The 57671-nt window shown below is 62.9% G+C and carries 44 protein-coding genes (2 of these 44 cut by a window edge); 26 read left to right on the top strand and 18 right to left on the bottom strand.

Features of this window, described 5'->3' with window-relative positions:
- A protein-coding gene (locus IRI77_RS05500) for a glycine C-acetyltransferase (protein ID WP_194451073.1) crosses the window boundary here: on the top strand, positions 1–757 show its 3' portion. The gene continues 431 nt to the left of window position 1, outside the view; 757 of the gene's 1188 nt are visible here — the last part of the coding sequence; its start codon lies off the left edge, out of view; it ends in the stop codon at positions 755–757.
- Between the two features lie 82 nt (positions 758–839).
- Here IRI77_RS05500 and IRI77_RS05505 read toward each other — a convergent pair whose 3' ends face one another.
- Both IRI77_RS05505 and IRI77_RS05510 read right to left on the bottom strand, forming a co-directional pair.
- Complete coding sequence (locus IRI77_RS05505) at positions 840–1412, bottom strand: lysozyme family protein (protein WP_194451074.1); 573 nt, start codon at positions 1410–1412, stop codon at positions 840–842.
- 18 nt (positions 1413–1430) lie between these two features.
- A complete protein-coding gene (locus IRI77_RS05510; protein WP_407674029.1) occupies positions 1431–2612 on the bottom strand; it encodes a hypothetical protein in 1182 nt (393 codons plus the stop codon).
- 473 nt (positions 2613–3085) lie between these two features.
- Here IRI77_RS05510 and IRI77_RS05515 point away from each other — a divergent pair, with 473 nt between their 5' ends.
- A complete protein-coding gene (locus IRI77_RS05515) occupies positions 3086–3283 on the top strand; it encodes a Flp family type IVb pilin (RefSeq protein WP_194451076.1) in 198 nt (65 codons plus the stop codon).
- A gap of 269 nt (positions 3284–3552) precedes the next feature.
- Positions 3553–3750: a Flp family type IVb pilin gene (locus IRI77_RS05520; RefSeq protein WP_194451077.1), complete on the top strand. Its 198-nt coding sequence runs from the start codon at positions 3553–3555 to the stop codon at positions 3748–3750.
- 81 nt (positions 3751–3831) lie between these two features.
- Here IRI77_RS05520 and IRI77_RS05525 read toward each other — a convergent pair whose 3' ends face one another.
- Genes IRI77_RS05525 through IRI77_RS05550 form a run of 6 tightly spaced genes read right to left on the bottom strand, consistent with a single transcriptional unit; the run spans position 3832 to position 11059 of the window.
- The gene (locus IRI77_RS05525) at positions 3832–5094 is read right to left on the bottom strand and encodes a nickel pincer cofactor-dependent isomerase, group 22 (protein WP_194451078.1); all 1263 of its coding nucleotides are present in this window, start codon (positions 5092–5094) and stop codon (positions 3832–3834) included.
- Positions 5095–5150: 56 nt separating this feature from the next.
- Entirely contained in the window at positions 5151–5768 is a 618-nt protein-coding gene (locus tag IRI77_RS05530; protein ID WP_194451079.1) for a hypothetical protein, read from the bottom strand.
- A gap of 44 nt (positions 5769–5812) precedes the next feature.
- The gene (locus IRI77_RS05535) at positions 5813–7660 is read right to left on the bottom strand and encodes a M20/M25/M40 family metallo-hydrolase (RefSeq protein ID WP_194451080.1); all 1848 of its coding nucleotides are present in this window, start codon (positions 7658–7660) and stop codon (positions 5813–5815) included.
- A 19-nt stretch (positions 7661–7679) separates the two neighbouring features.
- Positions 7680–8645 (bottom strand): thioredoxin domain-containing protein, encoded by a 966-nt coding sequence (locus IRI77_RS05540; protein WP_194451081.1) that lies wholly within the window; start codon positions 8643–8645, stop codon positions 7680–7682.
- Positions 8646–8663: 18 nt separating this feature from the next.
- The gene (gene cydB / locus IRI77_RS05545; protein WP_194451082.1) at positions 8664–9707 is read right to left on the bottom strand and encodes a cytochrome d ubiquinol oxidase subunit II; all 1044 of its coding nucleotides are present in this window, start codon (positions 9705–9707) and stop codon (positions 8664–8666) included.
- A gap of 17 nt (positions 9708–9724) precedes the next feature.
- The gene (locus IRI77_RS05550; protein WP_194451083.1) at positions 9725–11059 is read right to left on the bottom strand and encodes a cytochrome ubiquinol oxidase subunit I; all 1335 of its coding nucleotides are present in this window, start codon (positions 11057–11059) and stop codon (positions 9725–9727) included.
- Between the two features lie 131 nt (positions 11060–11190).
- Between IRI77_RS05550 and IRI77_RS05555 the strand changes: the two genes are divergently transcribed.
- Together IRI77_RS05555 and IRI77_RS05560 are read left to right on the top strand one after the other, a co-directional pair.
- The gene (locus IRI77_RS05555) at positions 11191–11637 is read left to right on the top strand and encodes a hypothetical protein (protein WP_194451084.1); all 447 of its coding nucleotides are present in this window, start codon (positions 11191–11193) and stop codon (positions 11635–11637) included.
- A 65-nt stretch (positions 11638–11702) separates the two neighbouring features.
- Positions 11703–12845: an AAA family ATPase gene (locus IRI77_RS05560; RefSeq protein WP_194451085.1), complete on the top strand. Its 1143-nt coding sequence runs from the start codon at positions 11703–11705 to the stop codon at positions 12843–12845.
- 7 nt (positions 12846–12852) lie between these two features.
- On the opposite strand, the gene IRI77_RS05565 is transcribed toward IRI77_RS05560, so the two are convergent.
- Genes IRI77_RS05565 through IRI77_RS05580 form a run of 4 tightly spaced genes read right to left on the bottom strand, consistent with a single transcriptional unit; the run spans position 12853 to position 18668 of the window.
- On the bottom strand, positions 12853–13041 hold the full coding sequence (locus tag IRI77_RS05565) for a YgaP family membrane protein (RefSeq protein ID WP_194451086.1): 189 nt from the start codon (positions 13039–13041) through the stop codon (positions 12853–12855).
- Positions 13038–16211: an efflux RND transporter permease subunit gene (locus IRI77_RS05570; RefSeq protein WP_228486610.1), complete on the bottom strand. Its 3174-nt coding sequence runs from the start codon at positions 16209–16211 to the stop codon at positions 13038–13040. The genes IRI77_RS05565 and IRI77_RS05570 overlap by 4 nt, the downstream gene beginning before the upstream one ends.
- The gene (locus IRI77_RS05575) at positions 16208–17368 is read right to left on the bottom strand and encodes an efflux RND transporter periplasmic adaptor subunit (RefSeq protein ID WP_194451087.1); all 1161 of its coding nucleotides are present in this window, start codon (positions 17366–17368) and stop codon (positions 16208–16210) included. The genes IRI77_RS05570 and IRI77_RS05575 overlap by 4 nt, the downstream gene beginning before the upstream one ends.
- Complete coding sequence (locus IRI77_RS05580; protein WP_194451088.1) at positions 17355–18668, bottom strand: TolC family protein; 1314 nt, start codon at positions 18666–18668, stop codon at positions 17355–17357. The genes IRI77_RS05575 and IRI77_RS05580 overlap by 14 nt, the downstream gene beginning before the upstream one ends.
- Before the next feature lie 88 nt (positions 18669–18756).
- Between IRI77_RS05580 and IRI77_RS05585 the strand changes: the two genes are divergently transcribed.
- The 6 genes from IRI77_RS05585 (at position 18757) to IRI77_RS05610 (ending at position 24049) form a co-directional block, all read left to right on the top strand.
- Positions 18757–19197, top strand: coding sequence for an OsmC family protein (locus IRI77_RS05585; RefSeq protein ID WP_194451089.1), 441 nt, complete (start codon positions 18757–18759; stop codon positions 19195–19197).
- 21 nt (positions 19198–19218) lie between these two features.
- Entirely contained in the window at positions 19219–19821 is a 603-nt protein-coding gene (locus IRI77_RS05590; RefSeq protein ID WP_194451090.1) for an RNA polymerase sigma factor, read from the top strand.
- Positions 19818–20102, top strand: a complete 285-nt coding sequence (locus IRI77_RS05595; RefSeq protein ID WP_194451091.1) for an anti-sigma factor family protein — start codon at positions 19818–19820, stop codon at positions 20100–20102. Before IRI77_RS05590 ends, IRI77_RS05595 begins: the two co-directional genes overlap by 4 nt.
- A 108-nt stretch (positions 20103–20210) precedes the next feature.
- A complete protein-coding gene (locus IRI77_RS05600; RefSeq protein ID WP_194451092.1) occupies positions 20211–20552 on the top strand; it encodes a PadR family transcriptional regulator in 342 nt (113 codons plus the stop codon).
- A 5-nt stretch (positions 20553–20557) separates the two neighbouring features.
- The gene (locus IRI77_RS05605; protein ID WP_228486611.1) at positions 20558–23212 is read left to right on the top strand and encodes an ABC transporter permease; all 2655 of its coding nucleotides are present in this window, start codon (positions 20558–20560) and stop codon (positions 23210–23212) included.
- Between the two features lie 42 nt (positions 23213–23254).
- Positions 23255–24049: a hypothetical protein gene (locus tag IRI77_RS05610; protein ID WP_194451093.1), complete on the top strand. Its 795-nt coding sequence runs from the start codon at positions 23255–23257 to the stop codon at positions 24047–24049.
- Positions 24050–24136: 87 nt separating this feature from the next.
- Here the strand turns inward: IRI77_RS05610 and IRI77_RS05615 are convergent, their stop codons facing one another.
- The 4 genes from IRI77_RS05615 to IRI77_RS05630 form a co-directional block, all read right to left on the bottom strand.
- On the bottom strand, positions 24137–25225 hold the full coding sequence (locus IRI77_RS05615) for a c-type cytochrome (RefSeq protein ID WP_194451094.1): 1089 nt from the start codon (positions 25223–25225) through the stop codon (positions 24137–24139).
- 16 nt (positions 25226–25241) lie between these two features.
- A complete protein-coding gene (locus IRI77_RS05620; protein WP_194451095.1) occupies positions 25242–27239 on the bottom strand; it encodes a porin family protein in 1998 nt (665 codons plus the stop codon).
- Positions 27236–28204 (bottom strand): DmsE family decaheme c-type cytochrome, encoded by a 969-nt coding sequence (locus IRI77_RS05625; protein ID WP_194451096.1) that lies wholly within the window; start codon positions 28202–28204, stop codon positions 27236–27238. The genes IRI77_RS05620 and IRI77_RS05625 overlap by 4 nt, the downstream gene beginning before the upstream one ends.
- A gap of 65 nt (positions 28205–28269) precedes the next feature.
- The gene (locus IRI77_RS05630; protein WP_194451097.1) at positions 28270–30399 is read right to left on the bottom strand and encodes an OmcA/MtrC family decaheme c-type cytochrome; all 2130 of its coding nucleotides are present in this window, start codon (positions 30397–30399) and stop codon (positions 28270–28272) included.
- A 705-nt stretch (positions 30400–31104) separates the two neighbouring features.
- On the opposite strand from IRI77_RS05630, the gene IRI77_RS05635 reads away from it, so the two are divergent.
- From IRI77_RS05635 to IRI77_RS05645, 3 genes are all read left to right on the top strand, one after another.
- Positions 31105–32247, top strand: coding sequence for a glycosyltransferase (locus IRI77_RS05635; protein ID WP_194451098.1), 1143 nt, complete (start codon positions 31105–31107; stop codon positions 32245–32247).
- Positions 32248–32282: 35 nt separating this feature from the next.
- A complete protein-coding gene (locus tag IRI77_RS05640) occupies positions 32283–34757 on the top strand; it encodes a glycoside hydrolase family 95 protein (protein WP_194451099.1) in 2475 nt (824 codons plus the stop codon).
- Between the two features lie 63 nt (positions 34758–34820).
- Positions 34821–35141, top strand: coding sequence for a PspC domain-containing protein (locus IRI77_RS05645; protein WP_228486612.1), 321 nt, complete (start codon positions 34821–34823; stop codon positions 35139–35141).
- Here the strand turns inward: IRI77_RS05645 and IRI77_RS05650 are convergent, their stop codons facing one another.
- Complete coding sequence (locus tag IRI77_RS05650) at positions 35142–36344, bottom strand: M14-type cytosolic carboxypeptidase (RefSeq protein ID WP_194451100.1); 1203 nt, start codon at positions 36342–36344, stop codon at positions 35142–35144. It abuts the gene before it with no gap.
- A gap of 9 nt (positions 36345–36353) precedes the next feature.
- A complete protein-coding gene (locus IRI77_RS05655; RefSeq protein ID WP_194451101.1) occupies positions 36354–36803 on the bottom strand; it encodes a hypothetical protein in 450 nt (149 codons plus the stop codon).
- 160 nt (positions 36804–36963) lie between these two features.
- Between IRI77_RS05655 and IRI77_RS05660 the strand changes: the two genes are divergently transcribed.
- From IRI77_RS05660 to IRI77_RS05715, 12 genes are all read left to right on the top strand, one after another.
- Positions 36964–39033: a CHRD domain-containing protein gene (locus tag IRI77_RS05660; RefSeq protein ID WP_194451102.1), complete on the top strand. Its 2070-nt coding sequence runs from the start codon at positions 36964–36966 to the stop codon at positions 39031–39033.
- 233 nt (positions 39034–39266) lie between these two features.
- Positions 39267–42395 carry a CRTAC1 family protein gene (locus IRI77_RS05665; protein WP_194451103.1) on the top strand — a complete coding sequence of 1043 codons (3129 nt, stop codon included), beginning with the start codon at positions 39267–39269 and terminating at the stop codon, positions 42393–42395.
- A gap of 1 nt (position 42396) precedes the next feature.
- Positions 42397–45141 (top strand): tetratricopeptide repeat protein, encoded by a 2745-nt coding sequence (locus tag IRI77_RS05670; RefSeq protein ID WP_194451104.1) that lies wholly within the window; start codon positions 42397–42399, stop codon positions 45139–45141.
- The gene (locus IRI77_RS05675; protein ID WP_194451105.1) at positions 45138–46760 is read left to right on the top strand and encodes a CRTAC1 family protein; all 1623 of its coding nucleotides are present in this window, start codon (positions 45138–45140) and stop codon (positions 46758–46760) included. Before IRI77_RS05670 ends, IRI77_RS05675 begins: the two co-directional genes overlap by 4 nt.
- Before the next feature lie 5 nt (positions 46761–46765).
- Positions 46766–47626, top strand: a complete 861-nt coding sequence (locus IRI77_RS05680; RefSeq protein WP_194451106.1) for a sugar phosphate isomerase/epimerase family protein — start codon at positions 46766–46768, stop codon at positions 47624–47626.
- Positions 47627–47788: 162 nt separating this feature from the next.
- Complete coding sequence (locus IRI77_RS05685) at positions 47789–48586, top strand: DUF4159 domain-containing protein (protein WP_228486613.1); 798 nt, start codon at positions 47789–47791, stop codon at positions 48584–48586.
- 8 nt (positions 48587–48594) lie between these two features.
- A complete protein-coding gene (locus IRI77_RS05690) occupies positions 48595–50823 on the top strand; it encodes a glutamine amidotransferase (RefSeq protein ID WP_194451107.1) in 2229 nt (742 codons plus the stop codon).
- Positions 50820–51671, top strand: a complete 852-nt coding sequence (locus IRI77_RS05695) for a C13 family peptidase (protein WP_194451108.1) — start codon at positions 50820–50822, stop codon at positions 51669–51671. Before IRI77_RS05690 ends, IRI77_RS05695 begins: the two co-directional genes overlap by 4 nt.
- A complete protein-coding gene (locus tag IRI77_RS05700) occupies positions 51668–53839 on the top strand; it encodes a tetratricopeptide repeat protein (protein WP_194451109.1) in 2172 nt (723 codons plus the stop codon). The genes IRI77_RS05695 and IRI77_RS05700 overlap by 4 nt, the downstream gene beginning before the upstream one ends.
- 5 nt (positions 53840–53844) lie before the next feature.
- Entirely contained in the window at positions 53845–54852 is a 1008-nt protein-coding gene (locus tag IRI77_RS05705) for an AAA family ATPase (RefSeq protein WP_228486614.1), read from the top strand.
- Positions 54853–54854: 2 nt separating this feature from the next.
- Positions 54855–55742: a DUF58 domain-containing protein gene (locus IRI77_RS05710; RefSeq protein ID WP_194451110.1), complete on the top strand. Its 888-nt coding sequence runs from the start codon at positions 54855–54857 to the stop codon at positions 55740–55742.
- Between the two features lie 4 nt (positions 55743–55746).
- Positions 55747–57671: the 5' portion of a BatA domain-containing protein gene (locus IRI77_RS05715; protein ID WP_194451111.1), read on the top strand. It continues 10 nt past the right edge of the window; only the first 1925 of its 1935 coding nucleotides appear in the window; it begins with the start codon at positions 55747–55749; its stop codon lies off the right edge, out of view.

Below are 57671 nucleotides of genomic sequence, written 5' to 3' on the forward strand. Positions count from 1 at the left end.
CTCCCGCGCCAAGATCCACGTCTTCCGCCACCGCGACGTAGCCCACGCCATCGAGAAACTCGCCGCACTCAAGGACGAACCCGGCCGCAAACTCCTCATCACCGACGGCGTCTTCTCCATGGACGGCGACATCGGCCCGCTCGACCAGCTCACCGAGGCCGCCGAAGCCCACGGAGCCATCATGATGGTCGACGACGCCCACTCCTCCGGAGTCCTGGGCCGCAACGGCCGCGGCACCGTCGATCACTTCAACCTCCACGGCCGCGTCCACGTCCAGGTCGGCACGCTCTCGAAAGCCATCGGAGTCCTCGGCGGCTACGTCTGCGGCAGTAAGGACCTCATTGAGTTCCTCTACCACCGCGCCCGCCCGTTCCTCTTCTCCACCTCGCATCCGCCGGCCGTCACCGCCGCCTGCAACGCCGCCTTCGACCTCTTAGTAGAGGAGCCCGAGCGCATCGAGAAGCTGTGGGACAACACCCGCTACTTCAAAGCCGCCTTGAAGGACAAAGGCTTCGACACCGGAGTCAGCGAGACGCCCATCACCCCCATCCAGGTCGGCGAAGCCAAGATGGCGCACGCCTTCTCGGCCGCGCTCTTCGAGGAAGGCCTCTGGGCGACCGGAATTGGTTTCCCCACAGTACCAAAAGGCAAAGCCCGCATCCGGGCGATCGTCACAGCCGGCCACACCACGGCCCATCTCGACCAGGCAGTAGAGATTCTAGCCAAGGTAGCCCGCCGCATGGCGATCCTCCCTTAAGGAGCCGTCGCATTGAGCCGCGCCCGTCATATTGAGCCGCGCACGTCAGTAAGCGGGCACCTAAACGTAGGGCTCCAGCAGCCTACTTCATAAACAGCCGGTATCGCCCGTTCTTATAAGTACTCCAGGGCGAGAACCCGCCATGCTCCTTATAGAGCTGGTACGCGAAGTCGATATTGGCCTGGCAGTCTAGCAGGTCCCGCAGGTTCAGCCCTGGCCGCTGCAGGTGCACCGTGTTGATCTGGAAGTACCCCCAGTCCAACGACCCGTCGGTATTGTAGTGGTAGATCTCGCACTTCCCCTGCGGGTTCTCGGCCCGCTGGATGGCCAGAGCCAGCCGGCAATCCGGACCGAACTTCCGGCAGGCGTACTCCTGCCACGCCGTCAGCCCCTTGCCGTTCTGGTCCGCCTGGGCCTCGATTGCGCCGCCTGAGGTGATCCGCTTGGCGACAATGATCGGCGATTGCCAGTGCAGGGTCGCCGGGCTTTGCAGCGTCACCGTGTAGTGCCGCCAGAACCACCACCCGGCCAATGTCAGGACCAGGGCCAGGACAAACACGACCCGCCAGTCAGGCGTGATGGAAATGTTGGTCTGGATCCGGACAGGACGAGCCCGTTTGCGCCTACGGGCAGCAGCAGTGCGTTGAGCGGCCAATCAACCAGCTTCGCAAACTTAAGGCCGCCGCTCAAAGACCTGGATCCGATTGAAGTAATGCTTCCCGGCCGACTCGCAGGCGAGGCACGCCGGCTCGACCGGCCGGAAGTCGCGCTGCAACGCCGTCAGCAGCACCCGCGACGCTGGACTCGTTGAGTCCACCACCACGACAACCCGGCCGGGCGCCTGAGCCAGGAGCCGCGCCGCCTCAGTCTCCAGCTCAGGTCCTCTAGGTGTTCCTTCGTAGCCGGGATGAACGTCGATCGAGGCTGGGAAACTGGTCCGCCGTCCGGCGGCGCCGTGCCAGTACCACTCCACAGGCTGCCGGGACAGCCGGCAGAACACGACCGTATCGCCAGCCTGGACCTGCCGCGCCAGAGCCTCCGCCGCCGCCCGGCTGTTGCAGGGCGACACGTTCCGGGCATCGAGGGTCGTCCATAGGCAGGCGGCCAAGGTGAGCACCGGCACCGTCAAAACCCCGGCTCGCGAAAGAAATCCGGCCAGGGCCCAGGCCAGAAAGGGCGCCGCGACCACCGTAAACCGCGAATTATAAAGGGGCTTCCATTGAGAGATGACCAGCGGCACAAGGATCGAAACCAGAGCCCCGAGAGCCGGTGGCCACCAGGCGCCGGACGTGCGCGGCTTCGCCCCCTTCAACGCGACGGCAATCAGCAGCACCGGAGCCACCGCCGCCACCAGCCAAAGATGAGCCGCCAGAACCTCCAGCGGCGCGGTCCAGCCGGGCCGCTTCAGCCACGCCAGTTGCTCGCCGGTAGAGCCGATCTGGGCCAGCGCCGCGTCGCCCCACAGCGCTAAATAGAGGAATCCGCCGCCCAGCACCGGCACCGCCAGCCGGAAAGCCCGCCAGCCGAACTGCGCCAGCATCGTCACACCCAGCCCCAGCAGGAAGAAAACAAACCAGTTGTGGGTCAACAGCCCGGCTGCGGTGCTGGCTAGTAAGGCCAATTCGGCCCCGCGGGAGGCGACTGGGCGGCTCAGCACCCGCCAGCCGCACCATAAGGATGCGGCGCACACCGCAGCCTCCAGCGTGTACATACGGCCATAGCCGGCCAGCAGCAGGACCAGCGGATTGGCCAGCAGCAAGGCCGTTCCGGTCCAGGCGACGCCGGGCGAATCGGCTTCCGCGAGGAATCGCCAGAAAAACCACGCCGCCAGCCCCAAACCCAGCGCGGAAAACACCCGCAGACTTGCCTCATTCGCGGGTGCCACCGTAAGCCATAGATGCAGAAGGAGATAGTAGAGCGGAGGATGAACGTCGAGGCGCAAAGAGGCCAGCAATGCCGGAAGGCGCAGTACAGAAGTACTTAAACTGAAGACCTCATCGGATAAAATCGGAGCCCCCAAACTAGCCGCGCCACAGTACAGGTACCCCGCCAGGAGGAGGTACCGCGCTCTGTTTTGGGAAGGTGCCAAGGGATTCGCCTGAGTCATGTATCGACCGGAAAAGAATGGACCTATAGGATGAGGAGAGGGTTTATTCGCCTCGGCCTCAGCCCCATATACTCCTCAGGCTTGCAGCATCTCCTACAGAACCCTTGGTTGAATCTAAGTTGAGAATTAGGTACTTCGTTGGATTTGTGTAGCCGGGAGGTACTGTTACTGTGGGTCTAGCAACGACAAGACAAATCGTTTGCAAGGGAGAGGAGATCACAATGAAGAAACTTAACATGCTCATCTGGAAGCTGCGGATCATGAAGGACACCCGAGGCCAGGACCTCATTGAGTACGCCTTGATGGCCGGCTTCGTGGCCGTTGCCGCTGGCGCCATCGTCCCCGGCGTGGCGAGCAGCATCAAGACCATTTTCGGTAAGGTCAACAACGTGATGACCAGTTCCGCGACCCAGGGCTAAGCCCAGTCGCGTGCGCTCAACATCTCATTATCCCATGGAGGGCAGCTTGGCTGCCCTCTTTGGCTATCGCCTGCTTGGTTTGAATTCCGGATGGCGAGTTTGTAAGTCATCTTAATACCTTTGTCAGTCCCTGAGGCCAGTTGATCAGTAGTTCCTGCCTCTCTAACTGAGTAGGTAAACTTATTTTAAGGTCCAGTCACGGCTGTTATTGTAAGGCTATCCCAACCGTGTGAAAGCACGGAGAAGGACAAAGGAGAGGATTAGAGATCATGAATCGCTTGCTACAAATCGCACTTCGGCTTCGGGTCTGGAAAGACACTCGCGGTCAAGACCTTATCGAATACGCGCTGATGGCTGGTTTCGTCGCCGTCGCGGCCGGGGCAATTGTCCCTGGCGTCGCCGACAGCATCAAGACCATCTTCGGCAAAGTCAACAACGTGATGACCAGTTCCGCCACGCAGGGCTAACCGGCCCGGCATCGCAGGAATCAAAAACGAAATTGGGAGGGCGCCTGTGGGTGGCGCCCTCTTTGCTTGTCAGGGCCCTTTTCAGGCCAGCCAGTTGATCAGGTCGCCTTTTCCGTCAAATTCCAGTTCCCTGGGCTGCTCCAGAATCTCCACCATCGGATTCGCTTCCAGTTCCCCCCTCAAATTCTCCGTGAAGGCCATCACCGTCAAATCCTGAGAGTTACGGATCCAGCCGATCTTCAGTTGCGACGGCTCCATCACGCCCACGGTCCGCCAGATCTGCTTCAGGCATTCGCGATCCGTGGGGAAATGGACAGGGATGCGGATGGACGCCATGGCGCCGGACGTCAAGCCATTCACATAGGTCGGCTTCTTCTTCATCCCTTTGATCACACGGCTGTTGGCGATATCGCTCATGCCCAGGCCCACGGCATTGCCGTAGCTCATGGGGTGGATCTCGCGCAGGAAGACCCGGCCGACCCGGGGCGCGTATGGCCAGGGGTTGTAGTCACCGTAGACGGTCCGGTTGATCACCTTGGGATCCATTCCGGCGCCGGAGATGTTCTTCCCCAGTTGATTCACGATGAGCAGGTCGAGATCCTGGAGCGGAATGCGCGGCATCCAGCTCTTCACCTGGACCAGGAGCTCCTCTTCGCGCTGTTCCATCGTCGAGGCCGGCACGGCCTCGACGTGGCCGGTCTCGTGGTTGCCATCCTCGAGAATCGCCAGGCCGCCCAGGATTTTGCCGGAGGCGATCACCTGGCGGCCGACGCTGCGGATCACGGCCTCCAGTCCGAGGCGGTAGCCATGGGTGTGGTAGCGCTGGGCTCCGGCGAATTTGCCGAGGCCGATCGCCATCATCTTGAAGAGACCACTCTCGAGCTTGCCTTCAAAGTCGGTATGCCATTTGACGCGGCTGCACATCATGACGGCGCCGGACTGAAAGGCGAGCCTGTCCATGACGACGTCGATGCCTTCCGGTGTCGTCCCGAGGTTGACCACATTGAGAGCGCTGCGGATGGGGCAGCCCATGTTCGTTTCGGTGATGCCGTACTTGGCGAGCACTTCGGCCTGCCCGGTGGCGGTAGCCGCTCCGTGGCTGCCCATGGCCGGGAAGATGAAGGGTTTGGCGCCTTGTTCCTTCCACCACTCGACCACCGTGCGGACGATGATGTCGATATTGGCGATGCCGCGGCTGCCGACTCCGATGGCGACAGAGGCACCGGGGCCCACGCGCTGCGCGAAACCGGAGTTCTGCAACTCGAAACGCACGGTGCCTGGGATGTCGGAGAGGACGTGGCTGGGGAGTTTCTGACGAGTCAGCAGGAAGGGCGCAAACCGCATGTAGCCATTCTATCGGGCGGCCGACCCGGTTGGCGCCATTCCAGTTGAATTTCGGACTAGATCTCTTCCCATTCGCGCTCAAGCATGCGGGAGTACTCACCCGAGGCAAAGAGCTCAAAGCGGAAGTTCCAGGGAGACAACGTCTTGAAGGGTTCCATGCCCTGACGGCACTGGAACAACTGATCCGCGTAGCGGTAGTAATACTGGATGAAGTGCGGAGCCAGCCATTCCTGGTCTGGCGCCTTGTTGAAGATGGCGTTGAGGCCCAGGGCGCGGCTGAAGATCGCCTTGTAGTCCGCAACACCCCACTTCGTCAGCTTCTCACGGACATCCCCGGGCGGGCTGTCGATGAGCAGTTGGGTGAAAGCTGCCGCCGTAATGCCGGCCTCTTTCAGCACGCTGTCGCGAGCCACGAGTTCAGCACACTGTTCCAACCAGCGTTCGAGATCCTTGCCGACGTAATACAGCATGCGCAGCTCGCACAAGCGTCCGGAGAGCAAACGCTGCAGGATCTCGTCCGAAGACAGCTCTCCCGTGGGGAGCATGCCCTGCAACATCAGGTGCGCTCGGGAACTCTCGACAAGCTTATCCGGCCCGCCCGGATCGGAGAATGGGTGAAGGATGACGGGCGGCAGATCCCACACTTGGCCGGCTGGTAGTTTCGCCTCTTCCATGCGTACTTCTCTTATCGGCAGCGACATCGAAATTACTTAGGCGTTTAACGCATTTGACTGCGGGATTTCAGAGTGGCCTTCGTTTCCAGTTCCTTGCCGTCCCGTTTGTACTTCAACGGTACGACGTCGCCTGGTTTCTTAGAGCGTAAGGCGTATGTAAAATCCATCAGATTCGAGATCGGCTTGCCGTCGAATTCGGTGATCAGGTCGCCGCCTCTGAGGCCTGCGACATCGGCGGGCGAGCCCTTGGTGACATCGGAGAGCTTGAAGCCGCCCTTGGTTTCGCCCATGTCGGGGATGCTGCCGAACCACGCTCCGCCGCCGCCGCTGGCCGAGGCGCTGGCCGTGGCTTGCGGCGCGGGCGCGGAGACCTTCACGTAGGCCGGGCGCTGGGGCGCGTCCTGCAATTTCACGGTCACTTCGGCCACGAGGTTGACCAGGTCGGCTGCGCTCTGGTGGTCGATTTTGTCCCAGGTGTCGCTGGGCTTGTGGTAGTCCGCGTGCAGGCCGGAGAAGAAGAATAGCACCGGCACCTGCTTGATGGTAAAGGAGAAATGGTCGCTGGAGCCGTAGCCGCCCTGCTCCGACAGATCGAGTTTGAGCTTGGGATGGGCCGCCTTCACGGAATCGAGAACAGCCGAGAGGGTGGAGCCCGTGCCGGTGCCGCCCACGAAGACCTTGCCGTCCTTGATGCGGCCAATCATATCCATATTGATCATGGCCACCGCCTTCTCCAGGGGGAGGATGGGGTGGTTCACATAGTAGGACGAACCGATGAGGCCGAGCTCCTCCGCCGAGAACGCGAGGAACAGGATGCCGCGCTTACGCTTGGGCTGGGCGGCGAAGTAGTCGGCCAGTTCCAGCAGGCCGGCGGAGCCGGAGGCGTTGTCGTCGGCGCCGTGATGGATGGCTTTGCCGGCGAGGTCGGGCGCCATGGAGCTCTGCTCGCCCATGCCCAGATGGTCGAAGTGGGCGCCGAGGATGACGTACTCGTCGGTCTCGCCCTTGAGGTAGGCGACCACGTTCGGCACCTGGCGCACTTCGCGCAGAACATTCACCTGCAGGTCGACATTCAGGCCGGGAATTTCAAACGACGACGGCTTCATCGTCTTGTCGACCGACTCGATCCAATCTTTCAGGTTCTTTCCGGTGGGGTGCAGCCACTGGCTGGCGAGCTCGGCCTTGACCTGGACAAAGGGGATATCCGGTGAATTGGGGCCGACGTGGTTGGAGAACTTGTCGACCGTGTCCGTGTCGACCGGATGGTTCGACATGTCGTTGACGAACAGGACGGCCTTGGCGCCGTGGAACTTGGCGTTGACCGCCTTGGTCTGCTTCTGTTCATGCGACGTGTACACTTTGCCGGCGAACTTGCTCTTCTCGTCGAACTCCTGCGGTTCGTGGCGTAGGACGAGGACGATCTTGCCCTTCACGTCGAGGCCGGCGTAGTCGTCGTAGTCGTACTCCGGCGCGGTGATGCCGTAGCCGGCGAAGACAACGGGGCCGCTGACCTTGGCGTTGCCGGAGAAGTTGAAGGGATTGAAGTCCTGGCCGAGGCCGACCGCCTGTTTTTTGCCGCTGCCATTGGTAAACGACAGCTCGTTGCCCTTGCCGAGCTTGGCGTTGGTGGTGACCTCAAAGGTCTGGTAGTAACTGGATCCGGCGGCGGGTGGAATGCCCAGGGCCTTGAATTGGCCGGCGATGTAGGCGGCCGCCTTCTTTAGCTGGGGCGTGCCGGTGCCGCGGCCCTTCAGCCCGTCGGAGGCGAGGTATTTCACCGTCTGCTGGTAGTGGTCCGCGCTGATGCGCCCCTTTTCGGGAACGGACCGGGCTTGAAGGATGATGGCGGCGGAGGCGGCCAGGCTGAAGAGGAACAGTCGCTGTCTGGTCATCGGTTACTACTTTCGCTGTCTATTTTTTCCCGGGGATGGGCAGGGTGAGTTCGCAGCACTTCTCGCCGCCCTCACCGGTAGTCTTGGCGTATTCCAACTCGAAATCGATGATGCCCTTGAGCTGCTGGAACGGGAGGCTGCCGGGCAGCATGCGTCCGTTGACGAACATCGTGGGAGTGGAACTGACACGCAGGCCGCGGGCCTCGGCCATGCTGGCTTCCACTTCGGGGAGCGTGGATTTGTTGTCGAAGCAGGCCCCGAAGGCGCCGGCGTCGAGCTCCTTGTCCTTCATCCACTCAGTCACCTTGGTCTTCAGGGTTTCGGGGGTGATTTCAGCCTGCTTGTCGAAGATCCAATCGTGATAGTCCCAGAAAGAGGCGGGGTTCTGGCGGAAGATGCAGCGGCCGGCGATGGCGGCGGGTTTGGCCCAGGGATGAAGCTGCTCGATGGGGAAGTCCTTGAAATAGAGGCGGACTTCCTTGGGGTAGGTCTTGATGAGGTTGGCGCGCAGTTGCTTGGCTTCTTCGCGGCAGAAGTTGCACTGGAAGTCGCTGAAGAGCACAAGGACGACGGGGGCTCCGGGTGTGCCGATGGACGGTTGGAGGTCAGTTTTCAGCTTGGCGAGTTCTGCGGAGAAGGGGCTCTTGCCCAACTGGTAGAGCGTACCGCGGACGATCTTCTGACCGTCCTCGCTGACGTAGAACATCTCGTCGAGCGACACCTTCTGGTAGCTGCCGGTGACCTTGACCTGGCGGAAGCCGGGCATTTCGGAGGGCTGGGGATCGGCCACGGCGACGCTGATCTGGGGTCCCCAGAGTAGGAGATGCCGCACGAAAGCTTCGAACTTGGGTTTGTCGAAAGTGGGCGGCGCCGCAGGTTTCACGGCCGTGGCCGGTTTCGCCGGAGCAGTGGTCTTCTTCGGTGTCTGGCCAAAGCAGGAGGCGGCCGCGAGACCGATGGCCGCCCAGCGTGAAAATCTGGTCATACCGCCCATTCTACCGTCTCAGTAGCCGCCTTCCTCGAGCTGCACTTTTCCGGCGAACTTCCGGTAGAGGAAGACGGAATAGGAAGCGGCCAGGGCCATGCCCGGCGCGAACCAGATGAGGCCAATGCGCAGGCCGTAGGCGGGCGCGCTGGCGTTGTGGATGGTGAGGCTCAGGGCCGGGTCGGTGTTGGCGGGTAGAACATAAGGGAAAACTCCGAACACGACGCTGGTGAGCATGCCGATGACGAAGACTGCTGAACTGACGAAGGCCTTGAGGTCTTCCTGGCGGCTCCAGAAGAGGAAGGCTCCGGTGAGGCCGGCCAGCGCCAGCAGCGGGAAGACGAAACCCACCGGCATGGCGGCGAAGCTGCGGCTGAGTTGGGGCTGGATGCGGAAGCTGACCACGGTGACGAGCACGGTGAAGGCGGCGACGGCGAACCAGGACAGGCGGGCGATGCGGCGGGCGCGTGTGCGCACCCCGTTCTCGGTCTTATAGGCGACCCAGAGGGCACCGTGCTGGGTGAGGGTAAAGAAGGCGAAAAGGCCCACCAGGATGGTGTACCAGTCGAGGATGCCGGGATTCGGGCCGGGCAGCCAATCCGTCCACAGGGGCAGGAAGAACTCGCCGGAGGCGTCCAACGGCACGCCGCGCACGACGTTGCCGAGGGCGACCCCGAAGAAGATGGCGAGCAGTCCGCTGGAGAAGCAGAAGACGGTATCCCAGAGCGGCTTCCACACCGGGTTGTCGATGTGGTTGCGGAATTCCACGGAGATGCCGCGCAGGATGAGCAGCCACAGCACCATCATGAGCGGCAGGTAGAAGCCGCTGAAGGAGGAGGCGTAGAGGGCGGGGAAGGCGAAGTAGAGCGCTCCGCCGCCGGCGAGCAACCAGACTTCGTTGCCGTCCCACACGGGTCCGATGGACTTGATGACGGCGCGGCGTTCGCGATCTGTGCGGGCCACGCCGAGATGGACAATGCCGGCGCCGAGGTCAAAGCCATCGAGCACCACATACATGGCGACCATGACGGCGACGATGCAAAACCAGATGACAGGTAGCATGGTTTCTGGAATCTCCTTTAGTGGGCAGCCGGAGCGGAGCCGGGGCCGTGCTCGATTTCACGCCAGATGAGAAACAGACCGAGCATGAGCAGGACGGAATAGATGCCCATGAAGCCGAACAAAGTGAACATGGCATTGCCGCTGGAGACGCGGTTGGAGAAGCCGGCGGTGGTCCGCATGAGGCCGTAGATGAGCCAGGGTTGGCGGCCGACTTCGGCAGTCATCCAGCCGGCGGTGTTGGCCACGTAAGGAAGCGGCATGGCCAGCAGCAGCGCCCAGAGCAGGGGTTTGAAGGTAAAGAGCTTGCCGCGCCACAACTGCAGGGCGGAGAGCCCCATGATGGCGATGAAGATGGTGCCGAGGCCCACCATGATGTGGAACGAGTAGAAGAGCAGGGGGATGTTGTCCGGCCAGTTCTCTTTAGGGAAGGCGTCGAGGCCGCGCACTTCGGCATCCCAGCGCTTGTGAACGATCATGCTGAGGACGCCGGGCAGGACAAAGGGGTTGTCGAGGCGGCGTTGTTCGACGTCGGGCTGGCCCAGGATGGCCATTGGCGCGGCGGGTCCGGTTTCAAAGTGGCCTTCCATGGCGGCCAGCGTGGGTCCCTGATGGCGGGCGACAAGAGCACCCTGCTGGTCACCGGTGGGGAAGGCGACCAGTAGCGTGGCCAGGAGCCCCGTGGTGACGGAGACGCGCAGGAACGTTCGGCCATAGTCCTGGTGTTTGCCCATGAGCAGGTAGAACGCGCCGAGGCTGGCCATGGCGAAGCAGCCGGTGACGACGCCGCCCAGGATGGTATGCATGAACTGCCAGGCGGCCCAGTCGTTGAAAATCAGGGCGCTCCAACTGTTAAGAATGATCTCGCCGTGGGGGCCGAGTTCATAGCCGACGGGGCGCTGCATCCAGGCATCGGTGGCCACGATGAGGTAGCCGGAGAGCCAACTGCCGACCCAGACGGCCAGGGCGGAGAACCAGTGGCCGACGCGGCCCATGATCTTCTCACCGAAGATTAACAGGCCCAAAAAGCTGCTTTCCAGGAAAAATGAGTACAGGCCCTCCATGCCGAGGGTGTGGCCGATGACGCCTCCCGCGGCTTTGGAGAAGCGCGACCAGTTCGTGCCGAACTGGAATTCCATGGGGATGCCGGTGACGACGCCGAGAGCGAAGTTGACGGCGAAGATCTTGGCCCAGAAGCGGGCGGTATCGTTATAGTGTTCGTTGCCCGTGCGGAGGGCCATCGTCTTGAGGATGAAGATCAGAAGAGCCAGGCCTAGCGTGAGCTGGACGAAGAGGTAGTGAAACGTGATGGTAAACGCGAAGTGAAAACGATGAAGAGCCAGAGCGGAGTCCATTTGGTCCTTGTCTATGCGGATGCAATTCAGACACCAAAGTCTAGATTCGTTGAATTCTCAGTGTTTATACAACTTGCTGATTCTGTTACCTTTCCTGAATGGGTGATTTGCCCCACATGAAAATCTGTTGCATGTGCCAGATGCCACGGCCGGAGGCGGAGGCGGTCTGCCTGATCTGTTTGAGTAAGGACTTCACGTCCGTCTCGTGGGCGTTGCCGGAAGACTTCGGGCTGCGGTTGATTGGCGAAAACCGGCTGGATGTCGCCTATGCGTACCTGGAGGAGCAGGTGGCGCGAGACCGGGAAACGGCCGCGGTGACGCTGCGGCTGGCGTGGCTGGCTTATGCATTTAAGGACTTCCGGGCGGTGGAGACCTGGTGCCACGAGGCGACACGATTGGATGAGGCGTGGGCGGAGCCGCATATTCTGCTGGGGTATGTCCTGCAGCGGGCCGGGCGATGGGAGGAAGCGGTGGAGGAGTACGCGATCGCCGGGCGAAGAGAGGGGCTATCGGAAGAGCGGCGGCAGCGGGTGTTGGACTTGACTGTCGAGTGTAGGACGAACATATCCGAATTCTGATGCAAAGTCTCTGGCGGGAACCGCCGATATAGGGATAGAGCGGGAAAGTATCCCCGGAGCGTCAGATGTTCACCACAGTCATCATTCAGGCCAGCCCGGAGCGCTCGCCGTACATTCGAGCTTTGGCTGCCGACACCCGGTTGTTGCAACTGGTGAGGGAGTACCCGAGTGTCCCCGCCCCTTACGAACTGACGAGAATCGTGCACGCCTCGGCGCCCGAGGTGATCCTGATTGACGTGGGCAGCGGCGAGCTGGCCCTGCATTGCTGCTCGACGATCAAGGGGATCGATGCGGGCATGCCGGTGATTGGGGTTGGCTGCGCGCCGGCGATGATGCAGCCGGCAAGGGATGCAGGGTTCACCACAGTGCTGGGAGAATCGTTCACTACGGAAGAGCTGAGCGAGGCCATCCACTGTTCTCTGGTCAGCCTGAAGGGTGGGCCAGAAGAGTATCTCTTCAGTTTTCTGCCTTCGAAAGCAGGCAGCGGCGCCTCGACGGTGGTGCTGAATACGGCGCTGGCGCTGGCACGCGATCAGAAGAAGCGAGTGCTGGTGATTGATGCGGACCTGCGCAGCAGCATCCTCAGCATCCTGCTGGACGTCAAGTTGAGCAGTTCGATCCAGACCCTGCTGGGTTCCACGGACGAGATCGACCAGTTCAAACTGCGGGCCTCCACCGTCACGTTCGAGGGCGTGGATTTTCTGCTCTCCTCGCGCTCGCTGGATTCGCGGCAGCCGAGCTGGCCGCAATACTTCCAACTGCTGAACTTCGTGCGCGGCCTGTACGACACGATTCTGGTGGACCTGCCGGAGCTGGTGAATCCGGCCTCGATCGAGCTGGTGCGGCGTTCGCGCAAGGTGTACCTGGTCTGCACGACGGAAGTGCCCTCGCTGCGGCTGACGCAGCAGAGAGGCGAAGAGTTGACCCGCTGGGGCGTACCAGATCACCGTTTCGGCCTGCTGGTGAACCGCTGGCAGACGAGCGATCCTTCGTCGGCCGAGATTGCGAAGATCCTGGGCATTCAGGTTCTGAAGAGACTGCCCAACGACTACCCGAGCATCCGGAAGGCTCAAACCGAGGGCCGGTTTGTGGCCCCGAATACGCGGTTGGGCAAGGCGTTCTCGGAGTTCGCCGCCGCCCTGGCGGGCGATGTGAATGCGCCGCCGGCCAAGCCCGCGGGCCTGTTGTCGAGCCTGTTCAGCCGCTAGGGTCAAGTTAGCCCTTCACGCCGAGCTTGCGCAGGATGGTAATCATGGGGCACCAGTTGGTGAAAGCGCTCTGGAATAAGTTCAGGCCCACAAAGCCCGTGAAGTAGAACCAGCGCGGGTCGTGCCAGACGCCCAGCGCGACGCTGAGCATCACGAAAAAGCCGGCAATCATGCGCAGATAGCGGTCGACGGTCATACGGATTGTCTCCTCCGGTTGGCGATGAAATAGACGATGGGGACGGTGACGCGGGACAGCGTCAGCGAGGCGATTTCTCCGGCCATCAGCGCGATGGCCAGGCCCTGGAAGATGGGGTCGAACAGGATGACGATGCTGCCCACGACCACGGCCGCGGCGGTGAGCATCATGGGGCGGAAGCGTACGGCTCCGGCGTCGATCACCGCCTTATCCAGGGGCATGCCCTCTTTCAACCGCAGTTCCACAAAGTCGACGAGGATGATGCTGTTGCGGACGACGATGCCGGCTCCGGCGATGAAGCCGATCATCGAGGTGGCCGTGAAGAAGGCGTTCATCAGGCCATGGGCCGGCAGGATGCCCACCAGCGAGAACGGGATGGCGGCCATGATGATGAGCGGCGTCAGGAAGCTCTGGAACCAACCCACAACCAGCACGTAAATGAGCACCAGGACAGCGGCGAAGGCCAGGCCGAGATCGCGGAAGACCTCGTAGGTGATGTGCCACTCTCCGTCCCACTTCATGGAGTACTTCGAATCTTCGAAGGGCTGGTGGGCGGTGTACTGCTGGATCTCGTAGCCGCCGTCGACGGGCAGTTTGGCGATCTTCGGCCCGAGGTTGAGGATAGCGTAGACCGGGCTCTCCATGATGCCGGCCACGTCGGCGGTGACGTAAGTGACGGGCATCAGGTTCTTGTGATAGATGCTGCGCTCGCTGGTGGTGTTCTCGACTCGCACCAACTCAGAAAGCGCGACCAGGTTGCCGGTGCGGCCCGCGACTTTGAGGCTGCGGAGGCGGTCGAAGTCGCTGCGGGTGGCGCGGTCGAGCCGCAGGGTGATGGGGATGTCTTCCTTGGCGGAGTCGACGTGCAGGAGGCCGGCGGACATGCCGGCGGAGGCCAGGCGCAGGGTCTGGGCGATGTCGGCGGTGGAGACTCCGTTGAGGGCGGCTTTTTCGCGATCCACCTGCCAGATTTGTTTGGGCTGAGGGTCTTCGACATACCAGTCGGCATCGACGACGCCGGGGGTCTTGTCGAAGATGTTGAGGATGCCGGCGGCGAGGCGGTCGCGTCCGGCGGCCGTGGGTCCGTAGACTTCGGCGACGAGGGTTTGGAGGACCGGAGGTCCGGGCGGCACCTCGGCCACCTTGATGCGCGCGTGGTTGGCGTGAGCGATGGGCAGCAGGCGCTCGCGGACCTGTTTCGCGATCTCGTGGCTCTTGAGCTTGCGGTCGCCCTTGCCCAGCAGGTTGACCTGGATGTCGGCCATGTTGGGGCCGCTGCGCAGGAAGTAGTGCCGGACGAGGCCGTTGAAGTTGTAGGGCGACGCCGTGCCGGTGTAGGTCTGGACGTTGACGACCTCGGGCTGCGCGAAAGTCGCTTCGGCTAACTGGCGGGTGACGCGGGCGGTGTCCTCGAGCGTCGTGCCTTCGGGCATGTCGATGATGACCTGGAACTCGCTCTTGTTGTCGAAGGGCAGCATTTTGACCTTGACGAACTCGAAGTAGACGAGACTCATGGAGCCGAGCAGGAGAACCACGACCATCAGCAGGAAGCCATAGCGCAGGACGGGCACGTGCAGCAGGCGGTCCATTGCGTGGCGGTAGAAGGCGGTGAAGCGGTCTTCGGGTTCGTTCGCGCTGTGCGACTCACCGGTCTTCAGCAGGCGCACGGCGGCCCAGGGCGTGACCAGGAACGCCACGATGATGGAGAAGATCATGGCGGCGGTGGAGCCGATGGGGATGGGCCGCATGTAGGGGCCCATGAGGCCGCCGACGAAGGCCATGGGCAGGATGGCGGCGATGACGGTGAGGGTGGCCAGGATGGTGGGGTTGCCGACTTCGTCGACGGCCTCGACGGCGACCTCGGCCAGAGGCCGGCCGTTATTCGAGGGCAGGTGCGTGTGCCTGACGATGTTCTCGACGACCACGATGGCGTCGTCGACGAGAATGCCTATCGAGAAGATCAGCGCAAAGAGCGTGATGCGGTTGAGGGTGTAGCCGTACAGATAGAAGACGGTCAGGGTGAGCGCGAGGGTGACCGGGATTGCTGTGAAGACGATGAGGGATTCACGGAAGCCCAAGACCAAGGCGATGAGAATGCTGACCGAGACGACGGCAATGCCCATGTGGAAGAGCAGTTCGTTGGACTTCTCGGCCGCGGTCTCGCCGTAGTTGCGGGTGATGGTGACGCTGACGTCGTTCGGGATCATGCCGCCTTTCAGGGCGTCGACGCGTTCGATGACATGGTCAGCCACGGTGATGGCGTTCATCCCCTTGCGCTTGGCGATGGAGAGGGTGACGGCGGGCTCGAACTTGCCGGCTGAGGCGAACTGGACGTACTGGGTGGGGTCCTCGCCGGTGTCTTCCACGGTGGCGACGTCGCGCAGGTAGACGGGCCGGCCGTTGGCGACCGCGACTACCAGCGAGGCGGCGTCCTGGGCGTTCCTGAGCCAGGCTCCGGCTTCGAGGATGGTCTCCCGGTTGGCCTGGGCGGCCTGGCCGGCGGGCAGTTTCTGGTTGGACTGGCCGATGGCGCCCAGCACCTGCAGCGGAGACAGGTTGAAGCCGGAGAGGCGGTTTGCGTCGAGGGTGACCTTGAGGGCGCGGCGCTGGCCGCCGAGCATCGTCACTTCGCTGACGTCACTGACCTGTTTGATGGTGTCGTGAACCTGGGCGGCGACGCGCCGCAATTCGAAGTCGTTGTAGCGGGCGGAGTGGAGGGTCAGGGCCAGGATGGGGACGTCGTCGATGGAGCGCGGCTTGACCAGGGGTTGCGTGGCTCCGGCCGGGATGAGGTCGTAGTTCGAGTGCATCTTCTGGTTGAGCTTGACGATGCTTTTCTCTTCGTCCTCGCCCACTTTGAAGCGCACGATCGCCATGGACATGCCGGTGGAGGAGGTGGAGTAGATGTACTCGACTCCGGGGATCTCCCACAGCAGTTTCTCCATGGGCTTGGTGACGCGCTCTTCCACTTCGCGGGCACTGGCTCCGGGCATGCCCACCATGACGTCGATCATGGGGACGATGATCTGGGGCTCCTCTTCGCGCGGCAGCATGATGACGGAGAAGACGCCCATCAGGAGCGAGGCTCCGATGAGGAGCGGCGTCAGTTTGGAGTTGATCCAGCCGTGGGCCAGGCGGCCGGCCAGACCGTACTTGGGTGTCTCGCTCACGGGCGTACCTCGACCTTGCCGCCGTCGGCCAGATTCGTGGGGGCGGGGGAGACGACGGCTTCCCCGGGCTGGAGGCCGCTGAGGACTTCGACGCGGCCTTCGGTGCGGGCTCCGGTGGTGATGAGGCGGCCGCGGGCGATGCCGTTGTCGACGACGAAGACGCGCTGGACCTGGCCTTGCTCCATGAGGGCCATCACGGGGATCGTCAGGGCTTGTTTGGAGCCCTGGGCGAAGCGGGCGCGGCCGAACATGCCGCTGCGGAGGGTGCCGGCTCTGGCGAGTCCGATTTTGACGGTGAACGAGCGGGAGGCGGGATCCATGGCGGGGACGATCTCTTCCACGCGGGCGTCGAGGGGGTGGTCCATCGACTCGAGGTCCACTTTGACGGCGAGGCCGGGGCGGATTGTGGCGAGGCGGGCCTCTTCCACTGAGGCTTCGAGACGGTAGCTGCCGGCCTGTTCGACGACCAGCAGCGGCATGCCGGGCGCGGCGAGCATGCCGGGCTCGGCCTTGCGTTCAATGACGATGCCGTTGAAGGGCGCGGTCACCTCCGTGTAGCCACGCATGACCGACGCCTGGGCGACGGCCTCCCCGGCCTGCTTGATCTTCTGGTCGAGCTGGATTCGTTTCGCCTTGGCCATTTCGTAGTTGGCCTGGGCCATGCGGTGGCGGGCGGAGACTTCGTCGAACTCCTGGGGCGTGATGGATTTCTGATCGAAGAGGCTCTTCATGCGGCCCAGGGTGGAGGCGGCGAGATCGAGTTGGGCCTTGGCGGCGGCGATGGCGTTGTCGACCTCGGGAATGGCTCCGCGGGCCTCTTCGCGGGCGGCCTCGGCCTGGCGGACACTGGTTTCGATCTCCTTGGCCTCAATGACGGCGACCACCTGCCCGGCCTTGACGGTGTCTCCGGCCTGCGGCTTGAGTTCGCGGATGTAGCCCATGACGCGGGCGGAGAGGACGGAGGTGGTGCGGGCTTTCACGGTGCCGGTGGCCACGTACTCGTCCGGCATGGCCTCCTGGGCGGTACGGATGACGCTCACCTTGACGGCCGGGGTATCATCGGCCTTCTTCGCGGCCGGTTTGTCTCCACCGCAGCCGGTGAGCCACAGGGCGGCCAGACCGAGGGCCGCCAGCTTGGTCGGGTTACTGCAGAACATTCGAATCTCCATTCAGAATTCCTTCGGCCTGCTCCACGGCGACGGCCGCCAGACGTTGTTCATAGATCGAGCCCAGGCGGCGCATCTTGGCGTCGAGGAGGGCGGTTTGGGCGCGCAGGAGGTCAGTGACGGTGGCGAGGCCATTCGAGTAGCGGTTGCGCAGGATGCGGAGGCTCTCCTCGGCCTGGGCAATGGTGGCGTCGGTGACCTGGATGCGCTCAGTAGCGGAGTCGAACTCGGCCTGGGCGCGGCGGACTTCCAGTTGGACGGCACTCTGCACCTGGCGCTGGCCGGCGGCAGCGGCATGAGACATCGACTGGGCCTCGGCTACGGCGTTTCGGGTGCGATTACCGTCAAAGAGGGTCCACTTCAGGCCGGCGGCGAACATCCAGTTGGCTCCGCCCTTCGTGGCGAAGTTCTGGCGGTCGGCTTCGAAAGCTCCGCGCAGGAAGAACTGGGGCCAGTAGCCGGCCTTGGCGGCGGCGGCCTGGGCGGTGGCGGCTTCCTGGCCTAAACGGGCCATCTCGATCTCCGGCCGGCGGACGGCTTCGGTTTTGAGGGCAGCACCGGCGGGCGTGAGTTCGGTGGTGAGTTTGTGCTGGGTGTCGAGCGGCAGGCCGAGCGCGTCGTTCAAGGAGGCCTGGGCGATGCGCAGGTCGGCCTGGCGGCGGATGACCTGCTCGCGCATGGAGGCGACGTGCACCTTAATCGAGAGGACATCGGCGTCGGTGGCCATGCCGGCGGCGCGGATGGTTTCGGCGCGGGCCTGGTCGGCTTCGGCGGTCTTGAGGGCTTCGCGGGCGACGGTGAGCCCTTCGGAGGCCAAGGTGACGCCGTGATAGGCGCGAGCGGTGCCGGCGGCCAGCATCAACTCCGCCGACTTTTTCTCTTCTTCCGAGATTTTCCGGCCCAATTCCGCGGCATGGATGGTTTTGCGTAAGCCGCCGAAATCGTAGAGCAATTGTTCGGCGGTGACCGTGGACTGGAAATTGTTGAGAGGATCCGGACGATTGAGGGAGCCCAGGGCGAAGTTGTTGGCGGTGAACTGGCGCTGGGTGAGCAGGGCTCCGAAGACGTAGACAGGGTTGTTGCCCGACTGGAACATTTCGGTGTAGCGGACCTGCGGCATGAGGCCTCCGCGCGCCTGGTCGACACGGGCTCCGGCGGCCTGGATCCGGGCTGAGGCTGCTTCCACGGCGGGATGTTTCGCGAGGGCCATCTTGACGGCATCGCGAAGGCTGAGGGGATCCTGCGCCCGGGCGCCGAGAGCGGCCGCGATCGAAAGAAAGACGATTCTCATTCGCACGTCAGAAATGATGCGATTTTCCTCGCCCGGTGACATGTCACCTTCGCCGTTTGGCTGCATCTTTGCTGATGAAGGCGTTTATATGGAACTTACTGTCAACTATTTAGGCGATGCGCAGTTTGAGGCCGAAGCTCGCGGGCACAAGATTATCTGCGATCAGCCGCTGGACAACGGCGGGGCGGATGAGGGCATGACTCCTCCGGAGCTGTTGCTGGCTTCACTGGCCACTTGCGCTGGGTATTACGCAGTACAGTATCTGAATGTCCGCAAGCTGGAGAGCGCGGGTTTGCGCGTGAAGATCACGGCGGAGAAGGCGAAGGCGCCGGCGCGGTTGGACCAGTTTGTGATTGGGATTGAGGTGCCGGGCGTGTTTGAAGAGAAGGACGTTGAAGGACTCCGTCGTTCGGCGGAGAAATGCCTGATCAAGAACACCATGCTGGCCACGCCGGCGATTGCCGTGGAGATTCGGACGGGGTCCACGGTATCGCCGGTTGTTGAGGAGCTTAGTCCGGCAAGCCGCTGAATGAGCAAGTAAGATAAGGGCGTGACGACAGTTAGCCGGATTGCTCCGGAAGTGGAATGGGCGCGGCGGTTGCTGGCCGGCGACGAGTCGGCCTTTACTCCGTTCGTGGAGAGTTTCCAGCACCGGATTTTTCAGTACACCTGGCTGATGTGCGGCCAGCGGGAGGATGCGGAAGAGGTTGCGCAGGACACGCTGCTGAAGATCTTCGAGAGCTTCGACCAGTTGGAGGATCCGGAGCGCGTCAAGGCCTGGGTCTTCCGGATCGCGAAGAACTACTGCCTCATGAAGAGGCGCAAGAGCGTGTTCGCGCCGGACCGGGAGTTGTCGCTGGACGAACTGCTGCCGGGCCAGGAGGGGGACCGTCCCATCCAGGTGGCGGATACGTCCGAACTGCCGGAGGGGCGGGTGCTGCGCCAGGAGTTGAGTGAGGAGTTGGAGCGGGCTATGCGGGCGTTGCCGGATACATACCGGTCTGTGGTGCTGCTGCGCGACGTGGAAGACCTGTCTACGGCGGATACGGCGGAAGTGCTGGACCTGACAGAGGATACGGTGAAGCAGAGGCTGCACCGCGGGCGGCTTGCGCTGCGCAAGAGCCTGGCGGCGTATGTGGAGAAGGCGCAATGACGACGCACCAACACGACAAGCGCGATCCAGCCTGCCTGGAAGTGTTCGCGAAACTCTCTGAATACGTCGATGGGGAATTGGACGCGGTCGAGTGCCAGGAGGTGGAAGCGCACATCGCCGACTGTCCGCCGTGCGTCGAGTTCCTGCAGAGCCTGAAGCGGTGTGTGGCCGCGGAGCGGCAATTCCAGGGCAGGGAAGAGTGCGGTCCGGTGCCTCCGGAGTTGGAGCAACGGCTGAAATCGGCCTGGCAGGCGGCGCTGGCCCGGCGTCATCACGCGTAGCGTCCCCTCGATCATTGAATTCTCTAAAGTCCTGATTCCAGGGCCTCACAATTTACAAGTTGGCGTCTTCCGGTCGAACGTCTAGTGGAGTATGATCGCCACTAGACCATGCCGAAGCGCGACACGCCCGATATGCTCCAGGGCACCCTGGACATGCTGATCCTGCAGACCCTGGTGATGGGGCCGGCCCATGGCCATACCATTGCCCATGTGATCGAGCACCGGTCCGAGGAGGTGCTGCAGGTGGAGCACGGGTCGCTGTATCCGGCGCTGCACCGGCTGGAGGATCGCGGCTGGATCGCCTCGTTCTGGGGCACCTCGGAAAATAATCGCAAGGCGCGCTACTACCGGCTGACTCCGGCGGGGCGTAAGCAACTGGTGGCGGAGACGGATCGCTGGACGCAACTGGCGCGGGCCGTGGAGCGCGTGATCCGGCCAGTGGAGGAGTGACGGCTATGGGCTGGATGAAGTATTTCCGGCGGGCCCGGTGGGCGCGCGAGCGGGCGGAAGAGATCGACTGCTACATCGAGATCGAGACGGCGGAGAATGTCGAGCGCGGGATGGCTCCGGACGAGGCGCGGGCGGCGGCGCAGCGCAAGTTCGGCAACCGGCAACTGGTGCAGGAGGAGATCCGCGAGATGAATACGATCCAGCCGTTGGAGACGCTGGTGCGCGACGTTCGCTATGCCGCGCGGGCCTTGCGGCGGAGCCCTGGATTCTTCTGCACCGCGGTGCTGACGCTGGCGCTGGGCATTGGCGCGAATACGGCGATCTTCAGCATTGTCGACTCGCTGCTGCTGCGGCCGCTGCCGTATCCCCAGGCGGACCGGCTGGCCCAGGTCTCGCTGGAGTATCGGGGGCAGGGCGGCGGGCTGATCACGGCGGTGAACGGACGGATCTGGGAGCTGATCCGGGATGGTTCGCCGGGCTTGGACAAGGCGGTGTATAGCGCCTCAGTGACGGGCATCAACCTGGCGTTCCCGGGGCAGAACCGGGCGGAGTTCGCAAGGCAGCAGAGGGTGGGCAGCGGTTACTTCCGGGTGCTGGGCGTGGCTCCGAGGGTGGGCCGCGAGTTTTCAGCGGACGAAGACCGGGTGGGCGGCCAGCAGGTGGCGGTGATCAGCCATGCTCTGTGGCAGCGGGTATTCGCAGGTGATCCGGGTGTCACGGGCAAGACGATCCATCTGCGCGGCGAGCCGCACCAGGTGGTGGGCGTGATGCCGGCGGATTTCCGGACAAACTCCGTGGTGGATGTCTGGACGCCCCTCAAACCGAGTACAGGCGGGGAAGGGGAGGGTACGAACTACCATGTGATCGCGCGGCTGCCGGAAAGCCTGTCATGGGCGGCCGTCCAGCAGCAACTGGCGGCGATCTGGGCTGCCCGGCCGCGCACACGCCGGACGAATCAGGTGGAAGAGTATCGTCTGATTGCATTCCCGCTGCAGGCCAGTTTCACGCGGGACATCCGCACTCCGCTGCTAATCCTGTGGAGCGCGGTGGGCATGGTGCTTTTGATTGCCTGCGTGAACATCGCCAGCCTGCTGCTGGCCCGCGCGGGTAGCCGATCGCGGGAACTGGCGACGCGGCTGGCCCTGGGCTGTGGCCGGGCCGGGGTCGTGCGGCAACTGCTAACGGAGAGTGTTCTGGTTTCGGCGGCGGGCGGTTTGCTGGGGCTCGCGATGGGGTACTTCGCCCTTTCGGGCCTGGAGAAACTGGCCGGCGACCTGTTCCCGGTGTGGCAACCGGTGCAGGTGGATATGCGGGTACTGGCCGCGACCTTGGGCCTCTCGCTGTTGACCAGCCTGGTGTTCGGACTGGCTCCGGCGCTGCATTTCAGCCGGATCGACATCCACGGGAACCTGATCCAGGGCGGCAGCCGGGGGCACGCGGGGCGGGCGAATCACTGGCCGCAGCGGTTCCTGGTGGTGACGGAAGTCGCGTTGGGTGTGATCCTGCTGGTCTCGGCCGGACTGCTGCTGCGGAGCTTCGCGCATCTGCGGGGCCTGGATCCCGGCTTTGATCCAAACCGTGTGCTGACAGCGAGTTTCTCGTTGCAGGATGCGCGGTATAAGGATCCGGTGGCCGTGGGGCGGCTGTTCCGGACTGGCCTGGAACGGATGCGGCAGATTCCGGGCGTGGAGTCGGCCGCGGTGACGTTGAGCCTGCCGTTCGAGGGTGCATTGAACGTGGGCTTTCACCGGTTGGATGGGCCGGCGGCTCGGGAACAGGGCCGCACGGAGATCACGAATTTCACTTACGTGACGCCGTCTTATTTTGAGACGCTGCGAATTCCGCTGCGGCGGGGGCGAGTTTTGCAGAATTCCGATTCGGCGTCGACGGCGCCTGTGGCGGTGATCAATGACGCGTTTGCGGCTGCGTACTTCCGCGAACAGGAGGCGGTGGGCAGCCACTTCTCGTTGGGCCAGCAGCAGGTTGAGGTAGTGGGGGTCGTGGGCAATGTGCAGTCGGCCGCGGGCTGGGGGCAGTTCGGGCCCTTCGGGCAGGTGCCTTTCATCTACGTCTCATCGGAGCAGGCTCCGGCGAAGATCATGGACCTGGCGCACAACTGGTTTGCTCCGCACTGGGTGGTGCGGGGCACTGGCCGCGCCGCCGCGCTGAAGGCCGGCATGGAGCAGGCCGCGGCGGCGGTGGATCCGCTGCTGCCGATCTCCGGTTTCAAGGCAATGGACGAGGTGCGCGCCGGGACGCTGGCGATGGAGCGCTTCATGATGTCGCTGCTGGCCGGGCTGGCGGCGCTCTCGCTGCTGTTGTCGGGGATCGGCCTGTATGGGTTGATCTCGGGCAGTGTGCTGGAGCGGACCCGGGAGTTGGGCATTCGCATGGCGCTGGGGGCTACGTTCGGCCAGGCGGTGAGTTCGGTGGTGTTGCCTGGATTCTGGCTGACACTGGCAGGCCTTTCGATTGGATTGCTGGGCGCAATGGCGGCGACGAGGGTGCTGCGCAGCATGCTTTGGGGCGTCACGACGACTGATCCGCTGACGCTGGGGGCGGTGGCTTTGGGCCTGATATTAGTGGCGGTGGCGGCGAGCCTGGCTCCGGCGGCGCGAATTTTAAGGCTGGATCCGGCAAATACACTGCGACACGAATAAGAAATGGGGTTATTCTGTTGACCAGCAGAGAGGCTGTCCGGAATGTTCTCCATTCACCACATCAGCCCGAAATCTATCTTTACGGCGTGGATGTTTAGTATTTTCCTGGGCGCAGCCCTGCCGGGCCAATCCGGAATGGCGCCCAGAATCGGTCGTTATGGCGACCAGATGCGGATCCAGCTGGAAAGCGGCAGGCCGCTGGCGGCAGCGGCCGAGGCCCTGGAAGTGCAATATGGATGGCAAATCAACTACGAAGATCCGCCGAGCTACTGCCCGCAGGAAATAACCAATGTCACCGCGCAAGCCAAATCAATCGCAGGGAACGCGGCTCGAGTTCCAGTCCTGAAGCCTGTCCGGTTTGAGCCGACTTTCATCCAGCCGGTGGATCCACCGACAGCGTCAGAAAGACGCGCCATCGTCAGCCGGGTGGTCGAAGCCGCGCGCAAGTACATCGGCCGGAATTACACGTTTATGGAAATGGGCGGGAGCTTCGACCTGATTCCTTCGGGCTTCCTCGACGGGAATTGCAAATTCGTTATGCGCTCGTCGGTGATGGACACCCGGATCACTTTGCCCGCCGGGCCACGGACTTTCGATCGCGCCTTGCAGGAGTTCACCGCCGCACTCAGTAAGGCGGCCGGCCGGCCGGTGGGACTTGGCTCGGCGCCGCTCAACCTGCTGGGCCAGACGCAGTTACCCCTGGCGCCCATGGGCGGGCCCGCGCGATCGGTCCTGCGCCGCCTGATCGAAACCAGTAAACGGAAGCTGGCGTGGCAGTTGCTGGTGGAACCGGGTAACGGGATGGCGCTGTTGAATCTGCACCAGGTGCAGCGTTAGGAGCGAGGCATGCGGCGGGTGGAACGGCAGGAATAGGAAAAGGGCGGAGCGTAGGCCCCACCCTTCTTCAGACTGAATGTTGACGGACTAGCGGCGCGTCCGGAGATACGCCAGCAGGTCCGACATGTCGGTGTTCTCGAATCGCGGCCATTTGATGCCCTGGCTCGCCATCTGCTTTTGCATGGACGGGCCGTGGCCCCAGAGGACCGAGATCATCTCGTAAGAGTTGGCCCGTTCGCCCATCGCCAGTTTCGGCGCCAGGCCCTTGTCGTGGCAGTTGCCGCAGCCGCGGGCTTCGAAGACCTTCTGGCCGCGGGCAGCCAGGCCGTCATCGGTGGCGAACTGCAGGGCCCAGATGTAGCCGACCAGGCGGCGCATCTCTTCGGGCAACAGTTCGGACTGCTGCTTCATTTTGGAAGAGTGGTTCCACATCGACGCGGCGAATTCGCTGGCCGTGCGCATGGAGGACTTCTTCGCCAGGCTGTTTTCGCCGACGTGGCAGCCGATGCAGCCCTTGGCCTGGAACAGGGTTTCGCCCGTGGTCGGCGAGGCCGGCGCGAACTCCGGCTTGAGGTTCTTCGTCTGCGGGAGGTTCTGGAGATAGACCGCGATGTCGTTCATCTCCAGGGCGGTGAGGATGGGCATCTTCATGCCCTTGGCGCCCATCGTGTCCCGCATCTTGGGCGAGTGGTTCCACATCTGGCGAGCCAGTTCGATGGGATCGGTAACCGATGCCCACTTCATGACCGGTGTGCCGCCCAGCCCGTTGGTGGAGGTGATGTTGTGGCATTCCGCGCAGCCCTTGGAGACGAAAAGCTGGCGGCCGCGGCCGGCGTCGCCCTTCTTCTCGAAGTAGCGGGCGGCAAAGAAGTAAGCGAACAGATCGGCCGATTGCTGGCTGTCCAGCTTGGGCTTGGTCAGGTTCGCCTTTTCCATGGCAGACCACATCTGGGGCGCGTGATTCCACATCAGGGCCGCCAGATCGGCGGGGGAGTAGCCCCGGCTGGCGCGTTTGCCCAGATCCGGAGCCATTTTTCCGCCTTCGCCGTTTATGCTATGGCAGGTTTCGCAGTTTTGACTTTTGAAGAGCGCCGCGCCGCGCGAGGAGTCGCCCACCAGGACGGCTGCCTGCGAGATGACCGCGCCGGCGACCAACCCTATTAAGATTCGCTTCATTGTGCTCCTCCGGTCCTTACATCACGAACCGCACGCCGCCTGTGAACATGTTCGAGCGGAAGCCTTCGTAGTAGTAGTTAGGCTGATGCAGCCCATAGTACTTCCACTCCGAGAAGAACTCCAGCTTGGGTGTCACGGGGAGTTGGATGCGGCCCTGCGGCTGATAGTAGTTCGACGGGCGGGTGCCCGCCGTCGTGACGAATGAGCCGCCAAAGGTCAGATGTCCACTGTAGTTCCTGCCGAGCGGCAATCGCAAGTCGGCCATGAGCGTGCCGCTGTGCGCGTTGTCGCGGTAGAGCGATTGAACCGGAAAGAGCCCCAGGGGATAGAGGTAGTTGAAGTCGCTCTTGATGGTGGAGCGGGTGTAGTCCGCGATGATGCTGATGCGCTTGCCGTCTTTCGGCATCCATTGCAGGTTGGCCGAAGTCGCCTGGGAAGTCGCGTCGAGATTGATGCCCGTGGTTGGGTTCTTGTTGTCGAACCGGCTGTAGAGCAGGTTGAAGAACAGGCTCTTGGGCAAGCTGAGGCGGCTCTGGAGGTTGATGCGTTTGGTGTCCATCAGGCCACTGCGGTAGTAGGTTTTCACGCCGTCGGCCAGTTCGAAGTCGCCGGTGAGGGTCAACCGGGTGACGGGCCGGGCGAGGAAGCCGAACAAGCCGACGTGGCGCTGCAGTTCGCCGCGCTCAGTGGGATTGTCGGTGATGAACTGGTTGGCCTTGAGGATGACACTGCCCCATTCGTAGCGGTAGCCGCCGCGAACGGTGTACTTCTTCGAGATGTCGTAGAGCGCTTCCACCTGCTGCCGGTTGCGGGTGACATCGAGGCGCTCGCCATCGGTGCCGGTAACCGGTGTGCCGGTGGCGGCCGTGGTGGTGAGGAAGTAGGAGGTGGTGAGGACGCCGCTGCCGCTGGTGTGGAAACGGTCGGTCTCCCAGGTGGTGCGGACGCGCAGCCGTTCCATGGGCCGGACCTCGGCGCTGGCATTGGCCGAGGTGTGCGGCATGCGGACGTTGCCGTAATAGGAGTCGGTGATCTGCGGGATGATCAGCAGGGGATCGTCACCCGAAACCAGGCTGCCTTTCAACGTGTCGTTGTAGGTGGCGTAGGTCTTGGGGGCGGTCCGGACGAGTGTGCCGGAGAGGTCGAGCCAGTTCCACGGATTGGCGGTGAGCAGCACCTTGGTATAGGCGCCATTGCCGCGGACGCGGTAGTACTGGGCTCCGCTCAGCAGGTAAAGCGACTGGCCCAGATAGGGGCTGGTGCGGTTGCCGGTGAGCTTCTCGGTGGAGTAGACGCCCTGGTCGTCCTTGAAGTTCGTGCCGCCTTCTTCCAGCGTCACGTGCCAGCGGTTCATTTCGATGCGGACGCCGCCGCGCACTTCGTTCATGCCCCAGGTGATGAGATTGCGCAGCGGATACTCGTTCATGTCGGCGACCAGCGTGGTGATGCCGTTGCCGCTGTCGGAGTTGCGCGAGTAGCCCAGGTAGGGCATGATGCGGGCGCCCGGGAACAAGGTGAGCTCGTTCTCGAAGTTGCGGCGCGTGGTGTCGTAGGAACGCTGGTTCATGTAGACACCCTTGTTCGCGGTGACATCGGCGAAAGAGGGCAGGTAGTTGTAGTAGGCGATGTTCGAGTAGCTGCCGACGTAGCGGTAGATGCCGCGTTTCTGCAGGTCGAAGCGGGCCGTATTGTAAGGATCGCCGCCCCAGTTGTAGCCCTGGATGCGCAGGCTGGTAAACAGGCGGTTGGCCGCCGGTTCATAGCCGATATCCATGCCCAGCAGGCGGGTGCCCTGGCTGAGGTTGACCAGGCTGCGATAGGTATTGAAGTCGCCGGCGCGCCCGACCCAGCGTGCGCCGACGTCGATATACCCGGTGAGTTCCTTCTCTTTTTGAGGCTGCGGCGATTCAGCGGCCGCCTTCTCGTCTTTCTTTTCGGTCGTCGCTTCCTTTTTGTCGGCAGACTCCTGCGCCAGAAGCGTCAGCGGCAGAAGTAATGCCAGCCAGATTCTCATCGCAGCAACGCCCCATTCACGTTCGAACCGTGGATCTTCTGATGACAGGTGGTGCAGTTGCGGAACCGCGGGCTGCGCATGTCGTGCAGCGCCGGAGGAATTCCGCCCACCGTCGTGGCCGCCGGGGGTGACTGGATATTGGAGTGGCATTCCAGGCACAACGGGGCGACTTCAGCCCGCTTGAGCATGCGCGGATTGGAGGATCCATGCGGTTCGTGGCAGGTGGCGCAGGGTTCATTGCGGCTGGGCGCGTGTTCGAAGACGAACGGGCCGCGCTTGTCGGCATGGCAGGCAAAGCAACCCGGCTCATTTCCACCCGAAAGCCGCAGGTTGCGGTTCAGGTTGCTGGCATGCGGGTTGTGGCAACCGGTGCAGCTCATGGCGCCTTCCGGGATGCGGTGATGATTGGGCTTGGCGAAACTGGCGGCCACATCACGATGGCAGCTGGAGCACTTCTGATTGATGCCGGCGGCCCGCTTGAACTGGTACTCGCTCGACTCCTCGCCCTGCTTGTGCATGTTGTGGCAGGAGGTGCAAGGTACGTTGTTGCGGGCGTGGCTGCTCTGCAACCGGCCTACGTGTGTCTGCTGATTCTTATGGCAGTTGAGGCACATGGCGTCGATCGCCGAGGGCTTCATCTGCTTCGGGCTGCGGATGTCGTCGGCCGAATTGGTCTCGGCGTGGACCGACCCCGGTCCGTGACACGATTCGCAGGCTTTGGTCTCCCAACCGCGCTTCTTGTTGGTTTCGAGGATGGAATGAGGATTCTTTTTAAAAGCAGTGCTGATGTCCTCGTGACAACCCGCGCAGGTCTCCGACCCTATGAATTCTTTTTTCGCGGGCGCGGCAGGCTTTGCATCCTGCTGCGCCGCGGATTTGTCCGGCGGCTTCTGATCCTGTGACGCACCCGCCGCCAAAACCGACAGCGCCACGGCCGCGGTCCACGGCAATAACCGGAAAGTCATGAGTTCTCCCGATCTGAGAAAAGGGGCAGGCCCCTTGCGAGACCTGCCCGTAATTGAGTTTTACCTTACTGAGCGTGCACCTTGCTGACGGCGAATTCAGCGCTGGGCCCGTGACAGGTCCCGCAGCTTTCACCCAGCGTGGTGGTGTTGGCCAGGGCATGCGACGCGGCATCCTTGCTCGCGTGGCAGCTCAGGCAGGCAGCCGACGTCGTACCGACGGGGCTCAGCCAGCCTCTCGGATCCTGGACAGGCAGTACGCCGATTGCCGGCGCGTTCTGCGTGTTGGTGGAGTGGCACATGTTGCAGTTGGTGACGGAAGCGGGCTCAGGGAACCCGACATCGTTGAAGTTGTTGGCGGAGTTGCCGAAGCCGTAGATGGTGAAATCACGCGGCTGTTCCTTGCCGGTGTGGATGCGGTGCACCATCGAGGCCATGCTGATGGACTCGTTCGGGGCTTGGGCAGCCGGACGGCGGGCGGCGTCGGTCATGTTGGGGTTGTGGCAGATCACGCAATTCTGGATCTCATTGCGGTTTTCGCCATGCAGGGACAGGTTGTAGTGGCAGTTGTTGCAGGTGGCCGTTTCCACGATGTGGCGGCGGGTGACAACATCCGTGCCATCGACGGAGAAGTACTTCATATCATTGGGGATATTGACTTCGTAGGTGCGCTGCTTCTGCGTGCCGGAGAGGATGGTTTCATCCGAGCGGCCTTCGGCGGCGAACACCCAGGTGCCCTTGGCGTCGGCCGGGATGGCCGTGCTGAAGGTGTACTTATAGGTGCCCGGTCCACCGGTCATGCTGGTAACAGTAATGTTGTCCTGCACATAGCCGTTGGTGCCGGTGGCGCCGATGCCGGTGCCGTAGTCGGTGGTGGGACCGGCGAGGGTGAAGGCCAGACGGCCGCGGCCTGCGCCAGGGATGAGTTCCTTGATGTCCATGTCGGCGCCGGAGCGATCCTTCAGGGAGACGGTGAGAACCGGCTTCTGGCCCGGCTTGGCGTTGTCGATGCTGAGGATCTTCACGACGGCGCCGCGGGTGAGCGAGGAGGCCTGTTCGACCACATGCGCGCCCTTGATGGAAGCGTCGAAGTCGATTTCGCCCTGCGGGATGTGGCAGGTGGAGCACTGGTTGTCAGTGGCCTGGGGCAGACCGACGTGGCCGGCGCCCGTGGTGAAGTTCACCGTGTCATGGCAGGCTCCGCAAGCGGCGCGGGAGGGCTGGGTGAGCCAGGCGTCTTTCTGCGTGGCGGTGTTCTTCTGCTCGTGGCACCACTGGCAGTTGTTGGGCTTCGACGGCATGTTGACGTCGGAGAAGTCGCTGACGGCATTGCCGAAACCGATGATCTGATACTTGCCGCCCGCCACGACACTGGCGAGGCTGCTGCCGGCATGGATCTTGTGAGCCATCTGGGTCAGGTCGATCGTGTTGTCGGTTTCCGGGTTGGTGTTCTGCACGGTGGTGGTGCCCAGGGTGTAGCCCGGTGCATGGCACATCACGCAGAGCTCGACGCCCTTGCGGGAGCCGCCATGGAAGGACAGGTCGTCATGGCACTTGTTGCAGGAGGAGGTGCTGATGACGTCGCGGACCTTCTTCACAGCCGTACCGTCCGGCACAAAGCTGTAGGTGGCGCTGGCATAGTTGGTGCCCAGGTCGAATTCGGTCAGGTTGCGGCTGCCGTACACAGCGATCGTGTGCGTGGCGGTCTTGTCATAGCCCGAAGGCAGCTTCGTCCCGAAGGTATAGACGTATTCGCCATCGGCGACCTTCGCGAACGATCCGCCGGCATCGGCACCGGCCTGACGGGCCTGCTTGCCGGCCGTCGGGGCGTAGGTGCTGGTCTTCAGGCGGGTTGTGTAGGCCTGATAGAACTTGTTGTTGTTCGGAATCGTGGCCAGGATAAAGCTGGCGCTGACTGCGCCCGGCGTATTGATTCCTTCGCGTTCCAGGGCGGCGCCCTTGGGATCGGTCATCTTGAACCGAACCTTCACGGTGCCGTCGGACGCAATCTCATGACTCACGATCGTGAATACAAGGCCTGGACGGACGAAGTTCACCAAAGCTTCATCCGCGTAGAATGCCTTGTTCCGCTCAGTGAAGGGCGGTTTGGTGGAGCTGACCAGCGCGGTGGATGCTAACAGCACCATCACCACGAGAGTCCACTTCATCCAGCCCTTGGAGCGTTGATGCAAGCGCATGTTGCTCTCCTTATCTATAATTTCCACTCACTACAGCGTGACCGCCGTTGCCGCAATACACGGCTCAGCATCTGCATAGCATGATCCAGGCCAAACTTAATCAGTTTATTGACTTACGAGTAACATATCTGAAATCAACAAGATAGGTTTTTTGCAGGAATTCTCTACAGCGGACTCTATCGTCCGGCTTGGGTGAAAGTCACCAGCATTGGGTGAATCCCCCCAACTTGCACATTCCCCAGAGGAAAGCGGCTCGTCCCTTAGCGATTCCTAATCTGACTTGTCGATGTCTGCCTCACTTTAGCGGTCAGGTATGGATTGAAGGCCGATTTGGTCTGCTTGAGCCCCCTCGAGTCGGGCCGAGCGGAGAGAAATGGGCGTCCTGGTACGATGTCGGGCTCAGGCTGGGTGAGATGGAGCAATACGGGTGGGGCTAAGCGGTGACCGCCAGTGGACCCACTGCGCAACCTCACCCACTCCAGCCACAACCCCTGCCTCAGATTGAGTTTCGCCGCAGGGGTAAAGGCTCGTACAATGAGCTTCATTGGCCGCAACGATGGGTGACTTCCCGGCGGAGCCATGCAAAGGTGGAGTTCCATGTGGATTCCCTCGTTTTGCGATCTGCTGGTGAGCTGCCAATCAAGCTCCGGATGACTCAGCCAAGACAACTCCCGATGGGCCGGGTCCGGCCATGAAGAACGAATTGTGAGAGAACTCCTATCCATGCCGCCGGAACTGAACGCTGGAGTAGAAACCAGCTGGGATTTGTACGTTTTAGGGGTGGCTCTGGCGGTTGTGCTGCTGATCACGGCCCTGGCGGTGTACTCGAGGTATCAGTACCGGCTGCTGCCGGAACTGCGGCTTCAGTCCGACAGCGCCCTGGCGGCGCAAGGCAATCTGGACCACTGCGTGATCATCCCAGCCCGCGACGACGAGGCCGTGATCGGGCGCGCGGTCCGCAGCTTCCCGGAGTCCCTGAGGGTTGTCGTGGACGACCATTCCACCGACGCAACGGTCCTGCGCGCTGAGGAAGCGGGCGCGACCGTGCGGGTGGCCCGGCCGATGGAGCGCGGCTGGCTGAGCAAGTCGAACGCGTGTTGGACCGGGGCGTTGTACACCGATTCCGCCTGGATCCTGTTCACTGACCCCGACACGTGGTACGAACCGCGGTTCCTGCCCTCCCTGCTGGCCTATGCCGCCGCGAACAGCCTGCATGCAGCTACGGTGCTGCCGCGCCAGAACCTGGTTAAGTGGTACGAAAAGATGCTGGTTCCCTACGCCATGGGGCTCAGTTTCACGGGCGTCAGCGCCAGGAACCTGGGGAATCCGAAACACCCCGAGTCGATGGCGAACGGCCAGTGCCTGTTATTCCGGCGTAGCGCGTACAGTTTCATCGGCGGTCACAAGGCGGTGGCGCCCCATCCGCTGGAAGACCTGGCGCTGGCGCGGCTCATCAAGCGGCACCGCATGAGCATGGCGGTCCTGCGCTGTGAGAGCATGGCCCAGACGCGGAGGTACAACTCCTTTGCCGCCACCTGGCGGGGCCTGGAGTGGATGGTCCTGCATGCCGCTCGCGCATATGGCAAATCGCCGATGCTGTTCCTGGGCTCCATCCTGGTGAGCACGCTGTGGTTGCCGCTGCTGGTGGTGCTGATCGGCTGGAAGTACTACCTGCCGGCGGGCATCCTGTTTCTGACGCCGATCCTGGCCTGGCGTGCCTGGTATGGATCCTTCCTGCGGGCGCTCTGGGCGCCGTTCGCCGTGTGCCTGTTTCCGCTGATTGCCTTCACGGCGCTGGTGAGGGGTGCGCTGGGTTCGATGACGGATTCACAGGGGCGACGGGTCTGACCGGTTGGGCGTAAACTTGGAATCGATTCCAAGCCATGCCGACCCGTCGAAGCTTTCTCCAGAGCGCAGCCGCGCTCGCCGTACCCGCCGCCAAGGATCCCAATCTCCGCCTGTGGTACGACACCCCGGCCAGCGACTGGAACGAGGCCCTGCCGTTGGGCAATGGCCGGTTGGGGGGTATGATTTTCGGCTCGGTGCCGGAGGAGTTGATCTCGCTCAACGACGATACACTCACCTCCAGCGAGCCGGGCGTCGACAATCTGCCCCTGGATGTCAGCGGCCAGTTCGATGTGGTGATCGCCCTGCTGAAGCAGAGGCAGTACGCCGAGGCGGCGGATGTCATCACGAAGAACTGGACCGGGCGGTCGTGGCCCTGCTATCAGCCGCTGGGTGACCTCAGGTTGGCGTTTGACCACGGACCGTCATCTGGCGCCTACCTGCGGGAGCTGGATTTAGCGCAGGCCATTTCGCGGACGGTGTACACGGTGGGCGGGGTGGAGTTCTCGCGGGAGTGTTTCATTTCACAGCCGGGGCAGGTGCTGGTGCTGCGGCTGAAGGCGTCGGAGCCGCGGGCGTTGCGTTTCCATGCGACTTTGCAGTCCGTCCACCCGACGGCGGAGACCCTATCCGTCAATAAGAAAGACAGCATCCGGATGCACGGTCAGGTGCCCGGGTTCGCGTTGCGGCGCTCTTTGGAATGGGTGGAGAAGCGCAAGGAGCAATGGAAATACCCGGAGCTCTGGAACTCAGACGGGTCCAGGAAGCCGAACGCCAAGGCGGTTTTGTACGGGCGCGAAGCTGGGGGGCTTGGGACGTTTTTTGAAGCCCGGGTGATGGTCCATTCGACTGACGGCACGGCGAGTGTCGACAAGGGCGTTCTGAGTGTACGAAACAGTACTGAGACCGTGCTCCTGCTGTCGGCGGCCACTAGCTTCAACGGGTTCGACAAGAGCCCCAGCAAGGCGGGATTGAATCCGCAGGAGATCGCTTCGCGGCAGATGGCGGCCGCCTCGGCCAAGGGTTGGCTGGCCCTGCGGGATGAACACGTGGCGGATCACCAGCGGCTGTTCAAGCGGGTGACGATCGACCTGGGCGCAGCGACGAAGCAGAGTGAACTGCCCACCGATGCGCGGATCCCGGCGTTCAGGAATGGCAACGACCCTTCGCTGGCGGCGCTGTACTTCCAATACGGGCGCTACCTGACCATTGCGGGGTCGAGGCCGGGCACGCAGCCGTTGAATCTGCAGGGGATCTGGAATCCGATGGTCGTTCCGCCCTGGGCCAGCGGCTACACCACCAACATCAACGCGGAGATGAACTACTGGCCGACGGAAGTGGCGAATCTGGCCGAATGCGCCGAGCCGCTGATGAAGATGGTGCGCGAACTGGCCGTGACCGGCCGGCAAGTGGCGCAGAAAATGTACCACCGCCGGGGCTGGGTGCTGCACCACAACACGACGCTTTGGCGCGGAGCGCAGCCGGTGGACAACGACGCCATCCCGTCATTCTGGCCGGTGGGTGGAGCCTGGCTGTGCCAGCATCTGTGGGAGCACTACCAGTTCGGGGGCGACCGCCAGTTCCTGACGGAAGCGTATCCGCTGATGAAGGGTGCGGCCGAGTTCCTGTGCGACTGGCTGGTCGACGACGGGCACGGGCATCTGGTGACGGCGGCGGGCAACTCGCCCGAGAACTCGTTTGTCTATCTGGACGCCAACGGCAAGCAGCAGACCGCGGGCGTGACCATGGGGCCGACGATGGATCTGGCGATCACTCGGGACCTGTTCCGGAACTGCCTGGAGGCGGCGAAGATCCTGAATGTGGGCGCCGGGTTCCGGAAAGAGCTGCAAGGCAAGCTGGACCGGCTGCTGCCCTACAAGGTGGGAGCGCGCGGGCAGTTGCAGGAGTGGCCCGAGGACTTTGAGGAGAGGGAGCGCGAGCACCGGCACGTGTCGCATCTGTATGGGCTGCATCCGGGACGGGAGTTCCATCCGCGGACGACGCCCGAGTTGTGCGCGGCGGCGCGGCGGACTCTGGAACTCCGGGGCGATGGCGGGACGGGCTGGTCGCGGGCCTGGAAGATCAACTTCTGGGCCCGGCTACTGGATGGCAATCACGCCTATAAGTTGTTGAGCAATCTATTTGAGCCGGGCCGGTCGGCTCCGGGGAAGTTCAACAAGGGCGGAGTGATGCCGAACCTGTTCTGTTCGCATCCGCCGTTCCAGATTGACGGCAACTTCGGCGGAGCGGCGGGCATCTCGGAGATGCTGCTGCAGAGCCACATGGGCGAGATCCACCTGTTGCCGGCGCTGCCGGACGCCTGGCCGGACGGGAAGGTGACGGGGTTGCGGGCGCGTGGCGCGTTCGAAGTGGACCTGGCCTGGAAGGCTGGCCGGTTGGCGCGGGTCGAGATCCGGTCGAAGCACGGCGGAGAGTGCCGGCTGCGGTACAAGGATCAGACGGCTACGCTGAAAGGGAAGAAGATTGAGTTCACGAGATTTCCTTCGGCCTGAGTTTGCGATTCGCGGAACAACGCCCGGAGGTGCTCCGTATCTGTAGATGCAAGGAGATCCAAGATGTACTGCACGCAATGCGGAACCCAAATGAACGACGACGCTCGTTTTTGCGGTCAATGCGGGAAGTCCGCGGGCGGTCCCGCGGAGAGTGCAGCCAAGCCTTCGTTCCAGGCCCAGAAGCCGCTGTCGCGTGACATGGCGAACAGGAAAATCGCCGGTGTCTGCGCCGGACTCGCCAGGCACCTGGGCTGGGATGTGACGCTGGTGCGGGTGGTGCTGCTGGCCTGCGTAGTGTTGCACGGCTTTGGGGTGCTGGCCTACATCATCGGCTGGATCTGCATGCCGCGCGACGACGAGCGGTCGTACCAGGCTGCGGCCTGATTACGGCTGGGCGGGCGTAACGGCTTCGGTGAGGACGTCGACGAGCGCCGCGCCGAAGTCGAGGCGATCCTGGACGGTGGGCGGGCGGTGCAGGCGCGGGTGGTTTTCGACCATCTGCTCCATGAGGAACGCGGGCACCTTGCGGGCGGCAAACAGTTCCTGATGAACGGTTTTGCGGCCCTTCATGCCGGGCGTGGTGGATTCGCCTGCGTCGCGCGGTCCGTTGGGCGCATAGAATACGGTTTTTTCATTCAAGAGGCGCTGGAACCGCTGCGCCAGCGTGTTCAATTCCGGGCCCCCGGTGGAGAGCATTGTGTCGATATAGTCGACCGATTCCGTATTGTGCATGGCCAGGAAGAGATCGATGCGATGACCGGAATCGACCCAGGCCAGGATCGCTTTACGCATGGCGGCGATCTCGGGCATGGTGGCCGGATCGATCGCGTCCCAGTTCCTATTAATGTCGTAGCCGTTCACGTTGAAGCGGACGCCGCCCTCGGCCATGCCGTCGGGGTCAGGGCAGGGCAGCACCTTGAAAACAAACCGTTTGCGTAGTCCGGCCGACTCAGGCGCCAGCAGCTTTCGCAGGCCGCCCTCCAGTGCCCAGGAAGTGCCGGTCTCCCAGGCGTGCTGGCGCACCATCCACCAGATGACCTTCTTGCCGGATTCCGGCGCTTCGAAATCGGTGATCGTCAGCAGGGGCAGGGAACGGCCATGGACGCTCGCGCCAATACTTTCCTGTTTTAAATAGGACTTAGCCGCGAATTCCTTCAGTAATGCTTGAAGATTGGAATTCGTATAGGGCGGTGTGTGGGCGATGCGGATCAGCGGTTTCGCCGGAACGAACCGGACGGTGAGTTCCTTGGCGTCTTCGTTCCAGGAGACCTGATCGTCGGTGAAGTGGGTCCAGGTCCGGCCGCCGTCGTAGCTGTAGACAGGTCGGGTGCCCTTGGTGACGGCGTGGCTGCCGGGCTTGAAGTTGTACTCGCCGACGAGATCGGTGAGGTCAAAGCGGAACGCGCCCTTCGGCAGGTTGCGGAGTTCGAAGTAGTACCAGTTGGCCTGGCGGTTGCGGCCGTTCTGATCGGCCTGGCCTTTCACGGCGAGGCGCAGGTGATCTGGAGCCGCGGTCTCGACTTTGCCAAGGTTGCCGCCTTCAAAGGCGGTGGAAACCGTGACGGCGGCCAACAGCAGGGCCAACATGGCTGGCGCCTAGTTGGTTTCCCAGGGGCGCTTCGGCACGCCGTGGTCGCGATCCTGTACCCGATCGTAGAGGTGCTTCTCGTTGGTGGTGCCCAGTCCGTGGTTGTAGAGGCTGGTCAGGCCGGCGGCTTCGCGGAAATCCTCTTCAAAAGCGTGGAGGGCCACCAGGTGCTCGGCGAGAGCGGGCATCTTTTTGCCGCTGGGGGTCATGAAGATCTTCTGGAAGCCAAGGTCGGTCAACAAGGCGAGTTCGGGCCCGACGACGAGGCCGACTTCGCACAGGGCGAGGTTCTGATCGTCCTGGTCCACATCGGCGCGTGCCTGGACCAGGGCGCCGAGTTTTCCCTTGACGACGCGGGTCTGGCTGCCGGATGCTTCCACCGTGTAGCCGGCGCTCCGCAGCTTGTCCAACTGGGTTGAAAAGGTGGTCTCTTTTGCTTTCTCGCGCTTGAAGAACATGAGCCTCTCTCGATCGGACTCCCTCCATTATGCCCGATCCTACTCATTCGATGAATCTTTTCTGTTCTGATCGGCTCTAAGCTTCTGTCCCATCTGGCGGTAGTCCCACCAAATGGAGCTACTGGGGTCAACGTTCGGTCTTTCTGGGATGTCTCCAACCATGAAAAAAACTCTCTTCCTTGGTTTCGCACTCGCGCTTTCGATGGCCGCGCAGTCCGTCGAAACGATTCCATATCGTGTCAACCTCTCCTCCTTGAACGAAGTACCGGCGATTGCAGGAGATCCTTCCACCGCTGTCGCGACGCTGCTGGTCCACGTCACCCGTGACGCATCGGGCCAGATCGTCAGCGGAGCCGTGGACTTCAAGTCCGTCTACAAGCTGGCGGTGACCTCCAACATCACTGCCATGCATATCCATCGCGGAGCCGCCACCGCGAATGGCCCCGTCGTCATCGACTCCACGCTCTCCACTCCGGTGGCCGACGCCACCAGCGGCACCCTCGCCCTGCAGGGTCCGGTGCTGCCGACGAACACCAATGCCCTGACCGCCCTGCGTGACCTGGTGGCCGATCCTTCCGGCTTCTACCTGAACATGCACACGGCCCGCAACCCCGGGGGCGAGATGCGCGGTCAGTTGCTGAAAGCCGACCGGCTGGTCCTGATGACCTTCATGAGTCCCGACAACGAGGTGCCGGCCATCACCGGCAGCACCGGCAAAGCCGTGTGCGCGATCAACGTGATTGCCGCCCGCAACGCAAATGGAGTTCCGATCTCGGCGGAAGTCACCTTCGATGCGAACTACTCCGGCTTCCCGGATGGAACGAACTTCACCGGGTTCCACATCCACAACGGCCCTGCCGGGGTGAATGCCGGGGTCGTGATCAATACCGGCCTCAGCGGCCAGGTGGCGGCGAACGCGGCTGGCGGAAATCTCAGATATGAAGTGCAGATTGATCCCGCGAACCCGAATCAGTCAGCGGCGGTGTATGGTCTCTTCGTAGCGCCTTCGCAGTATTACGTGAACGTCCACACTACGGTGTCTCCGGGTGGTGCGGCTCGCGGCCAGTTGCGGAACACCGACAGGATGAACTTCCAGACGACACTGCTGCCCAGCAATGAAATCCCGGCGGTGAATCTTGACGCCTCGGCTAACGCCGCGTTCACAATGCACACGCTGCGGAACAACGAGGGCTGGATTGTCGCCGGCTACACGATCTTCGACGTCAATTACAGATTCCCGGGCAGTGTGCAGGTCACCGGAACGCATATTCACGATGGCGCGGCCAGCGTGAACGGTCCGGTGGTGATCAACTCCGGCCTGTCGGCTGCTAACCAGCCGGTGAATCCCACTGGGTTTGGGAACGTCTTCCGGGCCCTGGTGCAGTCGAGCGACCTGGCCATCCGGTCGATGAACCAGGTGTCGATCGATCCGAACAGCACCTACTACAACCTGCACACGTCCGACTTCCCGGGCGGTGTCTTCCGCAGCCAGACGGCTCCGGCGCTGAATACGCCGCAGATCTCGGCGGTGATTGCGGGCGTCAGCGATCCGACGATGAACAAGGTTGCGCCGCTGGGCTGGTTGACGATCTTCGGCAGCAACCTGCTGAGCGCTCCGGGCAGCGAGGCTGCCTTTGAGTCGAAGGCTCCGCTGCAGTTGAACGGTACGGCGGTCCTCATCGGCAACAAGCCGGCGGCAATCATCTCATTGGCCAGGGACAATGGGTTGGTTCCGACCGACTACATCGTGGCGCAGGTTCCAGCCGATGTCACGCTGGGTACGCAGCCAGTGACGGTAGTGACGGCGGGCGGCTCGAGCGCCAGCACCAATGTCACCGTGAACTCGGTGGCTCCGGCGCTGTTCTTCGACACGCTTGGCGGTATCGCCTTCCACAACAGCGACTTGACGCTGGTGCGGCCGGATAGCCCGGCTGTGCCTGGCGAGCAGATCGGGATCGTCGGCACCAACCTGGGCCTGACCGTTCCGCCGATGCAGACAGGGCAGTATGCGACGGCTGATGCCTTTGCGTTTGTCCTGCCCAGCCCGACCGTGAAGTTCGGTACGACGAACGCCACGGTGGTGGGGGCGGCCATGCTGCCCGGGCAGGCTGGCGTCTATGCCGTGGTGGTGGTGGTGCCCAGCGTGAGCGGCAACAACACGGTGACCATCACCCAAACCGCGGGTGGCGTGACGGCGAACTCCAACGCCGTGACCATCCCGGTGAAGTAACCCTAGCCAGCAAAGAAAGATAGGCGCCCGCCTGGGGATTTCGGTCCTCCGGCGGGCGTTTTGTCGCTGGGGCCGGGGAACTAGTAGGGACATATTATTGACCATTGTTTCAACGTTGTGTCTCAATACTGGAGATGAACTTCAGGGGTGTGTCTCTCTGTGGAGGCTGCGTTGCGCTCGCGGTATTGGCGTTCGTTCTCCCGGCAGAGCCGCCTGGAAGTGCCTCCGAGCAGTTGTTGAGGCTGCGCACGCTGGGCAAGGCGTATTACGAGAACCCGACCACGCAAGTCCAGGCGGTGGAACAGTTTAGACAGGCCCACAAGCTCAATCCCGGATCGTCGATGGACCGCCTGAACTATGCTCTTGCGCTGCTGCGCGCCGGCAACGGCAAGGAGGGCATGGCGGAGCTGGAGGCGGTGCAGAAGCAGGATCCGAAGATCCCCCACACCTGGTTCAACCTGGGTATCGAGTTCAAGAAGATGGGGGAATCGGAGAAAGCCATCGCGCAGTTGGAGCAGATGGCCCAGCTGGTGCCGGGCGAGGCAATCACCGAGTACAACCTGGGCGTCCTCTATAAAGCCGTCGGCCGGGTGGAGGAAGCAAACCGGAAGTTTGAGCTGAGCGCCCAATTGGATCCGAACTTCGCCGCTCCGCACTTCCAGTTGTTCAACTACTACCGGCAGCAGAGTGAGCCCGAGAAGGCCAAGGCCGAGTTGGGCCGCTTCCAGGCGCTGAAGAAGACGCACGACGATGCCGGGACAGGCAATGAGGATGTCGAGTGGAGCCTGTACTCCGAGATCCTGGATCCTGTCGATGGCGCGCTGGCGGCCGATGCGGCGCAACCTGGTCCGCTGAAATTCGCGGCTACGGCCTTGCCGGGCAAGTTCACCGCGGCGGGAGCTTCGCTGCAGGTGATCGACTCGGATGGTACGGGCTCGACCGATCTGCTGGTGGTGTCGAACGGTGGTTTGGCTTTGTTTCGCAAGGGACTGACACCGGTTCCGCAGCCGGCCTTGAGCGCGTTGAAGGACGTTCTGGCCGCAGTGCCCGGCGACTATAACAATGACGGGTTTGTCGATCTGTGCGTCCTGACGAAGTCCGGCGCCGTGCTGCTGGAGAACTCGAAGGCCGGGTTCAAGAAGGGCGTGGAGCTGCCGGCGGGCCGGTTTGAGTCGGCGCTGTGGATCGACTACGACCGCGACTACGACCTGGACTTGGTGCTGCTGGGCGCGCAGACGAAACTCCTGCGGAATCAGATGCCTGGCGGGTTTGAAGACCACACGGCGGATCTGCCGTTCGTGGCTGGCACGGCGGTGGCTGGAGTGGAGATCCGGGTGATCCCGGATACCAAGTCGCACGACATGATCGTCTCCTACGCCGGGCGGAATGCCGTCCTGTATAAGGACCGGCTGGCCGGCAAGTACGAGGCTCGCGAGTTGGCGGCTGTGCCACAGGGCGCCAGTGGGCTGACGGTGGCGGATTTGAACAACGATTCGCAGCTCGATCTCGTCTGGAATGGCGGCGCGGCCTTGAATCAGAACGGGAGTTTCCAGACTCTGGCGTGGCCGGCCAAGGGCAGCTTCGCCCTGGGCGACTTCGAGAATCGCGGGCTGCTGGATGCGCTCACCGGCGGGCAGGTGTACCGGAACCGGGGCAAGACGACATTTGCAGGTCAGGCAGGGACGGGCATTCCCGCCGAAGTGACCGCGCTTGCGACGGCCGATTTCGACGGCGACGGCCGGGTGGATGCCGCGGCGATGCTGCCGGACGGCACGGTGCAGCGGCTGATGAACCAGACCACGCTGAAGACCGGCTGGACGCGGGTGGCGCTGAACGGCGTCAAGAACCTGAAACTGGCGGCGGGCACCGAGGTGGAGGTGAAGTCCGGGTCGCTCTACCAGAAGCAGATGTACCGCGGGTATCCGCTGACGGTGGGTTTGCGCGGCAACAAGGAGATCGACACGATCCGCATCACCTGGCCCAACGGGTTGATTCAGAACGAGATGAAGCAGAAGGTCGCGACTCCGTTGAAGTTCGAGGAGGCGCAGCGGTTGTCGGGGTCGTGTCCGACGATCTGGACCTGGAATGGACGCGAGTTTGAGTTCATCACGGATACGCTGGGCGTGGCTCCGCTGGGGGCGTCGTCGGGCGACGGGCAGTACTTCCCGGTGGATCACGACGAGTTCATCTCCATTCGCGGGGATCAACTCAAGGCGGTCGATGGACAGTATGAGGTCCGGATCACGGAAGAGCTGAGCGAAGTCACCTATCTGGACCAGGTGAAGCTGATCGCGGTGGACCATCCGGCGCAGCAGGAGGTCTTCACCAATGACAAGTGGAAGTCGCCGCCGTTCCCCGAGTTCCGGCTGTTTGGCGTGACGAAGCGGGTGTATCCCCGCAAGGCGACCGAAGACGGCGGCCGGGACGTGACGGCGGCGATGTTGAAGCGGGATGCGCGGTATCCGGACGGGTTCCGGCGGGATCTGCAGAACGTGGCGTCGATGCACTCGCTGGACCTGGATTTCGGCCAGGCGGCCAAAGACAACCGGGCGGTGCTGATTCTGCACGGCTGGGTGGACTGGGCGGACGGGTCGACGTTCCTGGGCGAGTCGCAGCGGACGAAGACCGGGCTGGCGACTCCGAAGCTGCAAGTGAAAGACAAGACGGGTGAATGGATTACGGTGATCGAAGACATGGGCATGCCGGCCGGCAAGCCGAAGACGATCGCCGTAGACCTGACGGGCAAGTTCCTGAGCGCTTCGCGTGAAGTGCGGATTGTGACGAATCTCTGCCTGTATTGGGACGAGATCTTCCTGAGCGAGACGAATGACGCTCCGCAGGTCAAGATGACCGAGATGGCGGCGGGGCAGACGGAGTTGCGGTTCCGCGGCTTCTCGAAGAACATCGTGCATCCGGAGAGGAAGCAGCCAGAGCAGTTTTTCTATGACAACCCGGCGGTGACCTCGATGTGGAATCCGACTCCAGGCCAGTACACACGCTATGGCGCGGTGACCCCGCTGCTGGGCGAAGTGGACGACAAGCTGGTGGTAATGGGGTCGGGCGATGAGGTGCAGTTGAAGTTCGACGGCGGCGCTTTACCGAAGCTGCCGGCAGGTTGGCAGCGTGACTGGTTGTTGAAGGTGGATGGCTGGGCGAAGGACCGCGACGCCAATACGGCCTATTCGCAGACGGTGGAACCACTGCCGTTTCATGGCATGAGTGCCTATCCCTATCCGGCGGGTCAGCATTATCCCGACTCGGCCGAGTATCGCGAGTACCAGAAGCAGTACAACACGAGACCCGCACTGCGCCTGATGCGCGCACTGCACGAATCCGGCACACGTTCCAAACAGGTGAACTGACATGAATCTGACGAAAACCGCCCGGTGGGCCGGGCTGGCGTTCCTCGTCCTGCTCGTCAACAGCTTCTACTTGCTGGCCTTTGCGACGCCCGGCATCTTCTACATGACCAACGTGTTAGTCCACATCGGGCTGGGCACGGTGTGGGCGGCGGCGCTGCTGTATCTGGCTTTTACCTCGCCTCAGTACAGGCGCATGGGTTTGTACGTGGTGGCGGCCATCGCCACGGGTGGGGTGCTGTGCGTTGTGGGGGCGGCCCGCGAGTTCAACTGGCTGCTGTGGACCCACATCGGCACCGGGCTGCTGGGCGCGCTGGCGATCGTGGTGGAATCGAAACGGCGCTCGGCGCAACTGGTATTTGCCTGCAGCGCGGTGTTCTGCGTTTCAGCGCTGGGCTACCAGAAGGTCTTTCCGGAACACCAGCTCAAGGTGACGAACACGGGCTATGTGCCGGCGTCGATGGAACAGGAGGGCGGCGGGCCGAAGACGCCGTTCTGGCCGTCGTCCTCGAAGACGAACGTGGGCGGGGTGATTCCGTCGAACTTCTTCATGGATTCAAAGTTCTGCGGCGAGTGCCACAAGGACATCTACCAGCAGTGGCAGTCGTCGATGCACCACTTCTCGTCGTTCAACAACAAGTACTACTCGAAGGCGATCGAGTATATGCAGGACATCTCGGGGACGCGCGGGTCGAAGTGGTGCGCCGGGTGCCACGACCACGCGGTGTTCTTCAACGGCCGGTTTGAGAAGCCCATCAAGGAGCAACTGGAGACGCCGGAGGCCCAAAACGGACTGGGCTGTGTGTCGTGCCATTCGATCACGCATGTCGACTCCACAATGGGCAATGGCGGGTTCACGATCGAATATCCGAAGCTGCACGAGCTGGCTTCGTCGAAGAATCCCATTATTCACTGGGTGGACCGGTTCCTGACCAAGGTGGAGCCGGAGCCGCACCGCCGCACCTTCCTGAAGCCCTTCATGAAGGACAGCGCGGAGTTTTGTTCGACGTGCCACAAAGTGCATCTCGACGAGCCGGTGAACAATTACCGCTGGATGCGCGGATTCAACGACTACGACAACTGGCAGGCGTCGGGAGTGAGCGGGCAGGGTGCGCGATCGTTCTACTATCCCGACAAGTCGAAGACGTGTTCGGGCTGCCACATGGATCTGGTGCCGTCGAAGGATCCGGGCAACCGGGACGGCATGGTGCACAACCACCGGTTCGCGGCGGCGAATACGGCTGTGCCGTTTGTGAATGGCGACAAGACTCAACTGGCGGCGGTGCAGGGGTTCCTGCAGTCGGGCTTTATCTCGGTGGACATCTTCGCGGCGGCGCCGGCGGGCGAGGCTCCGCAGACGCAGATGCAGCGGCGGGCCGATGCGGGTCCGCAGGCGATGACGACGTTCGCGGTGGGGGAAGAGGCGGAGCAGTCGTCCTCGGCGTACATGATCCGCGAGGTGTCGGAACTGGCGGCGCCGTTGGACAAGACTTCGACGAAGTTCCAGCCGGGTTCGACCATCCGCATGGATGTGGTGGTGAGGACAAAGAAGATCGGGCATTTCTTCCCGGGCGGCACGGTGGATGCGTTCGATATCTGGGTGGAGCTGGAAGGGCACGATGCGACGGGCAAGCAGGTGTTCCTGTCGGGCAACCTGCAGAACCCGAAGCAGGGCAACCTGGCTCCGGTTGAGCCGGGGGCGCACTTCTATAAGTCGTACATGCTGGACGGCGATTCGAACCCGATCAACAAGCGGAATGCATGGCAGGCGCGGTCGTTGCTGTATGTGCGGCTGATTCCGCCGGGCGCAGCGGATGTGGCGCACTACCGGGTGAAGATTCCCAAGGATGCGAAGGGGCCGATCACGTTCACGGCCAAGCTGAACTACCGCAAGTTCACCCACTATTACAACCAGTTCAGCTACGGCATGAAGGTGAAGCCGGGGCAGGATCCGAAGCTGGTGAGCATTCACTACGACAGCCGGCAGACGGAGCAGGATCCGGCGGTGCAGACACCGGACATTCCCATCACGGTGCTGTCGAAGGCCGAAGTGAAGCTGCAACTGGCCCAGCCGGGTGAGGCGACGGTATGGAAGCAGGTGGCACAGAAAGCGGACCGCGAGCGCTGGAACGACTGGGGCATCGGATCGCTGCTGCAGGGCGATTTGAAGGCGGCGGAGTATGGGTTCACGCGGGTGACCGAGGCGCAGCCTGAATATGCGGACGGCTGGTTGAACGTGGCGCGGGCGCTGATCCAGGAAGGCGAGATTGAGCGCGCGAAGGAGTTCCTGGACAAGGCGATGAAGGCCGATTCGTCGCTGGGCCGCATCTGGTTCTTCCAGGCGATGGCGTTGAAGGCGGAAGGCGACTACGACGAAGCATTGAAGTCGCTGGAAGTGGCGGCGCAGAAGTATCCGCGGGACCGGGTGGTGCAGAACCAGATCGGGCGGGTGCTGTTCCTGAAACGTGACTACCAGGGCGCTGTCGCGGCGCTGAAGAAGGCGCTGGATGTGGATCCCGAGGATCTGCAGGCGCATTACACGCTGATGCTGGCGTGGCGCGGGTTGGGCGATACGGAGCAGGCGGCCAGGGAAGAGAAGCTGTTCCGGCGCTTCAAAGCGGACGAGTCGTCGCAGGCGCTGACGGCCAAGATGCGGCAGCTTTCTCCGGAAGACAACAACGAGCGGCAGACGATCCACGAGCACGAGTCGTCCATCCTGACAGGCAAGAAAGCGGGTTCGATCCAATGAGGTCACTGATTCTGCTCGCTGTGGCCGGTTCGCTGGCCGCCCAGACGCCAAAATTCACGGATGTGAGCAAGGCGGCCGGCATCACGTTTACACACAATGCCGGCAAGGCCGGAAAGAAGTGGCTGCCTGAGACGATGGGGTCGGGCTGCGCGTTTGTCGACCTGGACGGCGACGGGTATCCCGATATTGTGCTGCTGAACAGCAAGGACTGGACGCCGAAGGGCAGGAAGACGACCTCGGCGCTCTACCGCAACAACAGGAACGGCACGTTCACGAATGTGACGGCGGGCAGCGGCCTGGATGTCGAGCTGTACGCCATGGGCGTCGCGGCCGGCGATTTCGACAACGACGGGCGGGAAGACCTCTACATCACGGCGCTGGAAGGCGACCGACTGCTGCACAACGAGGGCGGGTTCAAGTTCAAGGACGTGACGAAGGCGGCCGGGATCGATAATGCCGCGTTCGGGACGTCGGCGGCGTTTGTCGATTACGACAAGGACGGCCTGCTCGACATCTTTGTGGCGAACTACGTGCAGTGGTCGAAGGAGAAAGACCTGTGGTGCTCGCTGGACGGGGTGAGCAAGTCGTACTGCACTCCGGAGTCATACAAGGGCGTGTCGTCGAAGCTGTACAGGAACCTGGGCGGCGGGAAGTTTGAAGACGCGACAAAGAAGGCGAAGGTGTATGACGCGACCTCGAAGTCGCTGGGCGTGACGGTGTTGGACTACAACGGTGACGGCTGGCCCGATCTGTTCGTGGCGAACGATACGCAGCCGAACAAGCTGTACCGGAACTTGAAGAACGGGACATTCGCGGAGGAGGGCGTATCAGCGGGTGTGGCGTTTGGCGAAGACGGCGTGGCGCGCGGCGCGATGGGCGTGGATTCGGGTGACTTCGACCGTTCCGGCCGGCCGCACCTGCTGGTGGGCAACTTCACGAACCAGATGCTGGGGCTGTACCGGAATGAGGGCAAGGGGCTGTTCGTGGACGAGGCGCCGCGATCGACCGTGGGCCGGGCGTCGCTGCTGAGCCTGGCGTTCGGCGTGTTCTACTTCGATTACGACCTGGACGGCTGGCTGGACATCTTCTCGGGCAACGGTCACATCGAGGAAGAGATCGGGCGGGTGCAGCCGAAGGTGAAGTTCGCCGAACCTCCGCTGGTGTTCCACAATCTGGGCAAGGGCAAGTTTGAGGACGTGAGCGCGAAGCTGGGCGCGGAGCTGACGCGTCCGGTGGTGGCGCGCGGCGCGGCCTATGCCGATTTCGATCGGGACGGCGACCTGGATCTGCTGATCGCGACGAACAACGGTCCGGCGTATCTGTACCGCAACGACGCGAATACGGCGAAGAACCACTGGATCAATATCCGGCTGAAGGGCGGAAAGTCGAACCGCAGCGGGATTGGCGCGGTGGTGCGCGTGGAATCGGCGTCGGGCAAGCAATGGCAGACGGTGCACAGCGGGTCGAGCTACTGCTCGCAGTCGGATCTGGCCCTGACGTTTGGGTTGGGCAAGGATCCATCCATCACCTCGATTGAAATAGAATGGCCTAGCGGTGCGAAACAACGGCTCACGAACGTGAAGCCGGACCAACACTTGGTGATGGAAGAGGCAAAATAGAACGTATGACTCCGAAACTCGAACTGGCTGCGATTACCGATGAATTCTCGCCTGATCTGGGCGAGGCGCTGGAGGCGATGGCGCCCATCGGCATGACGGCCTGTGAACTGCGCGTCGTGTGGGGGAAGAACATCATGAACCTCACCGACGATGAAGTGAAGAAGGCGATGGAGCTGCTGAACGCGAAGGGCATCCGGGTGCTGGGTCTGTCGTCGCCGATTCTGAAGTGCACACTGCCGGACGGCGGCGAAGTGGACAGCCGGTTCCAGCAGGACATTTTCGGGTCGACGCATACGATCGACGACCAGCCGCGGCTGGTGGACCGGGCCTTGCAGTTGTGCGAGATGACGGGCGCCAAGGTGGTGCGGGTGTTCTCATTCTGGCGGACGGTGGATCCGGAGAAGTGCTTTGAGCCGGCGTGCGCGGCGTTGTCGAAGATGGCCGATCAGTTCAAGGCGCACGACATCATCTGCGGGATCGAGAACGAACATGCGTGCAACATCGGCACGGCGGCGGAGGCTGCCCGATTTCTGAACGCGGTTCCGCATTCGCACCTGAAGCTGGTGTGGGATCCGGCGAACGCGCTGGTGTCGGGCGAAGAGCCGTATCCGTATGGGTACAATCTGCTGCCCAAGGGCCGCATTGTGCACGTCCATGCGAAGGATTGCCACATGGAAGGGCACAAGCCGGTGTGGGGTCCTGTCGGGTCGCGGCACGTCGATTGGAAGGGCCAGATTGCGGCGCTGCTGAGTGACGGATATACGGGCGCAGTGAGCCTGGAGACGCATTGGCCTGGTCCGAATGGAAACAAGAAGGAAGGCAGCATCATCTGCGGGTGGAATCTGCGGGGGTTGCTCGCGGCGTAGTTCCGGGCTCGCCGGCCGCTCGCCTGTCCAGGTTGGATGACGGCTGCAACTCTCTGGCAGTTCGAAGTATATTTCACATTTCCGATACCCGGCCGCTTGTTTGCGCGTCAATACAAGCAGCCGGGTTTTGCTATTCTGGAGCGCACAAGAGGGGGAATCTGATTGCGCCTGCGCAGGCTGTTGACTGTCGTCGGATTAGGCCTGCTGCTGGTGTGTTCGCTCATGGGGCAGCGCTGGATTCGCGATATCTTTCCTGAATCCGACTACATTCCGACACCCCCTGATGCGAATGAGAAGACGGAGTTCTACTTCGCGCGTCTACGCTACCGGAATGTGCAGGCATCGGGCATGTGGGCCATGCGCGGGCAATGGACTGTCGACTACCCGAAGGCGGACCGCCAGTTCATGCAGGGCGTGCGGCGCCTGTCGAGGATTCATGCCAACAGCATGGAGCGCATTGTCGACTTGGTCAGCGACGACATCTATAACTACCCGTTCGTATACGTTGTGGAAGCAGGGCACTGGGATCTGCCCGATTCGCAGGCGAAGAAACTGCGCGAGTTCATCGACCGGGGCGGATTCCTGATGACCGACGACTTCCATGGGACGTATGAATGGGATGTGTTCACCACCAGCCTGAACAAGGGCTTCGGCGACCGGCCCATCGTCGATATCGAAAACAGCGACCCCATCTTTCACGTGTTGTACGATCTGCAGGACCGAATCCAGGTGCCCGGCATCGTCAATTACCCCTTCACCAAGACCTACGAGTATGACGGCTATGAGCCGAAGTGGCGCGCTGTGCGCGACGACAAGGGGCGCATCGTGATCGCGATCTGCCACAACATGGATCAGGGCGACGCCTGGGAATGGGCGGACAGCCCGCACTACCCTGAAAAATACACCTCGCAGGCATACCGCACCGGGCTGAACTACATCATCTATTCAATGACCCACTAGAAAGCACAATGTTCGAGTTTCTCTTCAAGTATCCGTGGCCGGTGTATCGCAAGGGCACCCTCGTGCTGCTCAGCGGCTGGCCCGTGTGGCTGCTGGGCCTGCTTGCCCTGGCGGCGGCGGTGCTGGTGGCCGTGCTGTTCCTGCGGAAGCCCCTACCGAAGGCGCGGGCTGTGATGTTGGCGGGCATACAGTGGTTGGGCCTGCTGGTCCTGTTAATTTTGCTATGGCAGCCGGCGCTCAGTGTGTCGATGCTGAAGCCCCAGCAGAATGTGGTGGCCGTGGTGGTGGACGCTTCCACGAGCATGGCGCTGGAAGGGCGCCTCGGCCAGGCGAAGGGACTGCTGGATTCGGGGTTGCTCGAGCAGTTGAAGAAGCGCTTCCCGGTGCGGCTGTACCGGGCGGGCCGGACGCTGGAACGCGTGGAGACCGTGCCCGCGCAGGCCGATCAGCCGGTCACCAATCTGGGTGAAGCGTTGAAGGGCGCGACGGCGGAGTCGGCGACGCTGCCGATTGGCGCGGTGGTGCTGCTGAGCGATGGCGCGGACAACGCGGGCGGGCTCGACTCGGAGACCATGTCCACGTTGCGGCGGTCGAGGATCCCGATTCACGCAATCGGTTTCGGCAGTGAACAGCTCGAGCGCGATATCGAAGTCAGCGACGTGCAGATTGTGCCTCGGTCGTTGCCGGATGCGCGGCTGTCGGCGACGGTGACGCTACGGCAGTCCGGGTTTGCCGGCAAGGTGGCTAAGTTGAGTGTCCGGGGCGACGGCAAGGTGCTGGCGTCGCGGGTTGTGAAGCTGCCGGAGGACGGGCAGACTGCGCGCGAGGTGATCTCGTTCCAGTCGGGCGTGGCCGGGGCGAAGTCGCTGAAGGTGGGTGTGGACCTGCTGGACGGCGAAACGAACAAGGACAACAATGTTCTTTCCCGGCTGGTGAATGTGGAAGACCGCAAGCCGAGGATCCTCTACATCGAGGGCGAGCCGCGCTGGGAGATGAAGTTCATCCGGCGCGCGGCGGAGCTCGATCGCAGCCTGCAGGTGGCGAGCATCCTGCGTACGACGCAGAACAAGCTTTACCGGCAAGGCACGGCGGATGCCAAGGAACTGGAGCACGGCTTCCCGGATACCGTCGACGAGCTGTTCAAGTATCAGGGACTGGTGATCGGCAATGTCGAGGCGAGTTACTTCAATCCCGTACAGCAAGGGTTGATCAAAGAGTTCGTCGATCGGCGTGGCGGCGGCGTGCTGTTCCTGGGCGGCCGCGCGGCGTTGAGCGATGGAGGCTGGAACAAGAGCGAAGTGGCCGAGATCATGCCGGTCACGCTGCTGGACCGCAAGACGACGTTCCATCGCGATCCGGCGACGGTCGAACTGGCCGTGGCGGGCCGCGACAGTCTGATTACGCGCATCGAGGAAGATGCGGAGAAGAACATCTCGCGCTGGAAGGCGCTGCCGTACCTGGCCGACTACCAGGAGACGGGTCCGGCCAAGCCCGGCGCGCTGGTGCTGGCGGAACTCTCGCCCACCAGCAAGGGCAAGTTCCCCTTGTTGACGACGCAAAACTTCGGCCGCGGCCGGGTGGGCGTGTTCGCGACGGGCGGGAGCTGGCGCTGGCAGATGCTGCAGGACTCGAAGGACATGAGCCACGAAGTCTTCTGGCAGCAGTTGCTGCGGTGGCTGGTGAGTTCCACTTCTGAGCATGTCTCCGCCGTGACCGACAAGGCAGTGTACTCCGATGAGACGCGCGTGCCGTTCCATGTGGAGGTCCGCGACCAGAACTATCTGCCGGCCTCGGATGCCGTGGTGGAAGGGCATGTACTCGGGCCGGGCGGTGTGGCGGATCTGGTGCCGCTGCGGCCTGTCACCGGGCAGCCGGGCGTTTACGCGGGCGAGTGGAAAGCCGACAACGCAGGTTCCTATCTGGTGGAAGTGATCGCGAAGCAGGGCGAAAAAGAGCTCGGTCGCGACGTGCTGACCTTCCAGCGGGAGGACGGCGTGGCCGAGCATTTCCGGACCGAGCAGAACCGGGAACTGCTGGAGCGGATCGCGCAGCAGACCGGCGGGCGTTACTACAAGCCTTCGGATACGGGCCGTCTGCCGGAAGAGATCGAATACTCGGATGCGGGCATCTCAGTGAAAGAGACGCGCGACATCTGGAACGCTCCGGCGGCGTTTCTGCTGTTCGCGGCGTTGAAGGCGGGCGAGTGGTTTCTGCGGCGGCGATGGGGTGCGGTATGAAACAGATTGCGGCAATCCTGTTGTTGATGAGTTCGGCGTGGGCGGCGGACTTCCACCTGACGGTGGCGGGCCTGGGCGGCGAGCCGGACTACGAGTCGCGCTTCAACATGCTGGCGGCTGAATCGAAGAAGCTGATGGGCGGAGACGTCCTGGGCGGCGCGGCGGCAACGAAGGCGGGGATCCAGAAGGCTCTGGCCGGCTACGCGGCGCAAGCGAAGCCGGAAGACACGCTGGTACTGCTGCTGATCGGGCACGGCAACGTCGACGGGTCGGTGTTCAAGTTCAACGTGACGGGTCCGGATGTGACCGTGGATGAGCTGCGCGGCTGGCTGGACAAGATCCCCGGCAAGCAGTTGGTGGTGATCTCGACAAGCTGCAGCGGCGCCGTGCTGGAGACGCTGAAGCGCGAGAACCGCGTGGTGGTGACGGCCACCAAAACCGGCACGGAAAAGAACGCGGTGGTCTTTGCCCGCTATTGGGTGGAGGCGATGCGCGATGCCGCGGCCGATGTCGACAAGAACGAGACCGTGACGGCGCTGGAGGCGTACAACTACGCCAGGCAGAAGACGACGGGCTTCTACGAGACGCAGAAGCGGTTGGCGACGGAGCACTCGGTGCTGGATGACAACACGCTGGCGGCCCGTCTGGCCGTGGTGCGGTTCGGAGCGGCGCAGAAGGCGATGAACGATCCGCAGAAGCGGCTGCTGCTGGCGCGCAAGGAAGAGCTGGAGTCGGCCATCGACAAGCTGAAGTTCGAGAAAGCCGCCATGCCGATTGCGGAGTACAAATCGAAGCTCAACGCGCTGCTGCTGGAACTCGCCCGGGCCCAGGAGGAGATCGAGAAGTGATCCAGGCCGCGCCCATCCTGCTGTTCCTGCTGGCCGGTGCGCCGGCGGACTGCTGGCGCGCGAAGAAGCTGGGTCATGCGCAGGAGGCGGGGCAATGTTTCACCGCGCTGCGGAACTCGAACAATCCGGCGCTGCGGGCAGAGGGCCAGTGGGGCATGGGCGATTTCAATGGCGCGAACGAGACATTCCGTTCGGCGGTCAAGTCGGATGAAAAGAACGCCGCGCTGCGAGTGCGTTGGGGCCGTTTGTTGATGGAACGCTTCAATCCGGGCGATGCTGCCGGGCTCTTTGGTGAGGCACTCGGACTGGACAAGGACAATGCCGACGCGCTGCTGGGCATGGCCATGCTGGCCGAGGAGAACTTCGACCAGAAGGCCATCGGCCTGGCGCAGCAGGCGTTGGAGAAGAACCCGAAATTGATTGAGGCGCGCGAGCTGCGGGCCGCCGTGCTGCTGGAAGACGGCAACTACGACGCGGCCGCGGCGGAAGCGCTGAATACGGTGCAGGACGCGCCGCAGGCGATAGATGCGATGTCGGTGCTCGCCACCATCGACCTGTTGAAAGACAAGGGCACGTCGCCATGGACCGGCCGCATGCTGGCCGTGAATCCGCACTACGGTGAGGGCTTTGCGCGCATAGCGCGGCAGTTCGTCTTGAACCGCCGGTATGAAGAGGCGATCGGGTTTTATCGCAAGTCGCTGGAGCTGGATCCCTCCTTCCTGCCGGCGAAGAGCGAGCTCGGCATCAACCTCATGCGCATCGGGGAAGACGTCGAGGCGCGCCGCCTGCTGGGCGAGGTCTTCGAGGCGGGCTACCGGAATGCGGCTACGGCCAATTCGCTAACGCTGCTCGACAGCTACAAGAACTTCATCGTCTACAAGCAGCCGCGCTACATCCTGCGCCTGCACAAGAGCGAAGCCGAGCTGCTGCGGCCCTATGTCGAGCGCGAGATCACCAGGGCGCTCGACTCGTACGACAGGAAGTACAACTTCAAGCTGCCCGGTCCGGTGCTGGTGGAGATGTATCCCGATCACCAGGACTTCGCGGTGCGCACGATGGGTATGCCGGGCCTGGGCGCGTTGGGCGTCACGTTCGGGCTGAGCGTCGCGATGGACAGCCCGTCGGGCCGCAAGCCCGGTGACTTTCACTGGGCCAGCACGCTGTGGCATGAGCTGAGCCACGTCTACCTGCTGACCGTCACCAAGCATCACGTGCCGCGCTGGTTTACGGAAGGCGTCTCAGTGCACGAGGAGACGGCCGTTTCACCGGAGTGGGGCGACCGCTTGACACCCGAGATCCTGGGCGCGATGAAGAAGAAAACGCTGCTGCCCATCTCGACGCTGGATCGCGGGTATATGCGGCCGTCTTACCCGGCGCAGGTGATCGTCAGCTACTTCCAGGGCGGCCGGACGATCGACTACATCACGGAGAAGTACGGCTGGCCGAAGGTGATGACGATGCTGGGCGAGTTCTCGCAGGTCACGACGACGGCGGCGGTCATTGAAAAGGTACTGGGCGTGAAGCCGGAGCAGTTCGACAAGGACTTCCTGGCCTGGCTGGAGAACGAGCACAAGGTGCCGCTGGCGAAGTTCGAAGATTGGACGAAGCAGATGAAGCCGCTGCACTCCGCCGTAAAGGGCAAGCAGTGGGACGAGGTGTTCAAGATCGGCAACGCCATTCGCGACGAGTATCCGGATTACGTCGAGGCGGGCAGCGTGTACGAGGCCCTCGCCGAAGCGTATCAGGCGCAGGACAAGAAGCCGCAGGCGATCGCGGAACTGGAGCGCTATGCGAAGCAGGGCGGCCGTGATCCCGAGACGTTGAAGAAGCTGGCCAGGCTCCAGGAAGAGGCAGGCAATCCGCGCGCCGCCGAAGCCGCGCTGAACCGCCTGCTGTACATCTATCCGGTGAAGGATGAAGAACTGCACCGCAAGCTGGGCGGGCTGCGCGCCACGCTGGGCAAGTGGGACGGAGCCGCCGAAGAGTGGCGTGCGGTGCTGGCGATGAAGACGGTGGATCCGGCTTCCGCGAACTATGAATTAGCCCGGGCTTACCAGGGGATGAAGCGTGTGGACGACGCCAAAGACGCGGTTCTGGCCGCGTTGGAGGCTGCGCCGGGTTACAGGCCGGCGCAGAAGCTGCTGCTGGAGTTGAACAGGAAAGAATAGATCACATGATGCAACTCGATTCGGAAACCTTGAAAGATCGGATCGCACGCTTCGGCGCCGTTCAGGAGTCGATGATCACGCAGGTGCGCAAGGTGATCGTCGGCCAGGACGAAGTGCTGGAGCAGTTGATGGTCGCGTTGTTTGTGGGCGGCCACTGTCTGATCACCGGCATGCCGGGTACGGCAAAGACGCTTCTGGTGCGCACCATGGCCGAGACGCTGGGGCTGCTGTTCCGGCGCATCCAGTTCACGCCGGACCTGATGCCCAGCGACATCACCGGCACCGACATTCTCGAGGAGGAGCCCGGCACGGGCCGCCGCATCTGGACGTTCGTCCAGGGGCCGATCTTCGGCAACGTGCTGCTGGCCGACGAAATCAACCGCACGCCGCCCAAGACGCAGGCCGCGCTGCTGGAAGCCATGCAGGAGCGCAGTTGCACCGTGCGCGGCAACCAGTACAAGCTGCCCGCGCCGTTCTTCGTGCTGGCCACCCAGAACCCCATCGAATTGGAAGGCACGTATCCTCTGCCCGAAGCGCAGCTCGACCGCTTCCTGTTCAACACGCTGCTCGACTACCTGCCGGCCGAGGACGAGCTCAAGGTCGTCGGACTCACCACCACCACGGCCGTGGCCGATCTGCAGCCCGTCACGACGGCCGAAGAGATCCTCAACTTCCAGCAATTGGTGCGCATGGTGCCCATCGCCGAGGAAGTGGCCCGCTATGCGGTGAACCTGGTGCGCGGCACGCGTCCGGTGGACGTGACCGCCAGCGATTACGTGAAGAAGTATGTGAACTTCGGCGCCAGCGTCCGCGGCGCGCAGAACCTGGTGCTGGCGGCCAAGGCGCGCTCGCTGATGCGTGGCCGCTATCACGTGAGCTTCGAGGATGTGGCCTCGCTGATGCGCCCCGTCATGCGGCATCGCATCCTGCTCAACTTCCAGGCGGAGAGCGACCGGCTGAGCCCCGACGACATCCTCAAGAAGGTTCTGGAGGTCGTGCCGACCAAAGGTTGATCATGATTCAGCGCTTCCTCGATCCCAAGGTACTGGCCGGTATCGCGAACCTCGAGCTCACCGCCAAGACGGTGGTCGATGGTTTCGTGGCCGGCCTGCACCGCTCGCCGGACTTCGGCTTCAGCCAGGAGTTCGCCGAATATCGCATGTACGTCCCGGGCGACGACCTGCGCTATGTGGATTGGAACGCCTATGCCCGCACGGACAGGCTGTACCTGAAGCGCTATCGCGGCGAGACGAATACGCGCGTCACAGTGTTGCTGGACCGCAGTGCTTCCATGGGCTTCCAGGGACAAGGTGTCAGGAAGATCGACTACGCGCGCTTCCTGGGTGCGTCGCTGGCCTACCTCGCGCATCAGCAGCGAGACGCCGTGGGTCTCATCGGCTTTGACGACGAGATCCGCGACTACGTCGAGCCGTCGTCGAGGCACGGGCAGTGGGTGAAGGTGCTGCACGGGCTGAACCGTTCGGAGCCCGGCAGCCGTACCGATTTTGCGAAGCCCTTTCACCATTTCCAGCAGTTCCTGCAGCGGCGCGGACTGGTGCTGGTGATCTCGGATTTCTATGCGCCGGCGGAGGAAGTGGTGAAGACCGTGGCTCCGCTACGGCAGCGCGGCAACGATGTGGTGCTGCTGCACGTGCTGGATCCCGAGGAGATCAAACCCACGCTGAAGGCGTCGAAGATCCTGATCGACATGGAGACCGGCGAGGAGATGGAAGTGAGTCCTGAGTACGTCAAGGACACTTACCGCAAGAAGATGGCGGCGCATCTCGAGGAACTGGAATCGTTGTCGCGCGGGGCGGGCTTGAGCTACTTCCTTGCAATGACGGATCAGCCGCTGGATGAGGCGCTGCGGCGCTACCTGGTCGTCCGGGCGGGGAGGTTCTAGCCGAATGGGTCTCTTCGCGCCATGGTTTCTCGCGGGCTTCGGGCTGCTGGGCCTGCCCATCTACTTTCACCTGTTGAAGCGGCATCGCAGCGAGACGCAGCAGTTCAGCTCGCTCATGTTCTTCGAGAAGAGCACCGAAGCATCGTTGAAGCACAGGCGGCTCGACTACCTGCTGCTGATGGCCATGCGCCTGGCCCTGCTGGCGCTGATCGTGCTCGCCTTCGCGCAGCCTTTCATTTGGCGCAATACAGCGGCTGGCGGCCCCAGAGCGAACCGCGTGGTGGTGATCGACGACTCCGCCAGCATGGGCTTCGGCGATCGCATGGGCAACGCGAAGTCAGAAGCTTCCAAGCTGCTGGGCGAGAACGTGAAGGTGGCGGTGTTCGATTCGCAGTTGCGGTTCGTCACGCCGGCCGATGTACCGCGCCTGGAGGCCGGCACGTCACGCAGTTCGCTGGGTGAACTTGCCCGCGCGCTGCGTGCCTATCAGGAGTCGGTCAAAGCGCCCTTGGAAGTGCATCTCATCAGTGATCTGCAGCGCAGTTCGATGCCGGCCGGTTTCAGCGACCTGCGATTGGGCGGCGGGACGAAACTGGTGCTGCACACTGTAGCGGACAAGACGGAGCCGAACTGGACCGTCGAGAGCGTGACGGCTCCGGCCCGGGTAAGGGACGGCAAGACGGTGAAGGTTCAGGCGACCATCGCCGGCTTCCACACGAACGCCGCGTCGCGCACAGTGATTCTGGAAGTGAATGGACAACCCTCCGGCAAGCAGACGGTGCAGGTGCCCGCCTCCGGCCGCGCGAAGGTGGAGTTCAATGGCCTCGACCTGCCGCACGGCTTCTCGAAGTGCGCGGTGAGCCTGCAGGAGTCCGATGGACTGAAGGTGGACGACCGCTACCTGTTCGCCATCGAGCGTAGCGATCCGCAGCGCGTCGTATTCCTGTATGGCGAGCGGTCGGCCCGATCCGCGCTCTATTTCCGTGATGCCCTCGACGCCGCCACGGCGGGCGCCTATGTGGTGGAGAGCTACTCCAGCGGGACACCCGCGAACCTCGAGCGCGCCGCCTTCATCGTCGTCTCGGACACCGGCAGCTTCGACGACGCCATGCTGAAGCGCTATGTCCAGCAGGGCGGATCCGCCCTGGTCGTGCTGGGGCCGGCGAATGTTTCGTCCGGAAAGGTTCCGATTCTCGGCACGCTCGTGAAAGCCTCGCGCTACGCCTCGCGGGGAGCGGAGCGCTACCAGACACTGGGCACCGCCGATGACGCCTATGCAGCCATCGCCAAGGCCGGCCGTTGGGAAGGCGTCCACTTCTACCAGTCGATCGACGCCGATCCCGGCCAGGCGCGCATCCTCGCCCGGCTCACTGATCGTACGCCCATCCTGCTGGAGCAGAAGATCGGGGAAGGTACGGTGGTCGTGCTGGCCTCGGCCCTCGACAACCTGGCGAATGACTTTCCCGTGCAGCCGTCGTTCGTGCCGTTTGTCGAACAGATCGCCCATCGCCTGAGCGGCTGGGAAGAGGCCTCGTTGAATGCCAGCGTCGACACGGCGCTCGATTTCAAGGGCGGAGCCGGGTCGAAAGCGTTTGAAGCCATGGACCCCGATGGCAAGCGGGCCCTGACCCTGGAAGAGAGCGCGAAGGGCGCTCCGCTGGTGTTGAGCCGGGCCGGATTCTGGGAAGTGCGCCGCGGGGCAGGCAAGTCGCAGATGATCGCCGCCAACGTCGACCGGCGTGAATCGGATCTGGAATTGATGCCCAAGGAGTCGGCCGAGTTGTGGCAGTCGCCTGGCACTGCGGGCCAGCAGGCGGGCGGACAGAGCAATAATGAAAGCAAATGGCCGTTGGCCGCCTGGGTACTCGGCGCGGCGGTCTTGGCGGGGCTGTTAGAGGCGCTCGTGGGGAGCAGACACCTGGTTCAGGA

The sequence above is a fragment of the Paludibaculum fermentans genome (assembly GCF_015277775.1).
GTDB classification, from domain to species: domain Bacteria; phylum Acidobacteriota; class Terriglobia; order Bryobacterales; family Bryobacteraceae; genus Paludibaculum; species Paludibaculum fermentans.

Bases quoted from the DNA above. Each gene is read 5' to 3' on its own strand.
- IRI77_RS05515 (WP_194451076.1), top strand. From the start codon at position 3,086: ATGAAGAAACTTAACATGCTCATCTGGAAGCTGCGGATCATGAAGGAC.
- IRI77_RS05520 (WP_194451077.1), top strand. From the start codon at position 3,553: ATGAATCGCTTGCTACAAATCGCACTTCGGCTTCGGGTCTGGAAAGAC.
- IRI77_RS05525 (WP_194451078.1), bottom strand. From the start codon at position 5,094: ATGCGGTTTGCGCCCTTCCTGCTGACTCGTCAGAAACTCCCCAGCCAC.
- IRI77_RS05530 (WP_194451079.1), bottom strand. From the start codon at position 5,768: ATGGAAGAGGCGAAACTACCAGCCGGCCAAGTGTGGGATCTGCCGCCC.
- IRI77_RS05535 (WP_194451080.1), bottom strand. From the start codon at position 7,660: ATGACCAGACAGCGACTGTTCCTCTTCAGCCTGGCCGCCTCCGCCGCC.
- IRI77_RS05540 (WP_194451081.1), bottom strand. From the start codon at position 8,645: ATGACCAGATTTTCACGCTGGGCGGCCATCGGTCTCGCGGCCGCCTCC.
- cydB (WP_194451082.1), bottom strand. From the start codon at position 9,707: ATGCTACCTGTCATCTGGTTTTGCATCGTCGCCGTCATGGTCGCCATG.
- IRI77_RS05550 (WP_194451083.1), bottom strand. From the start codon at position 11,059: ATGGACTCCGCTCTGGCTCTTCATCGTTTTCACTTCGCGTTTACCATC.
- IRI77_RS05555 (WP_194451084.1), top strand. From the start codon at position 11,191: ATGTGCCAGATGCCACGGCCGGAGGCGGAGGCGGTCTGCCTGATCTGT.
- IRI77_RS05560 (WP_194451085.1), top strand. From the start codon at position 11,703: ATGTTCACCACAGTCATCATTCAGGCCAGCCCGGAGCGCTCGCCGTAC.
- IRI77_RS05565 (WP_194451086.1), bottom strand. From the start codon at position 13,041: ATGACCGTCGACCGCTATCTGCGCATGATTGCCGGCTTTTTCGTGATG.
- IRI77_RS05575 (WP_194451087.1), bottom strand. From the start codon at position 17,368: ATGTTCTGCAGTAACCCGACCAAGCTGGCGGCCCTCGGTCTGGCCGCC.
- IRI77_RS05580 (WP_194451088.1), bottom strand. From the start codon at position 18,668: ATGAGAATCGTCTTTCTTTCGATCGCGGCCGCTCTCGGCGCCCGGGCG.
- IRI77_RS05585 (WP_194451089.1), top strand. From the start codon at position 18,757: ATGGAACTTACTGTCAACTATTTAGGCGATGCGCAGTTTGAGGCCGAA.
- IRI77_RS05595 (WP_194451091.1), top strand. From the start codon at position 19,818: ATGACGACGCACCAACACGACAAGCGCGATCCAGCCTGCCTGGAAGTG.
- IRI77_RS05600 (WP_194451092.1), top strand. From the start codon at position 20,211: ATGCCGAAGCGCGACACGCCCGATATGCTCCAGGGCACCCTGGACATG.
- IRI77_RS05605 (WP_228486611.1), top strand. From the start codon at position 20,558: ATGGGCTGGATGAAGTATTTCCGGCGGGCCCGGTGGGCGCGCGAGCGG.
- IRI77_RS05610 (WP_194451093.1), top strand. From the start codon at position 23,255: ATGTTCTCCATTCACCACATCAGCCCGAAATCTATCTTTACGGCGTGG.
- IRI77_RS05615 (WP_194451094.1), bottom strand. From the start codon at position 25,225: ATGAAGCGAATCTTAATAGGGTTGGTCGCCGGCGCGGTCATCTCGCAG.
- IRI77_RS05620 (WP_194451095.1), bottom strand. From the start codon at position 27,239: ATGAGAATCTGGCTGGCATTACTTCTGCCGCTGACGCTTCTGGCGCAG.
- IRI77_RS05625 (WP_194451096.1), bottom strand. From the start codon at position 28,204: ATGACTTTCCGGTTATTGCCGTGGACCGCGGCCGTGGCGCTGTCGGTT.
- IRI77_RS05630 (WP_194451097.1), bottom strand. From the start codon at position 30,399: ATGCGCTTGCATCAACGCTCCAAGGGCTGGATGAAGTGGACTCTCGTG.
- IRI77_RS05640 (WP_194451099.1), top strand. From the start codon at position 32,283: ATGCCGACCCGTCGAAGCTTTCTCCAGAGCGCAGCCGCGCTCGCCGTA.
- IRI77_RS05645 (WP_228486612.1), top strand. From the start codon at position 34,821: ATGTACTGCACGCAATGCGGAACCCAAATGAACGACGACGCTCGTTTT.
- IRI77_RS05650 (WP_194451100.1), bottom strand. From the start codon at position 36,344: ATGTTGGCCCTGCTGTTGGCCGCCGTCACGGTTTCCACCGCCTTTGAA.
- IRI77_RS05655 (WP_194451101.1), bottom strand. From the start codon at position 36,803: ATGTTCTTCAAGCGCGAGAAAGCAAAAGAGACCACCTTTTCAACCCAG.
- IRI77_RS05660 (WP_194451102.1), top strand. From the start codon at position 36,964: ATGAAAAAAACTCTCTTCCTTGGTTTCGCACTCGCGCTTTCGATGGCC.
- IRI77_RS05670 (WP_194451104.1), top strand. From the start codon at position 42,397: ATGAATCTGACGAAAACCGCCCGGTGGGCCGGGCTGGCGTTCCTCGTC.
- IRI77_RS05675 (WP_194451105.1), top strand. From the start codon at position 45,138: ATGAGGTCACTGATTCTGCTCGCTGTGGCCGGTTCGCTGGCCGCCCAG.
- IRI77_RS05680 (WP_194451106.1), top strand. From the start codon at position 46,766: ATGACTCCGAAACTCGAACTGGCTGCGATTACCGATGAATTCTCGCCT.
- IRI77_RS05690 (WP_194451107.1), top strand. From the start codon at position 48,595: ATGTTCGAGTTTCTCTTCAAGTATCCGTGGCCGGTGTATCGCAAGGGC.
- IRI77_RS05695 (WP_194451108.1), top strand. From the start codon at position 50,820: ATGAAACAGATTGCGGCAATCCTGTTGTTGATGAGTTCGGCGTGGGCG.
- IRI77_RS05705 (WP_228486614.1), top strand. From the start codon at position 53,845: ATGATGCAACTCGATTCGGAAACCTTGAAAGATCGGATCGCACGCTTC.
- IRI77_RS05710 (WP_194451110.1), top strand. From the start codon at position 54,855: ATGATTCAGCGCTTCCTCGATCCCAAGGTACTGGCCGGTATCGCGAAC.